Source organism: Micromonospora mirobrigensis (genome assembly GCF_900091555.1).
In the GTDB taxonomy this organism is placed as follows: domain Bacteria; phylum Actinomycetota; class Actinomycetes; order Mycobacteriales; family Micromonosporaceae; genus Micromonospora; species Micromonospora mirobrigensis.
Genome location: NZ_FMCX01000004.1, coordinates 1 through 54,525, shown reverse-complemented (window position 1 = coordinate 54,525; position 54,525 = coordinate 1). Strand labels below are relative to the sequence as shown.

59 protein-coding genes, 1 tRNA gene and 2 riboswitches (1 of these 62 only partly in view) are annotated in these 54,525 nt (G+C 73.3%); of the genes, 22 read left to right on the top strand and 38 right to left on the bottom strand.

The window, feature by feature from the left end:
* Positions 1–20, top strand: partial view of an SDR family oxidoreductase gene (locus tag GA0070564_RS14790; protein ID WP_091609235.1) — the 3' portion only. Its footprint begins 709 nt before the window's first position; 20 of the gene's 729 nt are visible here — the last part of the coding sequence; the start codon falls outside the window, past its left edge; the stop codon is at positions 18–20.
* Positions 21–75: 55 nt separating this feature from the next.
* Here the strand turns inward: GA0070564_RS14790 and GA0070564_RS30215 are convergent, their stop codons facing one another.
* Both GA0070564_RS30215 and GA0070564_RS14785 read right to left on the bottom strand, forming a co-directional pair.
* Positions 76–204 carry an MFS transporter small subunit gene (locus tag GA0070564_RS30215; RefSeq protein WP_281182158.1) on the bottom strand — a complete coding sequence of 43 codons (129 nt, stop codon included), beginning with the start codon at positions 202–204 and terminating at the stop codon, positions 76–78.
* Positions 201–1,622 (bottom strand): OFA family MFS transporter, encoded by a 1,422-nt coding sequence (locus GA0070564_RS14785; RefSeq protein ID WP_091609234.1) that lies wholly within the window; start codon positions 1,620–1,622, stop codon positions 201–203. The genes GA0070564_RS30215 and GA0070564_RS14785 overlap by 4 nt, the downstream gene beginning before the upstream one ends.
* 200 nt (positions 1,623–1,822) lie before the next feature.
* On the opposite strand from GA0070564_RS14785, the gene coaD reads away from it, so the two are divergent.
* A complete protein-coding gene (gene coaD, locus GA0070564_RS14780; RefSeq protein WP_091609233.1) occupies positions 1,823–2,260 on the top strand; it encodes a pantetheine-phosphate adenylyltransferase in 438 nt (145 codons plus the stop codon).
* An 82-nt stretch (positions 2,261–2,342) separates the two neighbouring features.
* Here coaD and GA0070564_RS14775 read toward each other — a convergent pair whose 3' ends face one another.
* Positions 2,343–2,906, bottom strand: a complete 564-nt coding sequence (locus GA0070564_RS14775) for an AAA family ATPase (protein WP_091609232.1) — start codon at positions 2,904–2,906, stop codon at positions 2,343–2,345.
* An 83-nt stretch (positions 2,907–2,989) separates the two neighbouring features.
* Between GA0070564_RS14775 and GA0070564_RS14770 the strand changes: the two genes are divergently transcribed.
* Together GA0070564_RS14770 and GA0070564_RS14760 are read left to right on the top strand one after the other, a co-directional pair.
* Positions 2,990–3,982: a tyrosine-type recombinase/integrase gene (locus GA0070564_RS14770; RefSeq protein ID WP_091609231.1), complete on the top strand. Its 993-nt coding sequence runs from the start codon at positions 2,990–2,992 to the stop codon at positions 3,980–3,982.
* A gap of 191 nt (positions 3,983–4,173) precedes the next feature.
* A riboswitch (ZMP/ZTP riboswitch) is annotated at positions 4,174–4,257 on the top strand.
* Between the two features lie 13 nt (positions 4,258–4,270).
* The gene (locus GA0070564_RS14760) at positions 4,271–5,143 is read left to right on the top strand and encodes a bifunctional 5,10-methylenetetrahydrofolate dehydrogenase/5,10-methenyltetrahydrofolate cyclohydrolase (RefSeq protein WP_091609229.1); all 873 of its coding nucleotides are present in this window, start codon (positions 4,271–4,273) and stop codon (positions 5,141–5,143) included.
* Positions 5,144–5,147: 4 nt separating this feature from the next.
* Here GA0070564_RS14760 and GA0070564_RS14755 read toward each other — a convergent pair whose 3' ends face one another.
* Entirely contained in the window at positions 5,148–5,927 is a 780-nt protein-coding gene (locus tag GA0070564_RS14755) for an endonuclease/exonuclease/phosphatase family protein (protein ID WP_091609228.1), read from the bottom strand.
* 197 nt (positions 5,928–6,124) lie between these two features.
* Between GA0070564_RS14755 and GA0070564_RS14750 the strand changes: the two genes are divergently transcribed.
* Positions 6,125–6,898, top strand: a complete 774-nt coding sequence (locus tag GA0070564_RS14750) for a sulfite exporter TauE/SafE family protein (protein ID WP_281182157.1) — start codon at positions 6,125–6,127, stop codon at positions 6,896–6,898.
* Between the two features lie 57 nt (positions 6,899–6,955).
* Here GA0070564_RS14750 and GA0070564_RS14745 read toward each other — a convergent pair whose 3' ends face one another.
* Complete coding sequence (locus tag GA0070564_RS14745) at positions 6,956–7,555, bottom strand: malonic semialdehyde reductase (protein ID WP_091609227.1); 600 nt, start codon at positions 7,553–7,555, stop codon at positions 6,956–6,958.
* Positions 7,556–7,648: 93 nt separating this feature from the next.
* Here GA0070564_RS14745 and GA0070564_RS14740 point away from each other — a divergent pair, with 93 nt between their 5' ends.
* Entirely contained in the window at positions 7,649–8,005 is a 357-nt protein-coding gene (locus tag GA0070564_RS14740) for a winged helix-turn-helix transcriptional regulator (protein ID WP_091609226.1), read from the top strand.
* A gap of 49 nt (positions 8,006–8,054) precedes the next feature.
* Positions 8,055–8,819, top strand: a complete 765-nt coding sequence (locus tag GA0070564_RS14735) for a GNAT family N-acetyltransferase (RefSeq protein WP_091609225.1) — start codon at positions 8,055–8,057, stop codon at positions 8,817–8,819.
* On the opposite strand, the gene GA0070564_RS14730 is transcribed toward GA0070564_RS14735, so the two are convergent.
* Positions 8,788–9,774 carry a sigma-70 family RNA polymerase sigma factor gene (locus tag GA0070564_RS14730; protein WP_245670006.1) on the bottom strand — a complete coding sequence of 329 codons (987 nt, stop codon included), beginning with the start codon at positions 9,772–9,774 and terminating at the stop codon, positions 8,788–8,790. The two genes, GA0070564_RS14735 and GA0070564_RS14730, sit on opposite strands and share 32 nt — an antisense overlap.
* Positions 9,775–9,885: 111 nt before the next feature.
* Here GA0070564_RS14730 and GA0070564_RS14725 point away from each other — a divergent pair, with 111 nt between their 5' ends.
* Positions 9,886–10,518: a maleylpyruvate isomerase family mycothiol-dependent enzyme gene (locus GA0070564_RS14725; protein WP_091609224.1), complete on the top strand. Its 633-nt coding sequence runs from the start codon at positions 9,886–9,888 to the stop codon at positions 10,516–10,518.
* A gap of 27 nt (positions 10,519–10,545) precedes the next feature.
* Here the strand turns inward: GA0070564_RS14725 and def are convergent, their stop codons facing one another.
* Together def and GA0070564_RS14715 are read right to left on the bottom strand one after the other, a co-directional pair.
* Complete coding sequence (def, locus tag GA0070564_RS14720; protein ID WP_091609223.1) at positions 10,546–11,055, bottom strand: peptide deformylase; 510 nt, start codon at positions 11,053–11,055, stop codon at positions 10,546–10,548.
* Positions 11,056–11,065: 10 nt separating this feature from the next.
* Positions 11,066–11,860, bottom strand: a complete 795-nt coding sequence (locus GA0070564_RS14715; protein WP_091609640.1) for a TetR/AcrR family transcriptional regulator — start codon at positions 11,858–11,860, stop codon at positions 11,066–11,068.
* A gap of 77 nt (positions 11,861–11,937) precedes the next feature.
* Between GA0070564_RS14715 and GA0070564_RS14710 the strand changes: the two genes are divergently transcribed.
* The 3 genes from GA0070564_RS14710 to pip all read left to right on the top strand — a co-directional run bounded on the left by GA0070564_RS14710 (position 11,938) and on the right by pip (position 14,725).
* The gene (locus tag GA0070564_RS14710; protein WP_091609222.1) at positions 11,938–12,891 is read left to right on the top strand and encodes an ATP-binding cassette domain-containing protein; all 954 of its coding nucleotides are present in this window, start codon (positions 11,938–11,940) and stop codon (positions 12,889–12,891) included.
* The gene (locus tag GA0070564_RS14705) at positions 12,888–13,673 is read left to right on the top strand and encodes an ABC transporter permease (RefSeq protein ID WP_091609221.1); all 786 of its coding nucleotides are present in this window, start codon (positions 12,888–12,890) and stop codon (positions 13,671–13,673) included. Before GA0070564_RS14710 ends, GA0070564_RS14705 begins: the two co-directional genes overlap by 4 nt.
* Positions 13,674–13,777: 104 nt before the next feature.
* Positions 13,778–14,725 carry a prolyl aminopeptidase gene (gene pip, locus GA0070564_RS14700; protein ID WP_091609220.1) on the top strand — a complete coding sequence of 316 codons (948 nt, stop codon included), beginning with the start codon at positions 13,778–13,780 and terminating at the stop codon, positions 14,723–14,725.
* 5 nt (positions 14,726–14,730) lie between these two features.
* On the opposite strand, the gene GA0070564_RS14695 is transcribed toward pip, so the two are convergent.
* Positions 14,731–15,774 (bottom strand): AraC-like ligand-binding domain-containing protein, encoded by a 1,044-nt coding sequence (locus GA0070564_RS14695; RefSeq protein WP_141714776.1) that lies wholly within the window; start codon positions 15,772–15,774, stop codon positions 14,731–14,733.
* A 55-nt stretch (positions 15,775–15,829) separates the two neighbouring features.
* A complete protein-coding gene (locus tag GA0070564_RS14690; RefSeq protein WP_091609218.1) occupies positions 15,830–17,020 on the bottom strand; it encodes a chorismate-binding protein in 1,191 nt (396 codons plus the stop codon).
* Positions 17,021–17,143: 123 nt separating this feature from the next.
* On the opposite strand from GA0070564_RS14690, the gene GA0070564_RS14685 reads away from it, so the two are divergent.
* Positions 17,144–17,344, top strand: coding sequence for a DUF5999 family protein (locus GA0070564_RS14685; RefSeq protein WP_091609217.1), 201 nt, complete (start codon positions 17,144–17,146; stop codon positions 17,342–17,344).
* Positions 17,345–17,450: 106 nt separating this feature from the next.
* Here GA0070564_RS14685 and gcvP read toward each other — a convergent pair whose 3' ends face one another.
* Both gcvP and GA0070564_RS14675 read right to left on the bottom strand, forming a co-directional pair.
* A complete protein-coding gene (gene gcvP, locus GA0070564_RS14680; protein ID WP_091609216.1) occupies positions 17,451–20,273 on the bottom strand; it encodes an aminomethyl-transferring glycine dehydrogenase in 2,823 nt (940 codons plus the stop codon).
* A 74-nt stretch (positions 20,274–20,347) separates the two neighbouring features.
* Positions 20,348–20,447: riboswitch (glycine riboswitch) on the bottom strand.
* Between the two features lie 56 nt (positions 20,448–20,503).
* The gene (locus GA0070564_RS14675; RefSeq protein ID WP_091609215.1) at positions 20,504–21,391 is read right to left on the bottom strand and encodes an NAD-dependent protein deacetylase; all 888 of its coding nucleotides are present in this window, start codon (positions 21,389–21,391) and stop codon (positions 20,504–20,506) included.
* A gap of 105 nt (positions 21,392–21,496) precedes the next feature.
* On the opposite strand from GA0070564_RS14675, the gene GA0070564_RS14670 reads away from it, so the two are divergent.
* Entirely contained in the window at positions 21,497–22,156 is a 660-nt protein-coding gene (locus GA0070564_RS14670) for an NAD(P)H-binding protein (protein WP_091609214.1), read from the top strand.
* 36 nt (positions 22,157–22,192) lie between these two features.
* Here GA0070564_RS14670 and GA0070564_RS14665 read toward each other — a convergent pair whose 3' ends face one another.
* The 14 genes from GA0070564_RS14665 to GA0070564_RS14600 form a co-directional block, all read right to left on the bottom strand.
* The gene (locus tag GA0070564_RS14665) at positions 22,193–22,900 is read right to left on the bottom strand and encodes an SPFH domain-containing protein (protein WP_245670004.1); all 708 of its coding nucleotides are present in this window, start codon (positions 22,898–22,900) and stop codon (positions 22,193–22,195) included.
* Complete coding sequence (locus tag GA0070564_RS14660) at positions 22,897–24,126, bottom strand: globin domain-containing protein (protein WP_091609213.1); 1,230 nt, start codon at positions 24,124–24,126, stop codon at positions 22,897–22,899. The genes GA0070564_RS14665 and GA0070564_RS14660 overlap by 4 nt, the downstream gene beginning before the upstream one ends.
* A gap of 2 nt (positions 24,127–24,128) precedes the next feature.
* Positions 24,129–25,391: a nitric oxide synthase oxygenase gene (locus GA0070564_RS14655; RefSeq protein ID WP_425412474.1), complete on the bottom strand. Its 1,263-nt coding sequence runs from the start codon at positions 25,389–25,391 to the stop codon at positions 24,129–24,131.
* Between the two features lie 289 nt (positions 25,392–25,680).
* The gene (locus tag GA0070564_RS14650) at positions 25,681–26,262 is read right to left on the bottom strand and encodes a MerR family transcriptional regulator (protein ID WP_091609211.1); all 582 of its coding nucleotides are present in this window, start codon (positions 26,260–26,262) and stop codon (positions 25,681–25,683) included.
* A gap of 208 nt (positions 26,263–26,470) precedes the next feature.
* Entirely contained in the window at positions 26,471–26,935 is a 465-nt protein-coding gene (locus tag GA0070564_RS14645) for a bifunctional nuclease family protein (RefSeq protein WP_088973764.1), read from the bottom strand.
* Between the two features lie 230 nt (positions 26,936–27,165).
* The gene (gene ftsR / locus GA0070564_RS14640; RefSeq protein WP_176730705.1) at positions 27,166–27,867 is read right to left on the bottom strand and encodes a transcriptional regulator FtsR; all 702 of its coding nucleotides are present in this window, start codon (positions 27,865–27,867) and stop codon (positions 27,166–27,168) included.
* Positions 27,868–27,917: 50 nt separating this feature from the next.
* Complete coding sequence (gene odhI / locus GA0070564_RS14635) at positions 27,918–28,370, bottom strand: oxoglutarate dehydrogenase inhibitor Odhl (protein ID WP_088962138.1); 453 nt, start codon at positions 28,368–28,370, stop codon at positions 27,918–27,920.
* A gap of 217 nt (positions 28,371–28,587) precedes the next feature.
* Positions 28,588–28,968: a glycine cleavage system protein GcvH gene (gcvH, locus tag GA0070564_RS14630; protein ID WP_091609209.1), complete on the bottom strand. Its 381-nt coding sequence runs from the start codon at positions 28,966–28,968 to the stop codon at positions 28,588–28,590.
* A gap of 53 nt (positions 28,969–29,021) precedes the next feature.
* Positions 29,022–29,945: a DUF881 domain-containing protein gene (locus GA0070564_RS14625; protein ID WP_091609208.1), complete on the bottom strand. Its 924-nt coding sequence runs from the start codon at positions 29,943–29,945 to the stop codon at positions 29,022–29,024.
* Positions 29,946–29,954: 9 nt separating this feature from the next.
* Positions 29,955–30,287: a small basic family protein gene (locus GA0070564_RS14620; protein WP_088971492.1), complete on the bottom strand. Its 333-nt coding sequence runs from the start codon at positions 30,285–30,287 to the stop codon at positions 29,955–29,957.
* Positions 30,284–31,240 (bottom strand): DUF881 domain-containing protein, encoded by a 957-nt coding sequence (locus tag GA0070564_RS14615; RefSeq protein WP_091609207.1) that lies wholly within the window; start codon positions 31,238–31,240, stop codon positions 30,284–30,286. Before GA0070564_RS14615 ends, GA0070564_RS14620 begins: the two co-directional genes overlap by 4 nt.
* Positions 31,237–31,806, bottom strand: a complete 570-nt coding sequence (gene clsA / locus GA0070564_RS14610) for a cardiolipin synthase ClsA (protein ID WP_425412488.1) — start codon at positions 31,804–31,806, stop codon at positions 31,237–31,239. Before clsA ends, GA0070564_RS14615 begins: the two co-directional genes overlap by 4 nt.
* 390 nt (positions 31,807–32,196) lie before the next feature.
* Positions 32,197–32,673 carry a MarR family transcriptional regulator gene (locus tag GA0070564_RS14605; RefSeq protein WP_091609205.1) on the bottom strand — a complete coding sequence of 159 codons (477 nt, stop codon included), beginning with the start codon at positions 32,671–32,673 and terminating at the stop codon, positions 32,197–32,199.
* A gap of 46 nt (positions 32,674–32,719) precedes the next feature.
* Entirely contained in the window at positions 32,720–33,907 is a 1,188-nt protein-coding gene (locus GA0070564_RS14600; RefSeq protein ID WP_091609204.1) for a PP2C family protein-serine/threonine phosphatase, read from the bottom strand.
* A gap of 171 nt (positions 33,908–34,078) precedes the next feature.
* On the opposite strand from GA0070564_RS14600, the gene GA0070564_RS14595 reads away from it, so the two are divergent.
* From GA0070564_RS14595 to GA0070564_RS14585, 3 genes are all read left to right on the top strand, one after another.
* The gene (locus tag GA0070564_RS14595) at positions 34,079–34,960 is read left to right on the top strand and encodes a universal stress protein (RefSeq protein ID WP_091609203.1); all 882 of its coding nucleotides are present in this window, start codon (positions 34,079–34,081) and stop codon (positions 34,958–34,960) included.
* 79 nt (positions 34,961–35,039) lie between these two features.
* Entirely contained in the window at positions 35,040–35,249 is a 210-nt protein-coding gene (locus GA0070564_RS14590; protein ID WP_091609202.1) for a phosphatidylethanolamine-binding protein, read from the top strand.
* A complete protein-coding gene (locus GA0070564_RS14585; protein ID WP_091609201.1) occupies positions 35,246–35,710 on the top strand; it encodes a hypothetical protein in 465 nt (154 codons plus the stop codon). Before GA0070564_RS14590 ends, GA0070564_RS14585 begins: the two co-directional genes overlap by 4 nt.
* A 12-nt stretch (positions 35,711–35,722) precedes the next feature.
* On the opposite strand, the gene GA0070564_RS14580 is transcribed toward GA0070564_RS14585, so the two are convergent.
* Positions 35,723–35,926: a hypothetical protein gene (locus GA0070564_RS14580; protein ID WP_091609200.1), complete on the bottom strand. Its 204-nt coding sequence runs from the start codon at positions 35,924–35,926 to the stop codon at positions 35,723–35,725.
* Between the two features lie 129 nt (positions 35,927–36,055).
* On the opposite strand from GA0070564_RS14580, the gene GA0070564_RS14575 reads away from it, so the two are divergent.
* Positions 36,056–36,718, top strand: coding sequence for a hypothetical protein (locus GA0070564_RS14575; protein ID WP_091609199.1), 663 nt, complete (start codon positions 36,056–36,058; stop codon positions 36,716–36,718).
* Between the two features lie 4 nt (positions 36,719–36,722).
* On the opposite strand, the gene GA0070564_RS14570 is transcribed toward GA0070564_RS14575, so the two are convergent.
* The 9 genes from GA0070564_RS14570 to GA0070564_RS14530 form a co-directional block, all read right to left on the bottom strand.
* Positions 36,723–36,905 carry a hypothetical protein gene (locus GA0070564_RS14570; RefSeq protein ID WP_091609198.1) on the bottom strand — a complete coding sequence of 61 codons (183 nt, stop codon included), beginning with the start codon at positions 36,903–36,905 and terminating at the stop codon, positions 36,723–36,725.
* A 66-nt stretch (positions 36,906–36,971) separates the two neighbouring features.
* The gene (locus GA0070564_RS14565) at positions 36,972–37,169 is read right to left on the bottom strand and encodes a hypothetical protein (protein WP_088971502.1); all 198 of its coding nucleotides are present in this window, start codon (positions 37,167–37,169) and stop codon (positions 36,972–36,974) included.
* A 47-nt stretch (positions 37,170–37,216) separates the two neighbouring features.
* A complete protein-coding gene (gene selB, locus GA0070564_RS14560) occupies positions 37,217–38,980 on the bottom strand; it encodes a selenocysteine-specific translation elongation factor (RefSeq protein ID WP_091609197.1) in 1,764 nt (587 codons plus the stop codon).
* Positions 38,971–40,281 carry an L-seryl-tRNA(Sec) selenium transferase gene (gene selA, locus GA0070564_RS14555; protein WP_091609196.1) on the bottom strand — a complete coding sequence of 437 codons (1,311 nt, stop codon included), beginning with the start codon at positions 40,279–40,281 and terminating at the stop codon, positions 38,971–38,973. The genes selB and selA overlap by 10 nt, the downstream gene beginning before the upstream one ends.
* A gap of 24 nt (positions 40,282–40,305) precedes the next feature.
* Positions 40,306–40,401, bottom strand: a tRNA-Sec gene (locus GA0070564_RS29310).
* A 44-nt stretch (positions 40,402–40,445) separates the two neighbouring features.
* On the bottom strand, positions 40,446–41,672 hold the full coding sequence (gene nrfD, locus GA0070564_RS14550; RefSeq protein WP_091609195.1) for an NrfD/PsrC family molybdoenzyme membrane anchor subunit: 1,227 nt from the start codon (positions 41,670–41,672) through the stop codon (positions 40,446–40,448).
* Positions 41,669–42,835 carry a 4Fe-4S dicluster domain-containing protein gene (locus GA0070564_RS14545; protein ID WP_091609638.1) on the bottom strand — a complete coding sequence of 389 codons (1,167 nt, stop codon included), beginning with the start codon at positions 42,833–42,835 and terminating at the stop codon, positions 41,669–41,671. The genes nrfD and GA0070564_RS14545 overlap by 4 nt, the downstream gene beginning before the upstream one ends.
* Positions 42,835–46,131: a formate dehydrogenase gene (gene fdh / locus GA0070564_RS14540; RefSeq protein ID WP_281182156.1), complete on the bottom strand. Its 3,297-nt coding sequence runs from the start codon at positions 46,129–46,131 to the stop codon at positions 42,835–42,837. The genes GA0070564_RS14545 and fdh overlap by 1 nt, the downstream gene beginning before the upstream one ends.
* A 580-nt stretch (positions 46,132–46,711) precedes the next feature.
* A complete protein-coding gene (locus GA0070564_RS14530) occupies positions 46,712–47,302 on the bottom strand; it encodes a hypothetical protein (protein ID WP_091609192.1) in 591 nt (196 codons plus the stop codon).
* 631 nt (positions 47,303–47,933) lie between these two features.
* On the opposite strand from GA0070564_RS14530, the gene GA0070564_RS14525 reads away from it, so the two are divergent.
* From GA0070564_RS14525 to GA0070564_RS14515, 3 genes are all read left to right on the top strand, one after another.
* Positions 47,934–48,275 (top strand): hypothetical protein, encoded by a 342-nt coding sequence (locus tag GA0070564_RS14525; RefSeq protein ID WP_091609191.1) that lies wholly within the window; start codon positions 47,934–47,936, stop codon positions 48,273–48,275.
* Positions 48,272–48,931, top strand: coding sequence for a nucleotidyl transferase AbiEii/AbiGii toxin family protein (locus GA0070564_RS14520; protein WP_245670002.1), 660 nt, complete (start codon positions 48,272–48,274; stop codon positions 48,929–48,931). The genes GA0070564_RS14525 and GA0070564_RS14520 overlap by 4 nt, the downstream gene beginning before the upstream one ends.
* Before the next feature lie 156 nt (positions 48,932–49,087).
* On the top strand, positions 49,088–50,878 hold the full coding sequence (locus GA0070564_RS14515) for a bifunctional metallophosphatase/5'-nucleotidase (protein ID WP_091609189.1): 1,791 nt from the start codon (positions 49,088–49,090) through the stop codon (positions 50,876–50,878).
* A gap of 64 nt (positions 50,879–50,942) precedes the next feature.
* Here GA0070564_RS14515 and GA0070564_RS14510 read toward each other — a convergent pair whose 3' ends face one another.
* Together GA0070564_RS14510 and GA0070564_RS14505 are read right to left on the bottom strand one after the other, a co-directional pair.
* A complete protein-coding gene (locus tag GA0070564_RS14510) occupies positions 50,943–51,128 on the bottom strand; it encodes a hypothetical protein (RefSeq protein ID WP_091609188.1) in 186 nt (61 codons plus the stop codon).
* A 35-nt stretch (positions 51,129–51,163) separates the two neighbouring features.
* Complete coding sequence (locus GA0070564_RS14505) at positions 51,164–52,300, bottom strand: geranylgeranyl reductase family protein (protein WP_091609187.1); 1,137 nt, start codon at positions 52,298–52,300, stop codon at positions 51,164–51,166.
* Between the two features lie 150 nt (positions 52,301–52,450).
* Between GA0070564_RS14505 and GA0070564_RS14500 the strand changes: the two genes are divergently transcribed.
* Positions 52,451–52,687, top strand: a complete 237-nt coding sequence (locus GA0070564_RS14500; RefSeq protein WP_091609186.1) for a hypothetical protein — start codon at positions 52,451–52,453, stop codon at positions 52,685–52,687.
* A 71-nt stretch (positions 52,688–52,758) separates the two neighbouring features.
* On the top strand, positions 52,759–54,222 hold the full coding sequence (locus GA0070564_RS14495) for an MFS transporter (RefSeq protein WP_091609185.1): 1,464 nt from the start codon (positions 52,759–52,761) through the stop codon (positions 54,220–54,222).
* Positions 54,223–54,525 lie beyond the last annotated feature (303 nt).

The following is a 54,525-nucleotide window of genomic DNA, read 5'->3' as shown; positions in this document are numbered from 1 at the left end:
GCGTCGCCGGCGGCCTCTGACCACGAAAAAGGGGGGACACGCCGAAGCGCACCCCCCTTTCCCCACGTCCTGCCGTCAGTGGGTGAACAGCTTCGCCGCCGTGATCAGCGTCTGCACCACCCCGTAACCCAGCAGCGACCCGACCACCAGCCACGACACCCACAACCGGACCGTCTGACCGCCCCGGGACACCTCGTCGCTCATCGCGTACCGCTCCTCTCCGCCGCCACCGGCTCCGAACCCGTCCCGTCACCCCGACCACCGGCCGGCTCGTGGAACCGCTGCGGCACCGGCCGCACCAGCAGATTCGCCACGAACCCCACCGCCAGCACGCCCACCATCGTGAACAGCGCCGGCCGGTACGCCGCCGCCGTCAACGTGCCCGGCTTGCCCTGCGCGTCGAGGAACGCGTTGACGATCAGCGGCCCGGCCACCCCGGCCGCCGACCACGCCGTCAGCAACCGCCCGTGGATCGCACCCACCTGGTACGTGCCGAACAGGTCCCGCAGGTACGCCGGGATCGTCGCGAACCCGCCACCGTAGAAGGAGATGATCACGCACGCCAGCAGCACGAACAACGCCGTCGCGGTCTGCCCGAACAACGCCAGCAACGTGTACAGCACCATCCCGACGCCCAGGTACACCACGTAGATCGGCTTACGACCGATCACGTCCGACGTCGACGACCACACGAACCGGCCCGCCATGTTGAACAACGACAGCAGACCCACGAACCCACCGGCCGCCGCCACCGTCACCGCCGACGTCCGACCGTCGCGGAAGAAGTCCTGGATCATCGGACTGGCCTGCTCCAGGATGCCGATCCCGGCGGTCACGTTGCAGAACAGCACCACCCACAGCAGCCAGAACGACCGGGTCCTCAGCGCGTTCGCCGCCGACACGTTCGCCGTGGTCACCATCGGCTTCGCCGCCACCCGCGACGGGTCGAACCCGGCCGGCTTCCAGTCGGCGGCCGGCACCCGCACGTTGAACACCCCGAACATCATGACCACGAAGTAGCCCAGACCCAACGTCACGAACAGCCACACCAGCGCGTTGCCCGACGCCACCGACCCCGCGTTCGACGGGTCGTACCCCGGGTCGTAGAACGACAGCAGCTGCCGGGACAGGGGAGAGGCCACCATCGCCCCACCACCGAAACCCATGATCGCCAACCCGGTCGCCAGACCCGGCCGGTCCGGGAACCACTTGATCAACGTGGAGACGGGGGAGATGTACCCGATCCCCAGGCCGATCCCGCCCAGCACGCCGTACCCGAGGTAGAGCAGCCACAACTGCTTCGTGGCGATGCCCAACGAACCCACCAGGAACCCGGCCGCCCAGAAACACGCCGACACGAACATCGCCTTACGCGGTCCGTTGGCCTCCACCCAGGTGCCCGCCACCGCGGCCGACAACCCGAGCATCACGATCGCGATGCTGAAGATGACCCCCACCGCCGTCTGACTGGCGTCGAAGTGGGCGATCAGGGAGTTCTTGTACACGCTGGTCGCGTACACCTGCCCGATGCACAGGTGGATGGCCAACGCCGCCGGCGGGATCAACCAGCGGCTGTAGCCGGGCGGCGCGACGGTGTGCCGCCGATCGAGCGCGGAAAGCATCAGCTGCTTCCTCTCCGAAGATGCGAGATTCGTTCCCACTTCATGCCCCCTTCGAAGGGCGCCGCTAAACCTCATCAGCGCCGGACGGGCCGAAAAATGAGCCGAACGGCAATCCCACCCGCACCTGGAGCACCGACCGTCACCACGACCCCACTAGTCGGCGTCCCGGTCACCGACTGGCCGGCCGATAGCATGTGTCGATGCCGCGCCCACCGGTGACCGGACCAGGACGCTCCCGATGCGTCTATCCCGGCACGTTCGACCCCTTCACCGCCGGTCACCGGGACCTCGTCGACCGGTCCCGGCGCCTGTTCGACCACGTGACGGTGCTGGTCGCGGTCAACGCCGGCAAACAACCCGCCAGGACCGGCGAGCAGCGCGCACAGGAGATCCGAGCCGCTCTGCCGGCGGACTGGGGGAACGTCACGGTGGTGGCGTGGAGCGGGCTGACCGCGGACTACTGCAAGCGGCACGCAGCGGCGGCGATCGTCCGGGGCGTACGCAACGCGCTGGACGCGGAGCGCGAGAGCCAGCTCGCGGCCATGAACGAGGCGCTCGGCGTCCCGACCGTGTTCCTGCCGGCCCGACCGGAACTGGCGACGGTTTCCTCGACCGCCGTCCGGGCGACCACGACCTGAGGCGCGTCTCCCCTCGTCACCCCCACTCCCGGCAAGATTCGATAATGCACATTATGTCAAGTAGACCGTTTCCGGGCCCCCCTCAGGCGGAGTCCTCGGCCCAGCGACGCAGGTGCCACTCGACCAGGTCGGCGCGTTCGGCCACGGTCCCCGGCGGCACCGGTACGAGCAGGTGGCCGTGCTCGACGTACACCTGCTCGTGCACCCGCGCGAAGGCCAGCGACTCGGCGTAGCCGATCCGGCGGGCCGCGGTCGGCGCGACGAAGCCGATCGGCTCGACCAGGAACACCCGGCGGTCGTAGACCGCCTCCCGGCGGATCCGGACCAGTTCGGCGGCGAGCTCCGGGGTCACCGGCCGGCCCAGGTACCGGGCCAGCGCCAGGGTGCACAGCGGTGAACGGTCGTAGAGCTGGATGCCTCCCGACCCGGCGTCCCGTTGGCGGCGGCGCTGCTCCCGGGCGAGGAGGTCGACGAAGTCGTCCTCCTGCCAGGGCTCGGGACAGCCCTGGCGCTGTCGCCGGGTGATCACGTCCGTGGCCGCCTCGGTGACGACCGGGTGCCCCCGCCGGGCCAGCAGCCGCGCCAGGCTCGTCTTGCCGGCGCCGGGCGCTCCGGTGAGGACGTGGCGGCGGGTGTGGTCGAGCATCCGCCCACTCTCCCCGACCGGTCGACGGTCACGGATCCCCCACCCGGTCGACCGGAACCCGAAAATCATGCATAATATCCCTTATGCATGACAAAGCGGACGAATCGGTACGGCACCTGATCGAGGAGTTCCTGACCGCCCGCGCCACCCGCAAGCCCTCCCCGCACACCCTGGCGGCGTACCGGCGGGACCTCACCATCGTGGCCGCCCTGATCGCCGAGGACGGCGCCACTCCCCTCCCCCTCGACGAACTGCTGGTCGGCGTCCTCTCCCCCCGGGTGATGCGCGCGGCGTTCGCCCGGTTCGCCGCTCCCCGCGCCGCCGCGTCGGTGCACCGCGCCTGGTCCACCTGGAACAGCTTCTTCACCTTCCTGGTCGCCGAGGGGGTCGTACCCGGCAATCCGATGCCCGCCGTGGGGCGCCCCCGGGCCCCGCTCCCCCAGCCCAAGCCGCTGCGGGGTGAGGACACCCCGGAGGAACTGCTCGCCGCGGTGGCCCGGGAGCAGGGCCACCAGCGCGACCCCTGGCCGGAGCGGGACCTGGCGGTGCTGGCGTTGGCGCTGTGCGCCGGGTTGCGGCTGTCGGAGCTGCTGGCGCTGCGGGTCGCGTCGCTGGCCGGCCGGGCCGGTGAGCGGCGGGTCGACGTGACCGGCAAGGGCGGTCGGCCGCGGACGGTGCCGATCGAGGCGGGCGTGGACCGGGTGGTGGGCGCCTATCTGGACAGCCGGCGGCGGCGCTTCGGGGGGCGCAGTGTCCGGCCGGACTCGCCGTTGCTGGTGGACCGGCAGGGCGAGCCGCTGCGTCGGGGTGGCCTGCAGTACCTGGTGGAGTCGTGTTACCGGCGCGCCGGGGTGGGTGACCGGGTGCCGCGGGGGGCTCGGCTGCACGCGTTGCGGCATACGTTCGCGACCCGGTTGGCGGAGGACGGGGCGAGTGCCGCGGAGATCATGCGTTTGCTGGGGCACGCGTCGTTGGCGTCGTCGCAGACGTACATCGAGGTGACGGCGGGTCAGCAGCGGGCGGCGGTGGCGGCGAACCGGACGAACCGCGCGCTGTCGGTGTTGACCGGTCTCTAGCGTGGCGTCGGCTGGTAGGGGTCGGGGCGGTCACGGTTCGATCACCAGCCGGGCGATCAGCCCGTTGCGGGACACCGACGTGGCGGCGGACTGGCGTACCGAGATCGGTTGGCCGGTGTTCCGGCTCTCCTCTGCGTGAGCCGGTGGGTGTGCCCCGCTGCCCTGTGCGGGCGGCGCGTGGTGTGGCAGGCTGGCCGGGACGCGACTGGCGGCACCGGGGATGGGATCGACCATCGGGGAGCTCGTCGCGGGGGTCGACCGCCTGGGCCTCCGCGTGCGAGGTGAGCCATGTCTTCGACGGGTACGACGGCGCGTGTCCTGTCCGGCCGGCCGGTGGCCGAGCGGATCCTTTCCGAGGTGGCCGAGGGTGTGGCCGGGCTGCGGGCGGTGGGGGTGACGCCGGCGCTGGCGACGGTGCTGGTGGGTGACGACGACGCGAGCGCGGGTTACATCCGGATCAAGTCTCGGCAGGCGGCGGAGTTGGGGTTCGCCTCGCCGCACGTGCGTCTGCCGGGGTCGGCGTCGCAGGCGGATCTGCACGCGGTGTTGGCGGACTTCAACGCGGACCGGGGTGTGCACGGGGTGTTGGTGCAGTATCCGGTGCCGGGGCATCTGGACTACGACCGGGCGTTGCAGGTCCTCGACCCGGACAAGGACGTGGACGGTCTGCATCCGGTGAACATGGGCCGGTTGGCGTTGGGCCTGTCGGGTCCGTTGCCGTGTACGCCGGCGGGGATCGAGGCGTTGCTGGCGTTCCATCAGGTGCCGGTGGCGGGTCGTGAGGTGGTGATCCTGGGGCGGGGTGCCACGTTGGGTCGGCCGTTGGCGATGTTGCTGGCGCAGAAGCGGCCGACGGCGAACGCGGCGGTGACGGTGGTGCACACCGGGGTGGCGGACTGGGCGCGGTACACGCGGCGGGCGGAGATCCTGGTGTCGGCGGTGGGGGTGCCGGGGATCGTGCGGCCGGAGCATGTGCGTCCGGGTGCGGTGGTGGTCGGTGGTGGGGTGCGGTACGAGGGGCGCCGGTTGCTGCCGGATGTGGACGAGTCGTGTGCGCAGGTGGCGGGGGCGATCACGCCGCGGGTCGGTGGGGTGGGTCCGACGACGGTGGCGATGTTGTTCCGTAACGCGTTGGAGGCGGCTCGGCGGTCGGTGGGTTGAGGGGTCAGCCGAGGTCGACCAGGAGGGGGCGGTGGTCGGAGATGGTGGACAGGGGGGTGTCGACGGCGGTGACCGGTGGGAGTCGGTGCAGGTCGTGGCGGTCGGCGAGGATGTGGTCGAGTTGGACGCGGGGTGCGGCGGCGGGGTAGGTGGGGCGGCGGCCCAGCGGGCGCCAGCCGGAGAGGAGTCGGGCGGGGCCGGCGGGGAGGTTGAGGTCGCCGAGGAGGATGCGGGGTGCGGGGAGGGCGCGCAGGGCGCGGACGACCTGGCGGAGTTGGTGGGCGTTCCAGCCGGGGACGAAGGACAGGTGGGTGGCGGCGACGGTCATCGGGCCGTGGGGGGTGTCGAGGACGGCGGCGAGGACGACGCGGGGTTCGTCGCGGAGCAGGATGAGGCCGCCGCCGGGGCCGGGCACGTAGATGGGTGAGCGGACGGGGGCGGGGCGCAGTCGGGTGACCTGCCAGGTGCGTACGGGGTGGCGGCTGATCAGGCCGATGCCGTAGCAGGGTTCGCCGTGGCCGTCGTCGTCGTGGCGCAGGGGGCGGAACTGTTCGCCGGGGGTGCCGACGACGGCGGCGGCGAAGCGGTGTTCGGGGGCGTGCAGGGCGCGGGCGGCGATGGCGGTGAGGTCGAGGTTGCCGCTGCGGCTTTGGTCGCGGTCGACTTCCTGGAGGGCGAGGACGTCGGCGTCGAGGGCGGTGACGGCGGCGGTGAGCCGGTCGGGGTCGACGAGGCCGTCGGTGAGGGATCTGCCGTGCAGCAGGTTGAAGGTGGCCAGGCGCACCTCTGCACCCTACGTGGCCGTGGCAGGGTTGCTGGGTGATCAAGGTGTTGCTCTGTTCGGTGCTGGTGTTCGTGGCGGTGGCGTCGGTGGGGTTGTGGCTGCGTCGGCGGCGGGGGCGGTGAGCGGTCGCGGGGTGGTGGTGAGGCTGGCCACAGGGGGTGCCGGCGGGTGCCGGTGGGTGGGGAGAATGGCCGGCCGTGGATCCCGTGACCGTCAGTGCCCTGCTTGCCGCGGCTGCCATGGCCGGTTGGGTCGATGCGGTGGTGGGTGGGGGTGGCTTGTTGTTGCTGCCGGCGTTGCTGGTGGCGGCGCCGGGGTTGCCGGTGGCGACGGCGTTGGGGACGAACAAGTTGGCGGCGATCGCGGGGACGGGTACGGCGGCGGTGACGTATGCCCGGCGTACCCGGGTGGACTGGGTGGTGGCGGGGCCGGCGGCGGGGTTGGCGGTGGTGGCGGCCGGGTTGGGTGCCGTGTTGGCGGGGTCGGTGCCGGCGTCGGCGTACCGGCCGGTGGTGTTGGTGGTGCTGCTGTCGGTGGCGTTGTTCGTGTTGCTGCGTCCGAGGGTGGGGGTGGTGGCGCGGCCGGATCGGCGTACCCGGGTGCGGGTGGTGGTGGCGGTGCTGGTGGCCGGGGTGGGGATCGCCCTGTACGACGGGTTGATCGGGCCGGGTACGGGGACGTTCCTGGTGGTGGCGTTCACGGCGTTGGTGGGTGCGGATTTCCTGCACGGTTCGGCGATGGCGAAGATCGTGAACGCGGGGACGAACCTGGGTGCGCTGGTGGTGTTCGGGGTGACCGGGCACGTGTGGTGGTTGTTGGGTGCGGCGATGGCGGTGTGCAACATCGCCGGGGCGGTGCTGGGTGCGCGGATGGCGTTGCGGCGTGGGTCGGGTTTCGTGCGGGTGGTGCTGCTGGTGGTGGTGCTGGCGTTGGTCGTGAAGTTGGGGCTGGATCAGTGGCGGGCCGCCTGACCGAGCGTGGGGCCGCCTGACCGGCGCCAGTCGCGTCGGTCAGGCGGCCGGGGTGGTTCAGGCGTGCCGGACGACGTCGTCGTAGTCGAGGCGGGGCAGGCGGGGGAACCAGGCGTCGGGGCCGGGCTTGCCGATGTTGACCACGAGCAGGGACTTCCAGGCGGTGTCGGCGAAGAACTCTTTGTCGACGCCGGCGGCGTCGAAGCCGGCCATGGGTCCGGCGGCGAGGCCGGCGGCGCGGACGGCGAACAGCCAGTAGCCGATCTGGAGGGTGGCGTTGAAGCGGGCCATCTGTTCGCGGCCGGTGGGGTCGTCGGCGAGGGCGTCGCGCATCTGCGGGCGGATCGGGAACAGCGTCGGGATGTGCTCGTGGAAGTCGGTGTCGGCGGCGAGGACGGCGACGGCGGGCGCGGCGGCGGTCTTGGCGCGGTTGCCCTCGGCCATGTGGGCGAGGAGCCGTTCGCGGGGCTCGCCGTCGCGGATGATCAGGACCCGCAGGGGCTGGGTGTTGGCGGCGGTGGGCGGGTACTTGGCGAGGTCGAAGATGGCGCGCAGCTGGGCGTCGCTGACGGGTTCGTCGGTGAAGGTGTTGGCGGTGCGGGCGTCGGTGAACAGTTGGGCCTGCGCGTCGGGGTGCAGGGTGATCGGGTCGCTCACGGTTCTCTCCCAGGAGGGGGCTGCTTCAGGTACGGAAGCAGCTAGCTTTTTAGTAGTGACTCGGTTCGAGAGCGTAGCGCGTACCCTGGGGGAATGACATCCAGGCTGGAGGCGGACGCGGGTCCCCGCACGTGTGACGAGGGACTCGCCCGGGCCTTCGCGTTCCTGGGCAAGCGGTGGAACGGCGTGCTGCTGGGCACCCTCGCCGGTGGCCCGGCCGGTTTCGCCGAGCTGACCCGGGCGTTGCCGGGCATCAGCGAGTCGGTGTTGTCGGACCGCCTGGGCGAGCTGACCCGGGTGGGCCTGGTGTCGCGCACGGTGCGGGAGGGTCCGCCGGTGGGGGTCAGCTACCAGCTCACCGAGCGGGGAGCGGCGCTGGCGCCGGCCCTGCGCGCCCTGGCCCGCTGGGCGCACGAGAACCTGCCCGCGCCGCCTGCCGGCGGCTGCTGACCGGCCCGGGCCGGCCGGACGCCGGCCCCGCCCGTGTGATCATGGACCGATGCCGGTACGCGCCGAACACGACCGCCCGCAGCTCGCCAGGTTGCTGGCCCGCGACCCGGTGCTGCACGCCTACCAGCTGGGTGACCTGGACGACTTCTTCTGGCCGTACACGTCCTGGTTCCGCCGCGACGACCAGGTGGCGCTGCTCTACCACGGCACCGACACGCCGGTGCTGATCGCGCACGCCGACCCCGCCGGGCTCCCGGTGCTGTCGGCGTTGCTGGCCGATCTGGCGCCGCTGCTGCCGGCCCGGCTCTACGCGCACCTCTCCCCCGGCCTGTCCACCGGCCCGTTCGACGTGGAGCGGGAGCGGCCGCATCTGCGGATGGCGTTGACCGCGCCGGGGCTGCTGGACCGGGTCACCCCGGCCGGGCAGCCGCTGACCGTCGCGGACCTGCCCGAGCTGACGGCGCTGTACGCGCAGGCGTACCCGGGGAACTGGTTCGACGCGCGGATGCTCGACACCGGGCACTACGTGGGGGTGCGTGACGGCGGTGAGCTGGAGGCCGTGGCCGGGGTGCACGTCTACTCCCCCGCCTACCGGGTGGCGGCGTTGGGCAACGTGACCACGCATCCCCGGGCGCGCGGGCGCGGGTTGGCCGCCGCCGCGGTGGCGGCGGTGTGCCGCGGCCTGGCCGCGCACGTGGACCACGTGACGTTGAACGTCAGCGCCGACAACGTCGCCGCCCGCCGGTTGTACGCGCGGCTGGGCTTCACCGACGCGGCCGAATTCACCGAGTGCTGGCTGCGCCCGCGACCGTAGCCGCACCGAACAGCGGCAGCAGCCGGCGCACGTCCAGGAACGTGGTGATGCCGGTGACCCGGTCGCCGGCCACGTCGAGCAGCACCAGGGCGAACGGCGTGTGGTGGCCGTCGAGGGCGGGCCGGGTCTGCCAGAACGCCGGTTGTCCGTTGGCGGCGGTGGGCACCAGCCGGGCGCCGGCGCAGGAGCCGGCGGGGTCCAGCAGGGCCGCCCGGATCCGGTCCCGGCCGCGCAGCCACCACCGCAGCGGCGGCATCGACATGGTGGCGTCGGTGTGCAACAGCGCGACGAGGGCGTCGACGTCGTGCCGCTCGAACGCCGCGCAGTAGCCGGCGAGCAGGGTGCGCTGGGTGTCGTCCAACGGCAGCAACGGTTGGCTGGGGGCCGGGGCGACCGCCCGCAGGGTGGCCCGGGCCCGCTGGAGGGCGCTGGTGACCGCGGCGACGCCGCAGCCCAGCAGCGCCGCCACCTCGGGTGCGCGCCAGCACAGCACGTCCCGCAGGATCAGCACCGCCCGCTGTCGGGGCGGCAGGTGCGCAAGGGCGGCGACGAACGCCAACCGCAGCGTCTCGCGCTGCACCACCAGCTGTTCCGGGCTCGCGTCGGCGGGCAGCAGCCGGCTGTCCGGGGCCGGCAGCACCCAGGTGTGCTCGGGTGCGGCGGCGCCGAGGCCGGTCGCGGCTTCCGCCGCCGGGCCGAGGTCCATGGCCAGCGCCCGCCGCCGGGCGCCGCGCAGCATGTCCAGGCAGACGTTGGTCGCGATGGCGTAGAGCCAGGTCCGCGGCGATCCGCGCCGCTCGTCGTAGCGGTCGCGGGCGCGCCAGGCGCGGATCATCGTCTCCTGGACCGCGTCCTCGGCCTCGAACGGTGAACCGAGCATGCGGTAGCAGTAGCCGGTCAGCTCGCCGCGCATCGACTCGAACCCGGCGGTGTCGCCGGTGGACGTCTGCGGCACCGTCCCACCATACGTACCCGGGGCGGCACCGATGAGTTTCCGAGCCGCGATCGGTATCCCTCATCGCCGGACCCGACACCTCGGGTCCGCCGACGAGGACGGGAGGACACCATGGGTGGGGACGACCGGCTGCGGCAGGCGGTACGGGCCGAGCGGGGTGACCAGGTGCGGCTGCTCGCCGCGCTCGATGCGGGGCAGTGGGACGCGCCGACGCTGTGCGCCGGGTGGCGGGTGCGTGAGGTGGTCGCCCACGTCACGATGCCGCTGCGGCTGTCGACCGGTCGTACGCTGCTGGAGCTGGCCCGCGCGCGCGGCCGGTTCGACCGGATGGCCGACCGGTACGCGCGGCGCGAGGCGGCGCGGCTCTCCCCCGAGCAGTTGGTCGCGGTCCGGCGGGCCACCGTCGACCATCCGTGGACGCCGCCGGGTGGCGGGGTGGCGGGCGCGCTGGCCCACGACGTGATCCACGGCCTGGATGTCACCGTGGGCCTGGGACTGGACCGTCGGGTGCCGGCGGAGCGGATGGCGTTGGTGCTGGCCGGGATGCGGCCGGGCGCCGTCGCCTACTTCGGCACCGACCTCGACGGGGTGCGGTTGCAGGCCACCGACCTCGACTGGGGACACGGCGCCGGCGCGCCGCTGCGGGGACTGGCGCAGGACCTGCTGCTGGTGATCTGCGGACGCCGACTGCCCCCGGGCCGGCTCGACGGCGCCGCGGCGGCCCGCTTCACCCGGCAGACCTGAGCCGAGGGTAGGCCGGGCGCGCGGGGGTCAGCGGTGGCGCGACGGCGAGTCGAAGCGTCCGGCGCGGATCTCCCGCAGCGCCCGGCGCCGGCCCTCGCCGCGCAGGGTGTCGACGTAGAGCCGGCCGTGCAGGTGGTCGGTCTCGTGCTGGAGGGCCCGGGCCAGGAACCCGCTGCCGGAGATGGTCAGCGGCTCGCCGTGCTGGTCGAAGCCGTGCACGGTGGCGTGCATGGCCCGCGGGGTCGGGAAGTACAGGCCGGGGATGGACAGGCAGCCCTCCTCGTCGTCCTGCGTCTGCTCGGACAGCTCGATCGTCGGGTTGATCATGTGACCGCGGTGTCCGTCGGCGTCGTAGACGAACACCTGGGCGCCGACGCCGATCTGCGGGGCCGCCACCCCGGCCCGGCCGGGCGCGCCGAGCAGCGTGTCCATCAGGTCGCCGACCAGGGCGCGCAGGTCGGCGTCGAAGCTGGTCACCGGCTCGCACGGGGTACGCAGCACAGGGTCGCCGATGATCCGGATCGCGCGCATAGTCATGCCGGGAAGGCTAACCGCTCGTTACCGGCGATGGTGGGCGACCCGGGCCACCGCGCGCGTCGACGAGGGCCTGCACCCCGTCCAGGAGGCGTTCCAGGCCGAACTCGAACGCCCGGTCGGGGTCGCCGGGGGCCTGGTACTCCTGCCCGGCGGCGGTGCCGACCCGGGCGGCGAGGGGGAAGCGGCGGGGGTCGAGGACCTTCTCCAGGTAGGGGGCGTGGGCCTGCCACCACTGTTCGTCGGTCATGCCGGTGCGCCCGAGGGCCTGGGCGGCCTCGACGGCGGCGCGGACCGCCCCGTGGACGTAGTTGTCCACCAGGGTGACCACGGCGTCCATCTCCAGGTCGGTCAGGCCGATGCCGTCGACGGCGGACAGCTCGTGTTCGTACCTGGCGGTGACGTTGGGGCCCAGCGGGGGGCGGGTGGTGGCGACCTGGAGCAGCCACGGATGGCGCAGGTACAGCGCCCGGTTGTCCCGGGCGACGCGGGTCAGCCGGGCCCGCCAGTCGTCGGCGGTGTCGGTGGGGCGGGCGGTCTCGCCGTGCACGGTGTCGAGCATGACGTCGAGCAGCTCACCCTTGCCGGGGACGTGGGTGTAGAGGGACATGGTGCCCACCCCGAGCCGCTCGGCGACGCGGCGCATGGAGAGCGCGGCCAGCCCCTCGGCGTCGGCGAGGTCGATCGCGGCGGCCACGATCCGTCCGACGCTGAGGTCGCCGCCGCGGCGGCTGGCCTTCTCCCGGGTACGCCAGAGCAGGGCGAGGCTGCGGGCGGGATCCCCGGTGCCGCTGTACTCGACGCTCATGCCGGTCACCCTACCCACCGCCGTACCGTAGGGTGTACGGTACGGCGTACGACAACGACGGGGGAAGGGAGCGGTGCATGCCCGCACCGATCATCACCACGCGCGACCTGCGCAAGCGCTACGCCGACACGCACGCCCTGGCCGGGCTCGACCTGACCGTGCCCGCCGGGGTCGTCTGCGCGGTCCTCGGCCCCAACGGCGCCGGCAAGAGCACCCTGGTGCGGGTCCTGGCCACCCTCACCCGACCCGACGCCGGCGACGCCCGGGTCGCCGGGCACGACGTGCGCGCCGAGCCCCGGCAGGTCCGCGCCCGCATCGGCCTGCTCGGGCAGCACACCGCCGTCGACGAGGTGCTCGGCGGCCGGGAGAACCTGCTGCTCTTCGGCCGGCTGCACCACCTGTCCCCCACCCGCGCCCGGGCCCGCGCCGACGAGCTGCTGGCCCGGTTCGACCTCACCGACGTCGCCGACCGGCCCGCCGGCACGTACTCGGGGGGCACCCGGCGCCGCCTCGACCTGGCCGCCGCGCTGGTCGCCGACCCGCCGGTGCTCTTCCTCGACGAGCCCACCACCGGCCTGGACCCGCGCGCCCGCACCGGCGTGCACGACGCCGTGCGGGCCCTGGCCGACGCCGGCACCACCGTCCTGCTGACCACCCAGTACCTGGAGGAGGCCGACCGGCTCGCCGACACCGTCGTCGTGGTCGACCACGGCCGGGTCGTCGCCGAAGGCACCCCCGAGCGGCTGCGCGGCACCCTCGGCGCCGACCGGGTGGAGGTGCTCCTCGACCACGCCGGCGACCTGGCCGCGGCCACCGACGCCATCGGCGCGGCCACCGGCGCCACGCCACGGGTCGACCCCGACGCGCTGCGGGTCGGCGTGCCCGCCGCCGACCGGGTCGGCACCCTCGGCGCGGTGCTGGCCGCGCTGACCGCCGCCGGCGTCACCGCGGTCGACGTGACACTGCGCCGACCCACCCTCGACGAGGTGTTCCTGCATCTGACCGCCGACCGGGCGGCGGTGGCCCGATGAGCGCCACCGCCCTGACCGACACTGCCACCCTCACCGGGCGGGCCCTGCGCCACTGGCGCCGCCAACCCACCCCGGTGCTGGTCACCCTGCTCTTCCCGATCCTGCTGGTGCTGATGTTCGGCTACCTGCTCGGCGGGGCCATGGTGGTGCCCGGCGGCGGCGACTACCGGGAGTTCCTGCTGCCCGGCATGTTCGCCATGACCATGCTCTTCGGCGTGGAGACCACCTACACCGCGGTGGCCACCGACGCCGCCCGTGGCGTCACCGACCGGCTGCGGTCCCTGCCCGTCGCCCGGGGCGCGGTGATCGCCGGTCGCGCCACCGCCGACGGGCTGCACGCCGTCGTGGCGTTGGCCGTCATGCTGGCCTGCGGGCTGGCCGTCGGTTGGCGGCCGCACGCCGGCGTCGGCCCGGCCCTGGCCGCGGTCGGACTGTTGCTGCTGCTGCGGCTGGCCATGATCGTCGTCGGGATCCACCTGGCGCTGCTGCTGCGCGCCCCCGAGTCGGTGGTGGCCCTGCAGATCCTGGTCTGGCCGGTCGGCTTCGCCTCCAGCGCCTTCGTCGCCCCGCAGACCATGCCCGGCTGGCTGGGCGCCGTCGCCGCGTACAACCCGCTGTCGGCGACCGTCGCGGCCTGCCGGGAGCTGTTCGGCAACCCGGGCTGGGGCGGCGACGGGTTCACCGCCCGGCACGCCGTCGCCCTCGCCGTGGCCTGGCCGCTGGCGGTGATCGCCGTGGCCGGTCCGCTCGCCGTGCGCCGCTGGCAGCGACTGGACCGGTGAGCGAGGCCGGGGCAGCGCCGGCCCGCGGTGACCGGGGCGGCGCGCGACGGGTGACCGGCACTACCGTGGCGGCACTGTCGTGTCGCCGCCGAGGGAGCCCGCAGATGTATCCACCGATCGAGCCGTACGCGCACGGCCTGCTCGACGTCGGCGACGGCCAGCGGATCTACTGGGAGACCTGCGGCAACCCCGACGGGCGGCCCGCCCTGGTGGTGCACGGCGGCCCGGGCTCCGGGGCCACCCCCGGCTGGCGGCGGATGTTCGACCCGGCCGCCTACCGGATCGTCCTGTTCGACCAGCGTGGCTGCGGCCGCAGCCTCCCGCACGCCGCCGACCCGGCCGTGGACCTGTCGGTCAACACCACCGCCCACCTGCTGGCCGACATGGAACTGCTGCGCGCGCACCTGGGGATCGACCGGTGGCTGCTGCACGGCGCCTCGTGGGGGTCGTCACTGGCCCTGGCGTACGCGTCTCGCCACCCCGAGCGGGTCACCGCGCTGGTGCTGTTCAGCGTGGTCGCCAACACCCGCCGCGAGATCGACTGGGTGACCCGGGACATGGGGCGGATCTTCCCCGAGCAGTGGGCCCGCTTCCGCGACGGGGTGCCCGAGGCTGACCGGGACGGTGACCTGGCGGCCGCGTACGCCCGGCTGGTCGACGACCCCGACCCGGCGGTGCGGGACCGGGCCGCGCGCGACTGGTGCGACTGGGAGGACGTGCACGTCAGCCTCGCCGAGGGGCACCGGCCCAGCCCTCGCTTCGCCGACCCGGTGTTCCGGGCCGCCTTCGTCCGCCTGGTCACCCACTACTTCGCCAACCTGGGGTTCCTGCCCGACGGGCAGCTGCTGCGCGACGCGGGCAGACTCGCCGGCATCCCCGGCGTGCTGGTGCAGGGCCGCCTGGACGTCAGCGGCCCACCCGACATCGCCTGGCAGCTGACCCGGGCCTGGCCCGACGCCCGGCTGGTGATCGTCGAGAGCGGCGGGCACGGCACGGGGGCGGGCATGACCGAGGCGGTCCTGGCGGCCCTGGACGAGTTCGCCGGAGACTGACCCGGTCAGGGGCCGTCGCCGCGCCGGTACTCCCGGGGGGAGCAGCCGTAGCGGGCGCGGAACAGGCGACTGAAGTGCGCCTTGTCGCCGAACCCCCAACGGGCGGCGACGGCCTGCACCGGTTGGCCGGCGAGCAGCGGGTTGCGCAGTTCCCGGCGGCAGCGCTCCAGCCGCCGGTCACGGATCAGCGCGGCCAACCCGGCCGGCTGGTCGGCGAAGAGCCGGTGCAGGGTGCGCAGCGAGATGTGGTGCTCGGCGGCGACGGCGGCGGGGGTGAGCCGGACGTCGTCGAGGTGCTGCTCGACGAAGGCGACGATCTTCTCGCGTAGCGCGCCCTGTCGCACCTGGACCGGCAGGTCACCCTCCCGGTCCAGGTGTTCGGCGAGGGTCGCGGCGACCAGGTCCAGCACGATCCCGGCCAACGGGCCGGCCTGGGCGGCGGCGTACTCGTGCGGTCTGGTCGCCACCCTGCGCAGCAGCTGGGCCAGCAGCGCCGCCATGCCGGTGTCGGTGGAGATCCGGGTGGCCAGCAGCCGGCGCACCCGGTCCGGGGACAGCGGCAGGTCGCGGTGCGGCACCTGCACGGTGAGGGTGGCCGCCAGCTGCGGGCCGGCGCCGTCGTGCACCGCGAGGTACGGGCGGGCCATGTCCAGGAAGGTGAACTCGGCGGTGCCCACCTGGGCGTCCTGCCGCTCCTGGGTCAGGCTGCTGCGCCCGACCAGGGGCAGGGCCAACTGGTAGACGTCGGCCTCGGTGCGGCGGACCAACCGGGCGGGCCGGTCGCTGCGCAGCGACGAGTAGCGCAGCGCGGTGAGCCGGATCCGGCCCAGGTCGACCAGCCGGGCGGAGGCCACGAAGTCGTCCCGGTGCGGGGTGGTGATGTGGGCCGGGGCCAGGTCCTGCGCCACCATCTCCATCCAGCTGGCCAGCCGGTCGGGCGGCGGCAGCACGGTGGTGTCGAGGAAGTGGTGGGGTAGCACGTCGCCGGCGTCTTCCTGCCCTCGCCGCGGCCCGGTCGGCAGGTCACCGGCCGCCGCACGATCGTCCACGGTGGTCGGTCCCACCCTATGCCGGGCCCGGCCGCCGGACCAGGTCCGGCGCCGGTCAGCCGGCGAGCAGGGCCCGCACCGGGGCGGCCTTCGCCGCGGCCTCGGCCACCTCGGCCGCCGGGTCGCTGTCCCAGGTGATGCCGCCGCCGGCCCAGCCGTGCAGCCGGTCGCCGTCGGCGGCGGCGGTCCGGATGGTCAGACCCAGGTCGAGCCGGCCCGGCCCGACCCAGCCCAGCGCGCCCATGCCGGCGCCCCGCCCGACCGGCTCCACGGCGGCGATCAGCTCCAGCGCGGCCCGTTTGGGGGCGCCGGTGACCGACCCGCCCGGGCAGACCGCCCGCAGCAGCGCCGCCAGGCCGATCCCGTCGGCCAGCTGCGCCGAGACGGTCGACTCGGCCTGCCACAGGTCGCACCAGCGGCGCACCGCGAACAGCTCGTCCACCCGCACCGAACCGGTGCGGGCCAGCCGGGCCAGGTCGTTGCGTTCCAGGTCGACGATCATGATGTGTTCGGCGCGTTCCTTGGCCGAGGCGAGCAGTTCCCGCCGGCCGGCGTCGGTGGCCGGGCGGGTGCCCTTGATCGGCCGGGTGACGACCCGGCCGGCCGTGACCTCGACCAGGGTCTCCGGGGAGGCGCAGCCGATCGCCCAGCCGGCGCCGTGCAGGGTGCCGCCGTAGCGGGCACCGGGCAGCCCGGCGAGGCGGGCCAGCGCCGGGCGGGGGTCGCCGGTGTAGTCGGCGGCGGCGTGTCCGACGACGTTGACCTGGTAGACGTCGCCGCGGCCGATGGCGGCGCGGACGGCCTGCACGGCGTCGGCGTGCTCACCGGGGGTCCAGCTGTCCCGCCACGGCCCCACCCACCACCGGCCCGGTTCGGTTCGCCGTGGTGGCCGGGGCGGGCGGGCGTGGCCGTAGACCACCACCGCCACCTCGGGCAGCGTGGCCACCGGGTTGGCGGCGCCCGAAGGGGCGCCGGCCATCGCGGCCCCGGCGGCGGCGGAGACGTACAGCGCCGCCCCGCACGGGCCGGCCGGGTCGTGGCCCGCGGGGCGGGTCAGGTCGTCCACCGCCAGACCGTGCCCGAGCAGGAACTCCTCGGTCAGGGCGGCCGGGTCGCCGCCGTCGGCGGGCCGCCACTCGAAGCGGTCCCGTTCGACGAGGGCGGCGCGGCACGCCGCAGGGGCGGCGGGCACGTCGACCACACCGGGTGGGAGCGTTTCCACGCCGTACGGCCCCATCGACCTCATCCGTTCAGCGGATTTCGGGTTAACAAGACGGATGGCTGCTCGATCCCGCGCGGTTTCCCTTGGTACTGTGCGTCACTGGTCATGTGAACCATGACACAGTGCCCCCACAGTCCGGAGAACCCGATGTGCCAGCACCAACCCACCTGCCCTTCCGCCGAGGCCACCGACCGGGAAGCCGCCAAGGTCATCGCCTGCTTCCGTGAGCAGGGCTGGAGCCTGCTCTGCAACGGCGTCATCATCTTCGAGGACACCGGCGAGCTGCTCCCCGACGGCAGCTGCATCGCCCCGCACCGCGGCCCGGCCCGACACGCCCTCGTCGCCTGACCAACACGCAGCGTACGCGCCGGCACCGCCGGTCCTCCGCCCGGAGGACCCGCGCCGCCGGCGTCGCAGGCCGGGGCGGCGAACCGCCCGCCCCGGCGCCACCGCCTCAGTCCTCGAACGCCTCCGGCGCCGGGCACGAGCAGACCAGGTTCCGGTCGCCGTACGCCCCGTCGATGCGCCGCACCGGCGGCCAGTACTTCGCCATCCGGTCCACCCCCGCCGGATAGCCGGCCACCGACCGCGGATAGCCGTGCGACCACTCGTCGCCGGTCAGCATCGCCGCCGTGTGCGGGGCGTTGGCCAGCGGATTGTCCCCCGCCGGCCACTCACCCGAGGCAACCTTGTCGATCTCCGCCCGGATCGCGATCATCGCCTCGCAGAACCGGTCCAGCTCGGCCAGGTCCTCGCTCTCGGTCGGCTCCACCATCAGCGTCCCGGCCACCGGGAACGACATCGTCGGCGCGTGGAAGCCGTAGTCGATCAGCCGCTTCGCCACGTCGTCGACGCTCACCCCGCTGGCCTTCGTCAGCGGCCGCAGGTCCAGGATGCACTCGTGCGCCACCAGGCCCTTGTTGCCGGCGTACAGCACCGGGAAGTGGTTGCGCAGCCGCGCCGCCACGTAGTTCGCGGCCAGCACCGCCACCCCGGTGGCCCGGGTCAGCCCCGCCGCGCCCATCATCCGCAGGTACGCCCACGGGATCGGCAGGATCCCCGCCGACCCGTACCTCGCCGCCGAGATCGCCGGCCGCGCGTCGGCGTGCGCGCCGAGCGGGTCGCCGGGCAGGAACGGCGCAAGGTGCGCCCGTACCGCCACCGGGCCCACGCCCGGGCCACCGCCGCCGTGCGGGATGCAGAACGTCTTGTGCAGGTTCAGGTGCGACACGTCCGCGCCGAACCTACCCGGCTTGGCGAAGCCGACCAGGGCGTTGAGGTTCGCCCCGTCGACGTACACCTGACCGCCGGCGTCGTGGACCTTCGCGCACAACTGCGCGATGCCGGTCTCGTACACCCCGTGCGTCGACGGGTACGTCACCATGATCGCCGCCAGGGCGTCGCGGTGCTTGTCGATCTTCGCGTCGAGGTCGACCAGGTCGACGTTGCCGTCGGCGTCGCAGCCGACCACCACGACCCGCATGCCGGCCATCACCGCCGACGCCGCGTTGGTGCCGTGCGCCGACGACGGGATCAGGCACACGTCCCGGTGGCCCGCACCGCGGTCACGGTGGTACGCGCGGATGGCCAGCAGCCCGGCCAGCTCACCCTGCGACCCGGCGTTGGGCTGCACGCTGACCGCGTCGTAGCCGGTCACCTCGGCCAGCCACCCCTCCAGCTGCCCGATCAGCTCCCGGTACCCGGCGGTCTGCTCCGCCGGGGCGAACGGGTGGACGTGCGCGAACTCCGCCCAGGTGATCGCCTCCATCTCGGTGGTGGCGTTGAGCTTCATCGTGCACGACCCCAGCGGGATCATGCCCCGGTCCAGGGCGTAGTCGAAGTCGGAAAGGCGGCGCAGGTAGCGCAGCATCGCCGTCTCCGAGTGGTGGCTGCGGAACACCGGGTGGGTGAGGAATTCCGACGTGCGGCGCAACTCGACCGGCAGCGCCGCGTCCACGTCCCCGTCGACGCCGTCGACGCCGAACGCCGCCCACACCGACCGCAGGTGGGCCCCGGTGGTGGTCTCGTCGCAGGCGATCCCCACCCGGTCGGCGTCGACCAGCCGCAGGTTCACGTTGCGTGCGGCGGCGGCGGCGACCACCTCGGCCGCCCGCCCGGGCACGACCGCGGTGACGGTGTCGAAGAACGCGACGTCCGCGACCTGCACGCCACCGGCGCGCAGCCCGGCCGCGAGCCGCGCCGCCATGCCATGGGTACGCGTCGCGATCGCCCGCAGCCCGTCCGGGCCGTGGTAGACCGCGTACATGCCGGCCATCACGGCCAGCAGCACCTGCGCGGTGCAGATGTTGCTGGTCGCCTTCTCCCGCCGGATGTGCTGCTCCCGGGTCTGCAACGCCAGCCGGTACGCCGGGTTGCCGTCGGCGTCCTTGGACACCCCGACCAGCCGGCCCGGCAGCATCCGCTCCAGACCCGACCGGACCGCCAGGTAGCCGGCGTGCGGGCCACCGAAGCCCATCGGCACCCCGAACCGCTGGGTGGTGCCCGCGGCGATGTCGACGCCGATCTCCCCCGGCGGGCGCAGCAGCGTCAACGCCAGCAGATCCGCGGCGACGGTGACCAGCGCGCCGACCGCGTGCGCTGCGGTGACCAGCGCGGCGTGCTCGCGTACCGCCCCGGACGCCCCCGGGTACTGAAGGTGCAGGCCGAAGAACTCGCCCGGCAGCTCGTCGCGCTCCACGTCCAGCACGCGCACGTCGATGCCGAGCGGCTCGGCCCGGCTGGCGATCACCGCGACGGTCTGCGGCAGGGTGTCGGCGTCGACGACGTACACGTTGCTCTTACTCTTGGACGCGCGGCGGGCGAGGGTCATCGCCTCGGCGGCGGCGGTGCCCTCGTCGAGCATCGACGCGTTGGCGGTGGCCAGGCCGGTCAGGTCGGTGACCATGGTCTGGAAGTTCAGCAGCGCCTCCAGCCGGCCCTGGCTGATCTCCGGCTGGTACGGCGTGTACGCCGTGTACCAGGCCGGGCTCTCCAGCACGTTACGGCGGATCACCGCCGGGGTGTGCGTGCCGTGGTAGCCCAGCCCGATCATCGACACGGCCACCGTGTTGCGGCCGGCCAGGGCGCGCAGCTCGGCGATCGCCTCGGCCTCGCCTGCCGGCTCGGGCAGGTCCAGGGTGCCGTGCCAGCGGATCACCTCGGGGATCGCGGCGTCCATCAGCTCGTCGATCGAGCCGTAGCCGACGGCCTCCAGCATCCGGCGCTCGTCGGCCGGTACGGGGCCGATGTGCCGGTCGGCGAACTGCTCTGCGGTCATGCGCTGCGCTCCTTGCGGGGGCGAGGTCGACGGGTCGGCCTCCCCCTGAGTCACGCGTGACGCGCTCCACAGCGCCTGCCCACGAGGTCCTTTTGCCTGAGAGGTTCCGGGGAGGAATCTGCCCCTTCGGCGCCGCCCGGATGGTTTCCGGGCGATCTCTCCCACGTGGGTGGTACCGGCATGGTCAACGCTACCAGCGCCCACGTTTCGCGCAGATGTCCTACCCCGGCTCAGCCCGCCACCGGGCTCGCCGCGGCGGGCACCGCACCCGCGCCGGCGTCCGCGCTCACCCGCGGGGCGAGCGCGCCGGCCAACCCGCCCAGCAGCGCACCCAGCGGGGCGTCCACCCGCAGCGTCGCGTGGCCGTCGCCGCGGGTCGGGCCCTGGTTGACGATCGCCACCGGGATGTTCTGCCTCGCCGCCGCCAACACGAACCGCCGCCCCGACATCACCGTCAACGACGACCCGAGCACCAGCAGCGCCCGCGCCCCGCCGACCAGGTCGAAACACCGCGACACCCGCGCCGCGGGCACCGTCTCGCCGAAGAACACCACATCCGGCTTGAGCATCCCGGTGCCACAGAACGTGCAGTCGACCGTCCGGAACCCGGCCACCTGCCCGTCGTCGAGGTCCACATCCCCGTCCGGGTTGACCGTCACCGCGGCCACGTCGAAGTCGGGGTTGGCCTCCCGCAGCCGCCGGTCCAGCTCGTCGCGGGACGTGCGGTTGCCGCAGTCCAGACAGATCACCTCGTCGAGGCGCCCGTGCAGCTCCACCACCGGCGTGCTGCCCGCCGCGGTGTGCAACCCGTCGACGTTCTGGGTGATCACCGCGTCGACCAGCCCGGCGGCCTGGAGCCGGGCCACCGCCCGGTGCCCGTCGTTGGGCGCCGCCCGGGCGATCGTGCGCCACCCCAGGTGGCTGCGCGCCCAGTAGCGGCGCCGCGCCACCGGATCACCGGTGAACGTCTGGTACGTCATGGGGGTGTGCCGGCGGGCCGCGCCGCTGGGCCCCCGGTAGTCGGGGATGCCCGACTCGGTGGACAGGCCCGCCCCGCTGAGCACCACCACACCACCGGCGGCCACCAGACGGTGCAGGGCGTCGATCGTCTCGCTCACCCGTCCATGCTGCCTCGCGCCACCCCCGCTCGGCGACCGCACACCGGTGACCCTCGTCGCCGCCGACCGGCCCCGCCGGCCCGCCCGCGGCACTAGGTTGCAGGTATGCGTGTCGTCATCGCCGGAGGCCACGGCAAGATCGCCCGGCTGCTGGAACGGGAACTCACCGGCCGGGGCGCCACCGCCGTCGGCCTGATCCGCAACCTCGACCACGCCGCGGCGCTGCGCGCCGCCGGCGCCCTGCCCGTCGCCTGCGACCTGGAACGCGCCGGCGTCGAGGAGGTCGCCGGGCACCTGTCCGGCGCCGACGCGGTGGTCTTCGCCGCCGGCGCCGGCCCGGGCAGCGGCGCCGCCCGCAAGGACACCGTCGACCGGGCCGCCGCCGTGCTGCTCGCCGACGCCGCCCAGGCCGCCGGGGTACGCCGCTACCTGCTGGTCTCCTCCATGGGGGTGGACCAGCCACCGGCCGCCGGCACCGACGAGGTGTGGGCGGCGTACCTGGCGGCCAAGAAGGCCGCCGAGGACGACATCCGCGGCCGGGACCTCGACGCGACCGTCCTGCGCCCCGGCCGGCTGACCGACGACCCGCCCACCGGCCGGATCACCCTCGCCCCGCACGTGCCGCCCGGCGCGGTCACCCGCACCGACGTAGCCCGGGTCCTCGTCGCCCTCCTGCAGCACCCGGGCACCGCCGGCGCCGTCCTGGAACTCACCGACGGTGACACCCCGATCGCCGACGCCGTCGCCGCCGTCGACACGCCCTGAACCCGCCGCCCGGCGGGGCCGCTGAGCAGGTCGGCGTCAGCCGCCGAGGACACCGCGCAGCTGCGCCGCCGCGCCACCGGCCGCCGCGGCGTCCGCGCGCAACTGGTCCGACTGGGCGCTGAGGTACTGCTGCCAGCGGTCCAACTGCTGCTGGGCGGCCGCCACCGCGGCCAGCGCCGCCGCGTGCCGCTCCTCCAACTGCTGCAACTTGCGCTGCAACTCGTGGACCCCCGGACCGCCCACCGGCGGCAGCGGACCCGACCCGCCCAACACCCCACCGCCCAGCAGCCCGTTGGACGCCGGGGCACTCATCTCACCGGCCCGCCGGTGCGCCTCGGCCAAGATCTCGTCGGCCTGCCGCCGCGCGTCGGAGATGATCTCCGCGCCCTCCGCGCTGGCCTCACCGATGGTGCGGTTCGCCTCGTCCTGCGCCCGCATCGCCAACTCCACCGTCATCGGGTCCGGACCCGACGGCGCGGCGTTCGACGGCAGGGTGCCGTGCCGCAACATCTCCACCTGGCTCAGCAGGCCCTGGTTCTCCCGCTTCTGCCGCTCCAGCTCCGCGGCCAGCAACGAGATCCGGTCGTCGGCGGACCGGACGACCTCGGTGACCTCCTCCGCGGCCAACCAGTGACTGCCCCGGAACCGGCGGGCCTCCAACATGGCCAGCGCGCGGGCCGTCTCACCCTGGTCCACCAGACCGGGCATGCTGATCCGATGGTCGGAGTGATGGTCGATGCTCATCGGGCACCTGTCCAACTGAAGTCGCGCGGGGCAGCGGCGCCGGCCTCGGCGAGGGGCGGGTAGAGGGAGTGATCGTAGCTCTCCGTCAGGATCTGCTCAGGCTGCACACCCGACCGCGCCAGTATCGTGATCGTCTCCCGGGTCATCTCCGGGCTGCCGCACACCAGGATCTCCGTGTCCGTCCACGGGCCCAGCCGCACCGCCGTGTCCCCCGCCTTGCCGATGGCGCCCTGCCAACCCCACCCGGTCTCCACCGTGGGCACGTACCGCAGCCAACCCGCCGCGCCGTTCTGCCACGCCTGCGCCGGCGGCATCGACGCCAACTGCGCCAACGCCTGGTCGTCGTACAGGTCGTCCGGGGTGCGACCCCCCACCACCAGGGTCGTACGCCGCCCCGAGCCCTGCTGCAACGCCTCCACCACCGCCCGCAACGGCGCCAGCCCCGTACCCCCGGCCACCAGCAGCAACGGCAACTGCGGCGACCTGTCGTACGACGACAGCGCCGTGCCCACCGGATGACCCAGCAGCAGCCGGTCCCCGGCCCGCAACTTGCGCACCAGGTGGGTGGAGAACCGTCCGGTGGCCCGGACGTGGAAGTCGATGGTGCCGTCCGCGCGCGGCGCGTTCGCCGGCGACAGGTACCGCCACGTGCGCAGCTCCGGCACCTGCACCGGCAGCGACTGCCCCGGCAGGTAGTTGCACAGGTAGTTCGGACGCACCGTGAACACCGCCACGTCGGAGCGGCGCCGCTCCACCCCCAGCACGTCGGCCTCCCAGTACGGCGGTGACGTGCGCTCCGCCTCGGCCGCGCCGGTGAGCATCAACTTCGCCACCACCTCGTACGCCGCCGCCCACTCCGCCTTCAACGACGGCGTCCAGTACGGGCCGAGGAACCGCTCCAGGGTGGCCAGCAACGCCTGACCCACCCAGATGTAGTGCCGCTCCCCCATCGCCACGTGCCGGCCCCGCTGGTCCTGCCCGTGGAACCGCCGGTGGTCGGCGCCCAACCGGTGCGCGAACGCCGTCAACGCGCCGGGATCGTCCAGATTGGTGATGATGTGCCCCAACGCCTTGAGGAGCTTGTCCTCCTGGTACTGCATGTTCGTCGGGAACATCGAACGGGTCTCCGGAGCGACCACGAACAACGTCGCGTAGAAGTACTTCGACGCTTCCGCGCCGGCGGCGGAGAACTGGCTCCAACTCTGCCGCAGGGCCGCGCTGTCCATCGTCAGTCCTCCTGCTTACGGGCGATCGCGTGACGCTCCCGAAGAGTCAACCCCATCCCGCCCTCGGGGTCGTAGGCGCGGTCCCCCTGCCACAGGTTCGGGTTCGGCACCCGGGTGTCGTAGTAGCGGTGATGCACCGCGTGCAACGCCGCCCACCCCACGCTGCCGTTGAGCCACGACCAGTCCCCGTACACCGGACGGCCCGCCTTCTCCTCCTGCCCGCAGAACTTCATGAACAGCTCCGACTCGGTGTGCGGGTCCGACACCCGCACCCCGGCCAGCCTGAACGAGTGCAGCACCGCCTGGTTGATGACCAGCACGGCGTGCTCCCGCCACAGGTTGTCCTCCCGGCCGGTGTCCAACCCCAACGCCGCCGCCACCACCCGCAACTGGTCGTACCGGTCGGCGTCGCCCATGTTGCGGGTCCCGATCTCGTCGGACAGGTAGTGACCGTTGAACGGCGCGCAGCTGTAGTCCACCCCACCGATTCGCAGCCGCATGTTGCTGATCACCGGCAGGGCGTGCCAGCGCAGCATCAGATCCGCGAACCACGGATGGTCCGGATGCGACAGCGCCACCTCCCGCACCAGCTCACGCGGCACCTCCACCACCGCCGGGTCCTCCGTGGCCGTCTCGATCACCCACGGCAACGGATCGAAGCGCCCCGGCACCGGCGGCGGCCGCCACCCCAACCGCAGCGCCGCCTCCGTCATCCCCACCTGCACCGGATCACCCAGCACCGAACCGTCGGGCTGCCGGTGACCGCAGTACCGGATCAGCTGGTCGTTCCAGATCCGCGCCCGCGGACCCACCCCCGGCCGGTCCGGCGCGAACACCGTCATCACCGACTGGATCCGCCCACCGTTGTCCCCGGTCGCCAGGTGCGCCGCCAACTCCTTGGCGATCCCCGCCGCCGAGGTGACATGCCGCCGGTCGCGGACCTTCAGACCCGCCCACCGCACCCGCCCCACACAGCGCACCGAGTTACGCCAGGCCACCTTCGCCCCGTACGCCAACTCCTCGCGGGTGTGCCGGTACGACCCGGTCAGCGCGATCTCCTCGCCGACCTCCTCCAACCGCTGCGCCAGACCCGGCAGCTTCCGCTCGGCGTGGAACAGGCCCAGGAACTCCTCGGCCTCCGCGGCGACGTCCCCGCCGGCGCCCGGCGCCACCTCGACCTCGACCGCCGGGTCCTGCGGGGTCACCGCTCCGGTCACCGGACAGGTCATCGTGGAATGGTCTGCGACGGCGCTGCCGGCCCTCACGGGACGCAGGCCGACAGGGTGGTCAGTGTGCACTTCGGCTCGTTTCCCCGTCCTCAGGCAGGCGGCGGCGCGACTGCCACGCCGTCCCCAACTCGGCCCCACCACCTACCTGACCGTCACTCACAGTGACAATCCGCTCTCAGTGGTGATCACCCAGCACAGGATTCCTGTCCACAGGAAAACTGTCAACAAGCCAAATCCACCCCGGAGCGTCCATAAGAGACGACACCGGCCCGCCCACACGACAGTGCCGCGGCCCACCGGACCGCGGCACCCAGAAAAACCCCGATCAACCAGCCCGACGCCGCGCCCGCCGCGCCGCCAGCTCGTCACCCACCGGCTCCACACCCACCACCGGCTCCGCCGCAGCCGGCTCAGCCGGCAGATGCGACAACGAACCCTGGATCTCCTTGAACGCACCACCGATCGCGATGCCGAAGACGCCCTGCCCACCCTGCAACAGGTCCACCACCTCCTCCGGCGACCGGCACTCGTACACCGTCGTCCCGTCGGAGATCAACGTGATGCCCGCCAGATCCTCCACCCCACGCGACCGCAACGCCTCGATCGCCTTACGGATGTTCTGCAACGACACCCCGGCATCCAACAACCGCTTCACAACCTTCAACACCACCAGGTCGCGGAACGAGTACAACCGCTGGGTCCCCGAACCCGACGCGTCCCGGACACTCGGCACCACCAACGACGTACGCGCCCAGTAGTCCAACTGCCGGTAACTGATACCCACCGCGTGACACGCCGTCACACCCCGGTACCCCACCGAACCGTCACCATCGGTTGCCGACCCCGGCGGGACCAACCCCGCACCCTGCTGCTGCGTACCCGGATCGGGATCTCGCGGCTCATGCATCCGGACAACCTCCCCGCCCGTGCGGCGACACGCCGTTTCCCGCGACGCGCGCCCCTCGACACGGCAACCCTATAGCGCCGTGGAAGGGATACCACGCAGGAACCGTCGCGACACGCCGCCGCGAAGATCACCAACCGCACCGGCACACCCACGGTCACGGCAAGTGACGACCAACCCGAACCGGCCCACCACCACCCGGGCCACCGGATCAACCCGCGAAATCCTCCGGCCGCACCTGCTCCAGGAACTCCCGGAACTTCTCGACCTCGTCCTCCTGCTCATCGGGAATCACGATCCCCGCCTCGCTGAGGACCTGCTCCGCACAACGAATGGGAGCACCGACCCGCAACGCCAACGCGATCGAATCACTCGGCCGGGCCGACACCCGCACCCCGTCCCCGAGCAACAGATCAGCGTAGAAGACGTTCTCCTTCAACTCGGTGATCTCCACCGCCCGCAACGGCGCACCCAACGCCACCAACACATCCCGCAGAAGGTCATGAGTCAACGGACGCGCCGGCTTCACACCCTGCTGCTCATAGGCAATCGCCGTCGCCTCGACCGCGCCGATCCAGATCGGCAGATAGCGGTCCCCCTCGACCTCCCGCAGCAGGACGATCGGCTGGTTGCTGGGCAGCTCCACCCGAACTCCGACCACGCTCAGCTCGCGCACCGCCGCCTCCGTGTCGTCGTCGCCTACGCACCGCGCCCTTCCCTGCACGGTACACGGACCGCGACACGGTCGTCCCATGCGCTCACCTGCACCACGCGCCGCCGGAAAGGGGTTACCCCGGCAAGCCTACGACACGCTTCCCGGAACAGATCTCTCACCGCCCGCCCCGCCCACCACACACGCGACGGGCGCCGGCAGCCCCAGCCACCGACGCCCGTAGACACCACACCTCACCGGCCCAACGTCGACCGCAACCCCACCCGCACCAACGCGGCATGCAACTGCTGCGACAACGCCACCAACTCCCGCGCCGTCTCCGCCGCCCGCGCCTGCGCCGCAGGATCCGACTGCCGCACCAACGGCGCCACCAACTGCGCGAACAGACCGACCTCCCGATCCGCCGCCGTCCGGTAACCCCGCAGATGCCGCGGCTCCAACCCGTACGCCGCCAGACCCGCCACCGCCCGCGCGATGATCAACGCATCACCGTCGTACCAACCCGGCGGATCCGACACCAGCACACCGAGCCGCTCCAACTCCACCAACGTCGACTCGGCGACCCCACTACGCGCGATCAGATCCACCCGCGAGAGCCGCACCGGAGCCGACTCGGCAGGCTCCTGCGACCCACGCCCCGGAACCTCACCATCGGGACCCACCGCCACCAACGTCGGCCGCTGCCGACCCGGCGACGCACCACCGGCATCCCACTGCGCCAGCTGGTCCCGGATCACCCGCAACGGAAGATACTGATCCCGCTGCGCAGCCAACACGAACCGCAGCCGGGCCACATCGTCCCAGCTGTACTTCCGGTAACCCGCCGCCGTCCGCTGCGGCTCCACCAGACCCTCGGCCTCGAGAAACCGCAACTTCGAAATGGTGGTATCCGGAAAATCCACCCGCAACTGAGCCAGCACCTCGCCGATACTCATCAGCGGTTGAGACCGCGCCGCCCCGGGCGGCGTCGAAGCCGCAGGCTCGTTCACCCCCGGCCGGCCTCCTCCTCCGGGCGCGGACCGGCGATGAACACCACCCGGAACTTACCGATCTGCACCTCGTCACCATTGCTCAACGTGGCCGCCTCGACCCGCTCCCGATTCACGTACGTGCCGTTCAGGCTGCCCACGTCCCGCACCGTGAACGTGCCACCGTCCCGGTGGAACTCGGCGTGCCGCCGTGACACCGTCACATCGTCGAGGAAGATGTCACTGTCCGGGTGCCGTCCACTGGTCGTCACATCGTGGTCCAGCAGGAACCGGGCACCCGCATTCGGCCCACGACGCACCACCAGCAGCGCCATGCCCGGCGGCAGCGAACCGGACATCCGGCTCGGCACCACATCGGTATCCGGACCCTCCAGCACTTCGTCGAGCGAACCGAGATTGAGCGTCGAAGTGACGTCGAGCGGGGGGAACTCGTCGCCTGGGCGCGTCATGGGACCACCTCACGGATCAGATCGGTCAGCGTCGGGCAATGGCGGGCAATGGCCGCCGGGCAATCCACACACCCAGCGGCTGGCTCCCCGTGCCAGGGAAGGCAAACACCACGAACGCTCAACTATTGGGTTCTCGGTCGACTGGGCGAGCCTAGCCAGCGCCGAAATGCAGGGCAACCGGACGCGCGGAACCAACCCACGCCCCGGCCAGGACAACTCAGCTCTCGACGAGCTCGCGGTACGCGCCGGCGGTCAGCAGGGAATCCAGCACCGCCGGATCCTCGACCGCGATCTCCACCAACCAACCCGCACCGTACGGATCAGTGTTGATCACCTCAGGCGTGTCGGCCAACGCGTCGTTGCGCGCCACCACCGTGCCACCCACCGGCGCGTAGATCTCCGACACCGACTTCGTCGACTCGATCTCACCCAGCGACTCACCCGCCGCCACCACCGCACCGGACTCCGGCAGCTGGACAAACACGATGTCACCCAGAGCATCCTGAGCGAAATGGGTGATACCGACCCGGACCCTACCGGCATCGCCACCCACCACCCACTCGTGCTCGGCGGTGTAACGCAGATCCTCAGGAATCACCAGACGCGTCCTTCATCCATCGAGGCACCGGAGAACCGGCGCGGCCGCGCCGGTCACGAGACCGGACGGGCGTGTTCCAGCTTCAACGGATCATGCAGCGCCGAAACCTCGACAGTCCCACGATCCTCGACGATCACGTTACCGCCGCCACCCTGAACCGACGCGACCACCCCGCCGGGAATGTTGAGCGCCGTACGCATCGTCGCCGGATCACCGATCACCATGATCGTAAACGGACCCGACAATCGGCGCCCGTCCACCACCAGCGCACCGTTCTCCCCGTCCAGGAAATACGTCGACGCCACGATCCGAGCCGGCGTACCCCCGGCACCCGAGATCTGCATCGCCTCCGCACCCGCGCCCCGCAACTCCTGCACGGCGTCCAACACCCGGTTCGCCGAGATCGAACCACTGCCCGGCTCGAACCGCACCGTCAACCCCGGACCCGTCGCCGGCAACGTCCCCGCCAGGATCCCCAGCTCGTCCGCCCGCCGCGTCGCCTCCTCCAACGCCGCCTGCCGACCCTGCTCACCCGAGCGCAACTGCCGCTGACTGTCCTCCAGCGTCGCGATGTCCTGCCGCAGCCGGGTCTCCCGCTGCCCCAGGTCCGACAGGATCCGCACCAGGTCCTCCTGCCGGGTCGCCCCGGCCGCCGGATCCGTCGACGTCGTCCGCAACTGCACCACCAGCGTGAAACCCAGCAACGCCAGCAGCACCGCGATCATCACCGACGCGCCGCTGAACCGCCCCCGACCACCACCGGCAGCAGCGCCACCGACCACAGCCTCCGCCGGCCGCTCGTCGTCCGCCGGCCGCTCAGCGGGAACCGCCGGCCCCACCGGCGCCAACGGACTCAACTCGTCGGCGTCCGGCGCCTCCGGCCGAGGATCCGGCTCACCCGCCGGACCCTCCGGACGCGCCGGCTCCACCGGCTCCGGCCAACCGGTACCCGTGCCGCTGCGCTCGTCGTCACTCATGCTGAAAACCTACGCCCGGAACAGGTGACGACGGATCGCCGCCACGTTGCCGAAGATCCGCACACCGAGTACCACCACCACACCGGTCGACAACTGACCACCCACACCCAACTGGTCACCCAGATAGACGATCAGGCCAGCGACCAGCACGTTCGAGATGAACGACACCACGAACTGCTTGTCGTCGAAGATCCGGTCGAGCTTCGCCCGCACCCCACCGAACACCGCGTCCAACGCCGCCACCACCGCGATCGGCAGATACGGCTGCAACGCGACGGGCACCGTCGGGTCCAGGTACACCCCGAGCACCACACCGGCGAGCAACGCCAGCACCGCGATCATCGGACACCTCCGGAGGGGCTGGGAGACACACCCGGACCGGACGGCCCGGGACTCGACGAACGACCACCGCCCGAGATCGAGGGACTCGGACTCACCGGCGGCCTGGCGTAGCGTAGCTGCGGCTCCGCGGCGGCCGGCAGGGTGAGGTCCTCCGCCTCCCGCACCCCGAACGACAACCCCGTCGTCCTGGCCACCTCCTCCATCAACAGCGCCGCCCGACTGTCCCGGAACCGGCGCTGCATCGACCCCGGACCGATCGCCGACACCTCGTACGGCCCCGTCACCGGCCGGAAGTCCACCAGGATCGCCTCCCCCGCCGTCCGGATCGTCGACGTCGCCGTCAACCGCTGCCCGTTGATCGCGATCGCCTCCGCACCCGCACCCCACAGGTCGTTCGCCACCCGCTGCAGATCCGTGTACAACACCCGCGGCGGGCCCGCGCCCGCACCCGTCACCGCGTCGGTGTCCTGCGCCGCGTCGGCCAGCCGCACCACCACACCGTCACCGCGCACCCGACCCAGCCCGGTCCCCGCCTCCAGCTCCCGCAGCCGCGCCGCCTGCGAACCACCCAGCGCCGCGTCCCGCTGCCGGCCGACCTCCTCACGCAACTGGTCGGCCCGCACCGACAACCGGTCGGTCTCCCCGGCCCGCTCCCGGATCTGCTCCACCAGGCCCGCCCGGGTCTGGCTGCGCTCCGGCTCCGCCGCGGCGGTCTCCCGGTAGGCGACCACGAACAGCACCCCGAGCGCCACCGTCACCAGCAGGCTCACCACCCGCGCCGACGCACCCCGCCAGCCACCCGCGGAGGACGGAGAACCCTGGGCGGCGCGACGACGGGCGGCCGCCGCGTCGGCGTACCCCGGATCCAACGGGTTGCGGAACAACTCGGTCAGGAAGTCCGGCGCGTACACCCGCGTCGCCGGACCCCGGCCCTCCCCGGAGCCGTCGCTCACGCCGTCACCCCTCCGGAACCGTCCCGTACCGCCCGGACCAGGCGGCTCGCCTGCACCACGTACATCGCCCCGGCCGCCCAGTAGAGGACCAGACCCCACCAGGCCAGCCCCCAGCCGATCGCGCCGGCCGCGGTCGCCGCCGCCGGCGCCGAGGCCGCCAGCAGCAGGATCGGGAACGCCGCCAGCAGCAGGAAGGTCGCCGTCTTGCCGACGTAGTGCACCGGCGGCGGGCCGTAGCCGTAGCGGCGCAGCACCGCCAGCGACCCGAGCAGCAGCAACTCCCGCGCGAGCAGCGCGGCGGTGAACTGCCACGGCACCACGTCGCGGGCGGTGAACGCCAACAGGGTGGCCAGGATGTAGAGCCGGTCGGCGAACGGGTCGAGCAGCTCACCGAGCCGGCTCACCTGGCCCAGGCGCCGGGCCACCCAACCGTCCACCCAGTCGGTGGTACCGCCGATGGCCAGCACCACCACGGCGGCCACGTCGGCGCGGACGACCAGGAAGAGCCAGAGGAAGAGCGGTACGCCCAGCAGGCGCACGAAGCTGATCAGGTTGGGCACGGTCAGGACCCGGTCCCGCGCGGCGACCGCCTGCGGCGCCGGGTGCTCATCCCGAGCCTGTGGACGCGACACCGAACCTCCCCTCGCAGCACCCTCCGACGCCCGGCGCACCGGGCGCTGCGTGGGACATGCGCGTAAGCGGGCCGGCCGACGTCCACCGGCACCCTCTGCGATCCCGAACACGGGATCTCCCCCGGCGACCCGACGGCCGGAGCGACCGCGGGTCGGTGAAATTGCGTTGCCACTATATCGGGCTCACGTCCGCTGCCCGGCTCCCGCTTTGTCGGTGTCGGCGCGTGTGCCGGTCGATTGTGCGGTGGGTCACCACCCGTAAAGCATCCTAGGACGCTAGTCGGGGACTGAACCGGCCTCCGGGCCCTGGCCGGCGGGACGGGCTCAGGCCGTACGAGCCGCCGGATCGGTCTCCACCGGCACGCCCACCGGGCTCAGCGCCGCCGCCTGACCGAACGCCAGCAGCGCCAGCAGCAACTCGTGCTGCACCCGCTGGGGCATCCGGTCCAGCACCGCCTGCACGGCCTGGTGCCGGCGCTCCTTGAGCTCCCGCAACAGGGTCTCCGCCGCAGCGGTGGGGATCAGCCGGACCTCGCGCCGGTCCCTCGGGTCGGCCACCCGACGCAGCAGGCCGGTGGCCTCCAGCCGGTCGCAGAGCCGGCTGGCCGACGAGGGTACGACGTCGAGCAGCTCGGCCAGGCGGTTGACGTTGATGTCGGGACGGCCGCTGATCAGCGAGAGCACCCGCAGCTGGGTCGGCGACACCGGCACCGAGTGCCGCGAACCGGCGCCGTCGAGCACGCCGAGCAGCGCCTCGGCAGCAGCATCGATCGCCGCGGCTAGATTCGGAGGTCGCTCCACCCGATGTCCCCTGCGATCGTCACGCCCGTGTTCCGCTGCCGGCCGGTTACCGCTGCCAACCGCCGTCCCGACCAGCGGAACCGCGCCAGTCCAGACAGACGACGACCGCGTCGTCGCGCAGATCGGCTTCGGCGTGGTAGGCGTGCAGTTCCCGCATCACCGTACCAACTGCCTCGGCCGCCGGTTGCAGCCGAGTCGACCGCATCGCCCGGGCCATCGACCGGTGCCCGTACGGCTCGGCACCGTCCGGAGTGGCCGCGTACACCCCGTCGCTGACCACGAAGAGCCGGTCCCCCGGCTCGACCTGGAGTTCCTGGGCGGCGTACCGGGTATCGGCGAACATCCCGAGCGGCAGCTGCTGCTCCAGCTCGATCCGGGTCACCACCCCGGCCCGCAGCCGCATCAGGTGCGGCGACCCGGCGTCCACCGCCCGGGCGCGCCCCGTGCCGGTGTCCAGCTCCAGCAGCAGCGTCGGCACGTTCCGACTCCCCCGGTGCTGATAGAAGATCGTGTCCGAGGCCAGCTCGGCCTGCTCGACCAGGGTCCCGCCGGAGCGGCGGGCGTTGCGCATCGCGTTCACCGTCACCGCGGTCAACACCGACGACGCCAGGCCGGTGCCGGCGCCGTTGAGCACCGTGACCGTGAGCCGGTCCCCGTCGACCGACCAGTCGAAGTGGTCGCCGCCCACCGTGTACGCCGGCTCCAACTGCCCGGCCAGCAGGAACGCGCCGTGCGTCACGCTGCGCCCGGGCAGCAGGTCCCACTGCATCTCGGCGGCCATGCTGAGCCGCTCCCGCCGGCGTACCCGCCGGTACCGGTCGGTCTCCCGGTCCGCCGCCCGCAACGCCACCGCCAGGTCCCCGGCGATGTCCACGGTGACCTGCACCGTGGCGGCGTCCGGGGCGCGCGGCAGCTCGATCAGCAGCACGCCGAGCCGCTCACCCCAGGTGGTCAACGGCAGGTAGAGCCGGCAGCGCCCCTGCTCGTCGACGTCGTGCACCGGCTGCTGGCTGCTGAAGCAGCGCTGCGCGACCGTGTGGCAGGCCAGGAAGCCGGCCGCGGGCAGCTCAGGGTCGAGCACCGGCCACAGACCGGAGATGCGGTAGTCGGCGATGAACACGTCCGTCCGCGACGCGTCCAGCGCGGACCGGACGGCGCGGTCGGCGGCCTCCACCAACTGGTCGGGTGGAGCCTCGCGGAGAGCGCGCGACACCGGTCCGGGCGCGTGCGGCATGTCGTCCTCCGGGGCAGATTCTTGCATCAGAGCAAGCATCATACGAAGCCTCCCCGACAGCCCCGGCCACCCCGTCCGGCGCACCGCCGGGGCGGTGTCGCGGTATGGCCGCCGGGGCCGGGTCCGGCCCGGGATACTGACCCGGGACCTACCAGGGCCAGGAGGTGCGGTGTGAACTCGGCGGACGGCGCGGCCGTGGTGGTCGGCGTGGACGGCTCCGAGTCCGCGCTGCGGGCCGTGCGGCTGGCCGCCGTCGAGGCGGACCGGCGGGGCCGGCCACTGCGGGTGGTCCACGGGTTCATCTGGCCGCTGCTGCACGTGCCGATCACGCCGCTGACCGAGGGTCCGCCCCGCGGTGGCCTGCGTCACCAGGCCGAGGACCTGGTCGCCGCGGCGGTGGACGTCGCGCGACAGGCGGCGCCCGACGTCCGGGTCACCGGGGAGATCATCGACGGCGAGGCGTCCGCGGTGCTGCTCGGCGAGACCCCCACCGCCGTGCTGACGGTGCTCGGCGACCGTGGTCTGGGCGGCTTCACCGCCCTGGTCGTCGGCTCGGTGGCGATCCAGGTCGCCACGCACGCCGACTGTCCGGTGCTGGTCGTGCGCGGCGCCGAGCGGAGCGACGGGCCGGTCGTGGTGGGCGTGGACGGCTCCCCGTCGTCGCACGCCGCCGTGGCGTTCGCCGCCGAGGAGGCGGTGCTGCGCGGCGCCGCGCTGCATGCGGTGCACGCCTACCGGCACCCCGCCTCCAGCGGCCCGGGCGACATGCAGCCCCTGGTGTACGAGGAGCACCAGCTGCGCGGCGAGGAGGACCGGGTGGTCGCCGAGGCGCTGGCCGGCCTCGCCGACCGGCACCCGGGGCTGTCGGTCGGCCGGGCGGTCACCCGGGGCCGGCCGGTGGCCGCGCTCACCGAGGCGTCCCGCCGGGCCCAGCTCGTCGTCGTCGGCGGGCAGGGTCACGGCGAGCTCAGCGGGCTGCTGCTCGGCTCGGTCAGCCACGGGGTGCTGCACCACGCCGACTGCCCGGTGGCGGTGGTCCGGTCCCCCGCCTGAGCACCACGTTGGGGTCAGGCCAGAACGGGTAGACCCCGGGCGTACGCCGCAACGGCGACGACGACCGGAGGAGGCAGCGATGCCAGGACCACGGCCGGGCAGCAACGCGTACGACAAGGAGCGGGCCCGCCTGCGGGATCTGATCGAGAACTCGGGACGCGCGGCGGACCAGGAGGCCAACCAGGTGGCGAACCGGATCCTCCAGGAGGATCGCGGCCAACGGGGTGTGGTCCGGGGCGAGCGCACCTACGGCCCGAAGGGCGAACGCGAACCGGGCGACCCGAAGTGAGGACGTCCCGGGCGCTGGACGGGGCGATCGCCGGGGCGGTGGGCAGCGCGGTGCTCAACGTGGTCAGCTACCTCGACATGGCGCTGCGGGCCCGCCCGGCCAGCGGCACCCCCGAGGAGACCGCCGGCCGGCTGGCCGGGGTGGCCCACGTCGACCTGGGGTCCGGGGAGCGGGCGGCCAACCGCCGCTCGGGCCTCGGGCCCGTGCTCGGCTACGCCACCGGCATCGCCGCCGGCACGGTGTACGCGGTGCTCGCCGGTGACCGGCGGGTGCCCGCCCCGCTGGCCGTGGCGCTGCTCGGCGGTGGGGTGATGGCCGCCTCCGACGGCTCGATGACCGTCCTGGGCGTCACCGACCCGCGCACCTGGGGGCGGTCCGGGTGGATCGCCGACCTGGTTCCGCACCTGGCGTACGGGGCGGCGGCCGCAGCCACCCTGCGGAGGCTGCGACCGCCGGCGTGACCGGGTCGGGCGTCAGCCCCGGTCGCTCTCGTCGTCGGCCACCGGCTCACCGGCCGGCCCGTACGGCGACACCTGCCCCTTGGGCACCGGCCGCCCGACGTCCGCGTTCGAGGTCCCCCGGTTGAGCGGATGGCCGCTCGCCCGGGGGCCCTTGCTGTCCTGGCTGGTCGCGCCCTTGTCGTTGCGGCGCAACTCCTCCTGCTGCGGCTTGACCACAGGTCTCTCCTTCCCCGGTGGGAGCACACGGCGTCGGCCGTGCGCCACCGGCCGCGTACCCGGCCCCGCCGGGCGCATTCCGGTCCCGTCGGGGCGTCTGCCCGGGGCCGGGGCGGGTACTCGGCAGGGATGGGTGACGACCGGACGACCGCCAGGATCCTGCTGGAGCGGCAGGGCCGCACGTACGCGCAGGAGGCCGGCATCGGGCTGGCCGACCGGCCGGGCCCGCTGTACCAGCTGCTGGTGCTGACCACCCTGCTGAGCACCCGGATCCGGGCCTCGGTGGCGGTGGCCGCCGCCCGGGAGCTCTTCGCCGCCGGCTGCCGTACGCCGCAGGCGATGGAGGCGACCGGCTGGCAGGAGCGGGTGGACGCGCTGGGTCGCGGGCACTACCGCCGCTACGACGAGCGGACCGCCACCATGCTGGGCACCGGGGCGCGCCTGTGCCTGGACCGCTGGCACGGCGACCTGCGGCGGCTGCACCGGGAGGGCGGCGGGAATCCGACGGCGCTGCGCCGGCTGCTGACCGAGTTCCCCGGCATCGGCCCCACCGGCGCGGACATCTTCCTGCGCGAGGTGCAGGCGGTCTGGCCCGACGTCCGCCCGTACGCCGACCGCCGCGCGCTGGCCGGCGCGCAACGCCTCGGCCTGCCGGCGAACCCGCGCGGCCTGGCCGGGCTGGTCCCCGAGGGCGAGTTCGGCCGGTTCGCCTCGGCCCTGGTCCGGGTGGCCCTCGGTGAGGAGTCCGCGGGTGAGGTGAACCGGACCGTCGCCACCGCGACGGCCCGCTGAGGCGTCACTTGGCCGGCTTGTCCCCCGGCTTGGTCAGGTGCCACACCAGCAGGGCCGCGGCGACCGCCAGCAGCACCAGGCCGCCGGAGAGGCCGCGCTCGTCGCTGCTGCGTCCGCTCACCCCGAAGTAGATCACCGCCAGGCCGGCGAGGACGGCGAGGAGTTTGCGTATCCCTTGGTCCTTCACGACCCGGACGGTACGGCCGGCCCGTTGCCCGGTCGGCGTTTTCCGGACCGGTCACCCGATGGTGGTTCAGTCGGTCTCCAGGTCGTCCAGCGAGATGGCGTGCGTCATCAGCCAGCGGGCCAGCGCCGACATGCCGAACAGCCACAGCGGCGCGGACTCGGTCGGGCCGTTGGTGGCGAAGATGGCGAACCGCAGGTCCGGCGCCCGGTACGCCTCGATCCGCCACCGGTGGTTCTTGTCCCGCCAGACCGCCGAAGGGTCCATGGCGTCACGGTAGGTGACGGCCCGCAGTCGCGGGCCCGGATGACGGGTCACCCCGCCGGAGTGACCACCTCGCGGGCGTCGTCGGGCAGCCGGCGGGTGGCGCCCCGGCGGTCCAGCAGCTCCAGCAGCGGCACCGCCACCCGGCGGGTGGTGTCCAGGGCCTGCCGGGCGGCGCTGAGGGTGAACGGCTGCGGCAGCCGGGCCAGCACGCGTACCGCGTCGTCGACCGCGCCGGGCAGCAGCACCACGTTCTCGGCCAGCTTCAGCAGGGCGCCGGCCCGCACGGCGGCGCCGATCTCCCGGGGGCCCAGCCCCAGGTCGGCCAGGCGGTCGGCCTCGGGGGCCCGGAACGGGCGGTCGCCGTACTCGGCGCGGACCCGGTCGACGGCCCGGGCCACCGGCTCGGGCAGGGTGTCGGTGGCGGTCGCGGTGACCCGGCCGTCGCGCAGCCGCAGCGGCGGGCGCAGCAGCGCCTCCACCAGGGCCCGGTCGGGCAGGTCGAGGCGCTGCCGGAGGGCCTCCAGCGGCATCCCCGGCTCCAGCGGGTGCGCGCGGGCGTACCGGGTGACCTCCTCGGTGAGCCGGGCGCCGAGGCGACGCCAGTGGCCGGGGTCGGCCAGCCAGTCTCCGGCGACCGGGGCGAGGTCGACCGGGACGCCCATCCGGGTCAGCTCCCCGGCCCGGACCAGGTGCCGGCGGCGCAACTCGCCGGCGAGGTCGGGGCGGCCGTCCAGCCCGGCCAGCACGGTGGCCCGGGCGGTGGCGGCGCCCCGGCGGGCCAGCGGCGGCGGTGCCACGTCCAGCACGGTCACCCCAGCGGCGACGTGGTGCCGGCCGGGGTCGCGCAGCAGCGCCCGGTCGCCGACGAGCAGCGGCAGCGGCCGGGCCAGCCGCAGCCGGACGGTGTCCGGGCCGAGCGGGCGGACCCGCACCGGCACCGCCGCCGAGCCGACGTGCAGGGTCAGGGTGGCGGGCAGCTCGGCGGCCGGGTCGCCGGCGAGCCGGACGTCGACCAGGTCGGTACGGCCGAACCGGCCGGGGGTGAGCAGGGCGTCGCCGCGGGCCAACCGGTCCCGGGACACCCCGCGCAGGTTCACCGCCACCCGGGCCACCGCGTCGACCTCGTCGTGCGCGGCACCCAGCGAGTGCAGGCCGCGTACCCGGACCGGCTCACCGGTGCCGGCCAGCTCCAGCTGGTCGCCGACCCGCAACCGGCCGGCGCCGAGGGTGCCGGTGACCACGGTGCCACTGCCCCGGATGGTGAACGACCGGTCCACCCAGAGCCGCACCGGCGCGTCGGGCACCGGCGCGGGCAGGGCGGCGACCAGCCGCTCCAGCGCGGCGCGCAGCTGCGGCAGGCCCGCACCGGTGGCGCCGCTGACCGCGACCGCCGGCACGGACCGAAGCGAGGTGCCGGCGAGCCGCTCCCGGGCCTGGGCCAGCGCCGGGCCCGGGTCGGCCAGGTCGGCGCGGGTGACCACCAGCAGGCCGGCGGAGACGCCGAGCGCGTGCAGCGCCGCCAGGTGTTCGGTCGACTGCGGCATCCAGCCCTCGTCCGCGGCGACCACCAGCATCGCCGCCGGCACCGGCCCGACCCCGGCCAGCATGTTCGGCACGAACCGCTCGTGCCCGGGTACGTCGACGAAGGCGACGGTGCCGCCGTCGGGCAACGTCGTCCAGGCGAACCCGAGGTCGATGGTCATGCCCCGGCGGCGTTCCTCGGCCCACCGGTCCGGTTCCATCCCGGTCAGCGCCCGCACCAGGGTGGACTTGCCGTGGTCGACGTGCCCGGCCGTGGCGATCACCCACACGGCTGCTCACCCACCCGCAGGATCGCCGTCCGCAGTGTCCCGTCGGCCTCGGCCGGTACGCAGCGCAGGTCCAACAGCAGCCGCCCGCGTACCACCCGGCCGAGGACGGGCTGCTCGCCGGTGCGCAGCGGTTCGGCGTACGACTCGGGCAGGCTCAGCGCCCACGAGTCCAGTTCGACGCCGGGTGCGCCGCCGCCGCCGACCACGGAGGCGCAGGGCACCACCTCGGCCTTGCGGCCGTCGATGCCGAGGGCGTCGCGCAGGCGCTCGGCCCGCTGGCGCAGCGTCGCCGGGTCGGCGTGCAGGGCGGAGCGGGTGGGGGTGGTCGGCCCGTGCAGGGTGCCGGCGAGCGCGGCCAGGGTGAGCTTGTCGACCCGCAGCGCCCGGGCCAGCGGGTGCCGGCGCAGCCGCTCGACCAGGTCGGTGTCGCCGAGGAGCAGGCCGGCCTGCGGCCCGCCGAGCAGCTTGTCGCCGCTGGCGGTGACCAGGTGCGCGCCGGCGCGCAGGGTGGTCGCGGCGTCCGGCTCGTCGGGCAGCAGCGGGTCCGGGGTGAGCAGTCCGGAGCCGATGTCGGCGACCACGGGCACACCCAGGGTCGCCAGCTCGCGGACGGCCACCGCCGAGGTGAAGCCGGTGACCAGGAAGTTCGACGGGTGCACCTTGAGCACGAAGCCGGTCCGCGGGCCGAGCGCGGCGGCGTAGTCGGCCAGCGTGGTGCGGTTGGTGGTGCCGACCTCACGCAGTCGGGCGCCGGTGCTCTCCAGCAGGTCGGGCAGGCGGAACCCGTCGCCGATCTCGACCAGCTCACCCCGGCTGACCACGATCTCCGCGTCGGCGGCGAGGGCGGTGGCGGCGAGGACCAGGGCGGCGGCGCCGTTGTTGACGACGTGCACCGCGCCGGCGTCGGGCACCGCGGCGGCGAGCGCGTCGAGGGCGTCCCGGCCGCGTCGGGCCCGCCGGCCGGTGGCCAGGTCCAGTTCCACGTCGGTGTGCCCGGCGGCGGCGACCACCGCGTCGACGGCCGGCGCCGACAGCGGGGCCCGGCCGAGGTTGGTGTGCAGCACGACGCCGGTGGCGTTGAGCACCGCGCGGGGCGCGGCGGTGGCGACGGCGGCCAGCGCGGCGTCGCGTACCCGCTCGGGGGTGATCTCCCCACGGCGGGCGCGGTCCTGCGCGGCGGTGATCGCGGCCTTCACCCGGTCCCGGCCGAGGGCGTCCGCCGCGGCGGCGAGGTCGGGGTCGGCGAGCAGCGCGTCGGTGCGCGGCACCCGCCGCCGCGGGTCGGCCGGGCCGTCGCGCATCACGTCATCTCCACAGGGCCAGCTTGGCGGAGACGGACGGGAATCGAACCCGCCTGGCCCGGATCCCGGACCACACCGGTTTTGAAGACCGGGAGGGGCACCAGCCGCCTGAACGCCTCCACGCAGCAGTCAACCACAGCCCGCCCGGCGCCGCTCGGCTCGGGTCAGCCCTGCTCGGCGGCCCGCCGGTCGGCGCGTTCCCGCTGCGGCACCACCGTGTAGCGCGGGTCCTTCGCCGAGGCCACGCCGCCGTGGAAGATGCCGAACCGGGTGCAGACCGACGCGGCGAGCAGCGCCGCGCCGGAGACCGCGGACAGCGCCCGGTTGCGCCGGCCGATCAGCGCGCCGACCACGCCGGCTGCGGTCAACGCCCGCCCGGCCTTCAGCAGCCTGCCGGGGGTGCCCTCGGCGTAGGGCTCGCTGAGCAGGCCGAGGCGGTTCTCCACCCGGTGGGAGCCCCACAGCTCCATGGCCGCGCCGGCCACCGCGAACCGCCGTGCCGGGCCGGCCTGGTCGGTGGGGGCGGTGAGCAGGCCCACGCCGGCGCCGCTGGCCAGCGCGCTGCCCGCGAAGATCATCGGCAGTTCCGGGTACGCCTCGTGCCAGGACGGCACGGCCGTGTCGGCCAGCAGCACCCCGGTGTACGTGGCCAGCAGCGGCGCGGTGGCCGCGGCGGCCAGCCCGGCGGCGTGCCCCACCGGGGGCAGCAGTCGGCGGCCGAGGCCGAGCACACCCCGCTCGGGCAGCCAGGGCGCCGCCTCGGCGATGGCCGCCACCCCGGCGGCCGGGCCGAAGGCGCTCAGGATCCAGGTACCCACCGACATCGGCGAGGTCAGCTTCGCCACCCGCAGCATGTGGTGGAACCGGCTCGGCCTGCCCAGGTCGTTGATGAGGAAGTACGCGCTGGTGGTGACCGCCGCCAGGGAGGTGACCCGTCCGGCCCGGCGCAGCGCCGGCCGACCGGTGAGCTGCCCGCCGGCGGCCAGCAGCGACGAGCCGGCCGCGAGACCGCCGGTGAACAGGTACGCCGCGATGTCCCACTTCCACACCGGCGCCTTGAGCACGGGCCGCCCGTAGTAGGAGGTGAACTCGGCGGGCGGGACGTTGAGCTGCTCCCCGCCGCCGCCCTTGCGTCGGCCGCCGCGCCGTCGTTCCGTCGGTGGCACGTCCCGGGGTGGCTGCGGGGCCAGTCCGGCCTCGGCCGCCCCGGCGTCGGTGCGGGCGACCCCCGCGCCGGTGCCCGTGGCCCGGCTGCCGCCCGCCTCGGCGAACCGGCCGCTCTGCTTCGCGCCGTGGCCACCGGAGACGCTGGGCCGCTCCGGCCCCTCGCTGGCGAGCCGGTCGCGGAAGCGACGGAACAGGGCGCCGACCGGGGCGCGGTCCGGACTCACGATGAACCTCCGACGAAGGCGGCGACGGCCGCCGCCGCCATGGCCAGGGCGGCCAGCCCGGCCCGCTTGTACATCCGGGGCAGGTCCCGGGTGGTGACCACCGGGTCCGGCGGCAGGCCGTACACCTCCGGCTGGTCGAGCAGCAGGAAGAACGCGCCGTCACCGCCGACGCCGTCGGTCGGGTCGTGTCCGTAGAGCCGGGCCTCCGGCACCCCCCGCTCGTGCAGGGCGGCCACCCGCTGCGCGGCCCGCTCCCGCAGCTCGTCGAGGGGGCCGTACTGGATGGACTCGGTGGGGCAGGCCTGCGCGCAGGCCGGGGTCATGCCGGCGCCGAGGCGGTCGTAGCAGAGCGTGCACTTCCACGCCCGGCCGTCGTCCTTGCGCTGGTCGATGACGCCGTACGGGCAGGCGGAGATGCAGTAGCCGCAGCCGTTGCAGATGTCCTCCTGCACCACGACCGTGCCGAACTCGGTGCGGAACAGCGAACCGGTGGGGCAGACGTCCAGGCAGGCCGCGTGGGTGCAGTGCTTGCACACGTCGGACATCATCAGCCAGCGGAAGTCGGTGCGGCTCTCGGCGCCGGAGCCCCGGCCGGGGGGCTGCGCGCCCGGCATGCCCAGGAACTGCGCGCCGTTGGTGGTGGCCGCGCCGTTCCCCGCCGCCGAGCCGGCCGGAGCACCGTCGGCCGGCATCGAGCCGGCGCCGTTGGCCGTGACGGCGCGGGTCGGGGCGCCCAGCACGTCGGCCGGCACTCCACCGGTCATCCGGGCCGCGGCCGACGGGGCGCCCGGGGGGACCCCCGGCTGGGTCCCCGTCGGGTTTCCGGTGCCGGCGGCCACCGCCGCCGACGCGGCGCTGACCGAACCGCCGGTCGGGTTGCCGGCGAACGGCGGGGTGCGGTGCCCCGCCGGCAGCGGCTGCTCGATGAACGCGACGTGCCGCCACGAGTTCGCGGTCAGCGCGCCGGTGTTGTCGTACGACATGCCCAGCAGGTCGAAGCCGGAATCCGGGACGGCGTTCCACTCCTTGCAGGCCACCTCGCACGCCTTGCAACCGATGCAGACGCTGGTGTCGGTGAAGAAGCCCATCCGGGGACCGGCGGCGGACCAGCCCGCGTCCGGCGCCGGGTCCAGCGGACCGTAGAGGCTGTTGACGTCGGGAATCATTCGGGATTCTCCCTCGGCCCGTCGTCGCTGGGCCCCGCCGGGTGGCGGACCTCGGTGGTGACCATCGGCGGTCGCCGACCCGGGACGATCCCCGCCCGACGCCGGTACTCCTCCACCAGGTCGAGCAGCGCCGGTCCGGTCGGGCGGCGACCGGGCCGCACGTCACAGGTGCCGATCTTGCTCTCCTGGATCAGCACGTTCGGGTCCAGGGTGATGCCGAACAGGTCGTTGGCCGAGTCGCCGGTCACCATGCCCTCGAAGCCGAAGTGGTACGGCAGCCAGAGCTGGTGGATCACCCGCCCGTCCACCCGCAGCGGGGTGAGCCGGTCGGTGACCAGCACCTTCGCCTCGATCACCGCGCGACCGCTGATCAGGTGCGCCCAGCCCAGGTGCGCCACCCCCGCCTCGGCGGCCAGCTCCGGCGACACCTCCACGAACATCTCCGGTTGCAGCTCCGCCAGCGGCCGCACCATCCGGCTCATCCCACCGGCGGTGTGGTGCTCGGTGAGCCGGCTGACCGTGAACACGTACGGGAAGACCTGGCTGTGCTCCTGCGGCGGGCTCGGGTTCACCGAGTTCACCGGGTGGTCGTACACCTTGCGCATCGGGTTGGACTGCTGGCCGTAGAGCGGGTTGCGCATCGGCGACTCGGCCGGCTCGTAGTGCGTCGGCAGCGGGCCGTCGAGCACGCCGCTCGGCGCGTACAGCCAGCCCTTGCCGTCGCCCTGCATGACGAACGCGTCGTCACCGGCGAGCGCCTCCGGCCCGGAGGCGCCCTGCGGCGGCCGGTACGACGGCGGCTTCGTCTTCTCGAAGTCCGGCACGTCGTGGCCGGTCCACTCGCCGGCCTCGGAGTCCCACCACACGTAGCGCTTGCGTTCGCTCCACGGCCGGCCCTGCGGGTCGGCGGAGGCGCGGTTGTAGAGGGTGCGCCGGTTCGCCGGCCACGCCCACCCCCACTCGGCGGCCACCCAGTCCTGCTCGTGGCGGGACTTGCGGCGGGCGGCCTGGTTGACACCGTCGGCGTACACGCCGGTGTAGATCCAGCAGCCGACCGCCGTGGAGCCGTCGTCCTTGGCCTCGGCGAACGAGGCCAGCGGGCGGCCGGTGGTCACGTCGTACCCGTTGATCTCGCGCAGCACCGCCTCGGCGCTGGGCTCGGCGTGCTGGCCGTGGGTCGGATAGTCCCAGGCCAGGTCGAGCAGCGCCCGGTCACGGGGGTGGTCGGAGTCGGCCAGCTTCTCCCGCAGCCTGAGTCCGAGGTGGTAGAAGAACCACAGCTCGGAGCGGGCGTCGTTCGGTGGGTCGAGGGCCTTCTCCCGCCACTGCAACAGCCGCTGCGTCTGGGTGAACGTGCCCTCCTTCTCCACGTGCGAGGCCGCCGGCAGGAAGAACACCTCGGTACGGCACTGCTCCGGGACGATCTCCCCGGTGGCCACCTCGGGGCCGTTCTTCCAGAACGTGGCACTCTCGATCATGAACAGGTCGCGGACCACCAACCAGTCCAGGTTCGCCATGCCCAGGCGCTGGGCGCGCCCGTGCGCGGAGCCCACGGCCGGGTTCTGGCCGAGCAGGAAGTAGCCCTTGATCTTGCCGTCGATCATGTTCAGCACCTGCTGGTAGGTGCCGTGGTCGCCGGTCATCCGGGGCATGTAGCCGTAGCAGAAGTCGTTCTCCGGGGTCGCCTTCTCCCCCCAGTACGCCTTGAGCAGGCTGGCCGCGTACGCCCGCGAGTTGCCCCAGAAGCCCTTCTGCCCGGGGTGACGGATGCTGTCCACCCACTCGTCGAAGGTCCGGTGGTCGGCGTGGTGCGGCATCGGCAGGTAGCCGGGCAGCAGGTTGAACAGGGTCGGGATGTCCGTCGAGCCCTGGATGGAGGCGTGCCCACGCAGCGCCAGCACCCCGCCGCCCGGGCGACCCATGTTGCCCAGCAGCAGCTGGATGATCGCCCCGGTGCGGATGTACTGCACGCCCACCGAGTGCTGCGTCCAACCCACCGAGTAGATCAGGCAGCCGGTGCGCTCCCGGCCGGAGTTCTCCGTCCAGGCCTGCGCCAGCTCCAGGAACTTCTCCCGCGGAATGCCGCAGACCCGTTCCACCATCTCCGGGGTGTAGCGGGCGAAGTGCCGCTTGAGGATCTGGTAGACGCAGCGCGGATGCTGCAACGTCTCGTCCCGCTGGGTCTTCCCGCTGACCTGGGCGCCGTGCGACTCGTGCCGCAGCCCGGCCGCGCTGTCCCGCTCCTTGGCGGTGTGCCCGCTGCCGGAGTCCGACTCGTGGCCCTCGTACTGCCAGGAGTCCTGCACGTAGCTGCCGGTCTCCGGGTCGAAGCCGGAGAAGAAGCCGTCACCGTCCTCGGTGTCCTCGAACCGCTCGCTGACGATCGTCGCGGCGTTGGTGTACGCCAGCACGTACTCCCGGAAGTCGAGCTCGTTGTCCAGGATGTAGCGCACGACGCCACCGAGCAGCGCGATGTCCGTGCCCGCCCGGATCGGCAGGTACGTGTCGGCGACCGCACTGGTGCGGGTGAACCGCGGGTCGACGTGGAAGACCTTGGCGCCGCGGCGCTTCGCCTCCATCACCCACTGGAAGCCCACCGGGTGGGCCTCGGCCATGTTCGAGCCCTGGATGACGATGACGTCAGCGTTGGCGACGTCCTGCTGGAAGTCCGTCGCACCACCGCGACCGAAGCTGGCCCCCAGACCGGGGACGGTGGCGGAGTGTCAAATACGGGCCTGGTTCTCGATCTGGAGTGCCCCCATCGCCGTGAACAGCTTCTTGATGAGGTAGTTCTCCTCGTTGTCCAGCGTCGCCCCGCCGAGGCTGGAGATGCCCAGCGTGCGGTTGAGCGGCCGGCCCTCGTCGTCGACGTCCTCCCAGGTCTCCGCGCGAGCGGCGAGGATCCGGTCGGCGATCATGTCGACCGCGACGTCGAGCTCCAGGTCCTCCCACTCGGTGGCGAACGGCCGGCGGTAGCGGACCTTGGTCTGCCGCAGCGGGCTGGTGACCAGGCTCTTGCTGGCCGAACCCTTGGGGCAGAGCCGGCCGCGGGAGATCGGGCTGTCGGGGTCGCCCTCGATCTGGGTGACCTGCCCGTCCTTGACGAACACGCGCTGGCCGCAGCCGACCGCGCAGTAGGGGCAGACCGAACGGGCCATGCTGTCGGCGGTCTCGGTCCGGGCGGTCAGCCCGGCCGACCGACCCGACTGCGCGGCGGCGCCCCGACCCAACGGGTCGGTGCCGGTGAGTTGCCGGTAGACCGGCCACCCTTCGATGAAGGTCCGCAGCCCCACCCGGACACCTCCTCCACGCTGCCGGAAGCTGACCTTCTGAACATAGGCCAGGGCGTGGGGGTCCGCGACTCGAGCGGCAGATCATTTTCCGGTCGGGCTGCTCGGGTGCGGAAACAGTTCCGCCCCCGGCCGGAGCCGGGGGCGGAACGGGTGCCGGTGTGCAGGTCGCCTCTCGGCGAGTGGCGCGACGCGGCTCCAGCCGAACGGTATTCCGCGAAGGCTATTTAGGTGAGGCCCGGGGACACTTGACACACCGACACCTCACTCAACCTACCTCGGGGCGTGGTTGTTCCGCCCGGCTCGTGAGCGTTGCCACTGTTCTCGCGGGGGGGGTCCTGGGCTTGGGGGCTCGGGGGCGAGCGTCCCCGGCTCCGGGCGGTCAGGCTTGATCCCTGCGCCGGGGACGCTCGCCCCCGAGCCCGTCGTGTGGTCGGGCTGCCGTCCGTCGGTCGCGCATCTTTCGGGTACGCCCGCGTGGGCCGTTTCCGGGGCCCGGCGTGCGGCGAGTCTCTGACCGGGGACATGCCGCTGGCCGGCACCCGTCAAGGGTGCCGGCCAGCGTGGTTGTTCGTGCCTGGGGTCAGTTGTTCCAGTGCTGGGCGACGAGGTCGGCGGCCTGCTGCTCCCACTGCGCGTACGCGTCCGGGTAGGCCGACACCTGCACCGTCTGCGCGGCGTCGGTCAGGGGCATGTCCTGCCACCCGTCGACCTGCTTCAGACCCTTCAGGAACGCGGTCGTCGAGTAGGCCGGGTCGGTGATCTGCTCCGGGCTGCCCCAACCACTGGACGGACGCTGCTGGAACAGGCCCAGCGAGTCATGGTCGTTCTTGTCGCCGAGGTGGCCGAGGTTCTCGAGCTTCGACTCCTGCAGGCTCGTCGCGATCGAGATGACCGCGGCCCGCTCGGGGAGACCGGCCTTCTTGGTGGCGGCGATGATCGCCTTGGCGTTGGCGGTCTGCTCGTCGTTCAGGTCGATGTTCGACTGGGTGCCCTGCACACCGTGCGGGATCAGCGCCTTCGCGTCCACGCCCGGCTTGTCGGCCTGCACCGCGGCGACCGGGGCGGCGTGCACCGGCTCAGCGGCGTGAGCGGCAGCCGGACCGGCGAACACACCACCGGTGAAGGCAAGACCAGCAATACCCAGCACACTCTTGGTCAGCATCGAGTTCATGGGGAAGCTCCTTGGGGGTTGGCGCGACACCCGAGGGGGATCAGGCGACGCGCAAGCACCGTCAGGCGCTCAAAAAGCAGGGGAAAAGTCTTGGTGTCCGGCACGGCCACGGACCCAGCGGGGCTCGTCGTGGCGGCCGACCATGTGTAACGACCGCCGGCCCCACATCATTCCGGGGCCCGGCCCGATCCGTCGGGGCATCGGTGCTGGCAGCCGGGGGTGCTGCTGCGGTCGTCCAGAGGGTGTAACGGCCCGGGGCCGGCCGCCATTCCACCGCGCGGTCCGGAAGAAACGGACATCCGGCCCGTGACCGCCCAGCCGGCGCACGTCGTTCGCGAGCGCCCCGCGCCGCCACGCCGTTGGCCGGCCGGCGGGCTCGGCAGCCTCACGGCCGGTTGGGGTCGTACCGGGCTCTCCGGCGCCTGGGACCGACCCCGATCGCGGCATGTCGCTCGCTTCGGTCAGGGTGCGGCACGCGTCGGGTGCGGCGTGAGTCGTTGGTGCTCTCAGGTCCGCAGGCGGGCGGGGAGCACGCGGCCGCGGCCCGGCGCGGCCCGAGCCGGAAGGCTCAGCGGAAGGCCGACGGTGCAGGTGGGCGCGCTGCGGCCCGGCGCGGGGTTACCCTGACAGCATGCAGGTCCGCTCCCCCAGCGCACCCCCGGTGGCCCTCCTGGCCCGCCCGGGGCGTCCCGCCGTGGTGGCGCGGACCCTGGCCGAGCTGGCCGGTCCCACCGACGGCCTGGTGGAGCTGCCGGTGCGCCTGATGTGGAGCAGCGAGCGGACGTTCGACCTGGCTGACCCGGACGACCTGCTCTGGATGTACGAGAACGTGCTGCGCGAGACCACCCGCGCCGAGGACCTGCGGCAGCTGGTCAACGGGCGACTGCTGGGCCGGGTCTGGCCGATGCTCAACCTGCCCCGGGGCGTACGCCAGGCGTGGGAGCGGGAGCACCCGGCCCTGCGGGCGGCGTGAGCACTCCCCACCTGCACCAGTTCTACCGCGACGTGGCCCGGGTGGCCCTGTCGGCGGCCGGGCGGCACCGGTTCGTCCTCGGTGGCGGGGTGGCGTGGGCGGCGCACGGGCTGGTGACCCGGCCGACCGAGGACGTCGACCTCTTCGCCGACGTGGAGGGGGCCGCCGCGGCGGCCGCCAGCGACGTGTGTACGGCGCTGGAGCGGGCCGGGTTCGAGGTGAGCTCCGCCGACCCGGACAGTGAGCTGGGTGAGCTGTTCGCCGGTTTCGACCGGGACGTGCGGGACTTCGTCGTCGCCCGCGACGGCCGGCAGATCCGGCTGAGCCTGGCCCGACTCGACCGGTACCGGAGCCCGGTGGTGATGGACCTGGGCCCGGTGATGGACGTCCGGGACCTGATCGCCAACAAGACCGCGGCGCTGGTCAACCGGCGCGAGGTGCGCGACTACATCGACGTCGCCGCGGCACTGGAGCAGTACGACGTGGCGGCGCTGCTGGAGCTGGCCCGGCAGGTCGACCCGGCGCTCGACCCGGACGACGTCCGGGAGGCCGGCCGCTACCTGGACCGGGTTCCCGACCGCCGGTTCGCCCGGTACGGGCTGGACGCGCCACAGGTGGCGCGGCTGCGGCAACGGCTGGCGGACTGGCCCCGCTGAGCGGGCCGCGTCAGGTAGCCGCGGTGTTACACGCAGGTGCCGGTTGGCGGCGGTGAAGTGAAACACCGCGCACGGCTGTGGCAGAAGGGACACCTGCTGTTCTATGGTGCGCAACGGCGCCCGTAGAGGCGCTCCACCCCCATGGAAAGGCACGGCATGACCTCCTCCTCCGGCGCCTCGCGCCGCCAGGTGCTCGCCGTCGCGGCCGCCGCCGCGTCCGCTCCCCTGATCGCCGGCGCGCCCGCCGAGGCGAAGCCGAAGCAGCCAAAGACCTGGGACCTGACGATCCTGGGCACCTCGGACACCCACGGCAACGTCTACAACTGGGACTACTACAAGGACGCCGAGTACGACGACAAGGACCACAACGACGTCGGCGTCGCCAAGCTGGCCACCCTGGTCAACCAGATCCGCGCGGAGCGCAAGGGCAAGGCGACCCTGGTGCTCGACTCCGGTGACACCATCCAGGGCACCCCGCTGGCCACGTACTACGCCAAGCAGGAGCCGATCACCGCCACCGGTGAGACGCACCCGATGGCCAACGCGATGAACATCCTGCGGTACGACGCCGTCACGCTGGGCAACCACGAGTTCAACTACGGCCTGCCGCTGCTGGCCAAGTGGATCGAGCAGCTGGGCTTCCCGGCGCTGGCCGCCAACGCCGTCAACGAGGCGACCGGCAAGCCGGCCTACACCCCGTACGTGATCAAGAAGGTGCGCCTCGGCGGCTGGGACTCCCCCACCATCAACGTGGGCATCCTCGGCCTGACCAACCCGGGCGTGGCCATCTGGGACAAGGGCAACGTCGAGGGCAAGCTGGTCTTCCCGGGCATGGTGGAGACCGCCGCCAAGTGGGTGCCGATCATGCGGGACCGCGGCGCCGACCTGGTGATCATCTCCGCGCACGGCGGCGACAGCGGCACCTCCAGCTACGGCCCGGAGCTGCCGAACGAGAACCCCGTCGCGCTGATCGCCCAGCAGGTGCCGGGCATCGACGCGATCCTGTTCGGTCACGCCCACAACGCGGTCGAGCAGCGGTTCGTCACCAACCCGACCACCGGCGTCGAGGTGCTGACCACCGAGCCGTCGAAGTGGGGCCAGCGCCTGTCCCGGATGGACTTCACCGTCTCCAAGGTGAAGGGCCGGTGGCGGGTGGTCGAGAAGAAGTCGGCCCTGCTGAACACCAACACCGTGGTCGAGGACCCGGCGGTGCTCGCCGCCGTACGCGGCCAGCACGTCAAGACCGTCGACTACGTCAACACGGTCGTCGCGCAGTCCGAGGTGGAACTCTCCGCCGTCGAGTCCCGCTACAAGGACACCCCGATCCTGGACTTCATCAACCACGTCCAGGCCGAGGTGGTCGGCAAGGCGCTGGCCGGCACCGCGTACGCGAGCCTGCCGGTTCTCTCGATCGCCGCGCCGTTCAGCCGCACGGCGGTCTTCCCGCAGGGTGACGTGCGGATCCGCGACGTCGCCGGCCTGTACGTCTTCGACAACACCCTCGAGGCGGTCGTGCTGACCGGCGCCGAGGTGAAGGCGTACCTGGAGTACTCGGCGAAGTACTTCAAGACCTTCCCGGTCGGCACCACGGTCGACGTCGCGAACATCAACGACCTGAACGTGCCGGACTACAACTACGACGTGATCTCCGGCGTCGACTACGACATCGACATCTCCAAGCCGGTCGGCCAGCGGATCACCCGCCTGGTCCTGGCCGGCACCGAGACGCCGGTTCCGGCCGACGCGCAGTTCGTCGTCGCGGTGAACAACTACCGGCGCAGCGGTGGCGGCAACTTCCCCGGCATCGTGAAGACCCAGGTCTACAACCAGCAGCAGGAGATCCGCCAGCTGCTGATCGACTGGGCGCAGGCCAAGGGCGTCATCCGCCCGGCCGACTTCTACGTGCCGAACTGGAAGCTGGTGCGCGAGGGCGTTGCGGTCTTCTGACCCGTACGGGCCCGCCGGGCCGCGAACCACACCGGTTCGCGGCCCGTCGGCCGTTCGCCGCCGGTCAGCCGCCCGCGCGCAGGTCCCAGTCGGGAAGTCCACCGATCGGATCGGGCCGGTCGCGGCGGGCCTCGGTCTCGGAGGCGGTGGCCCGGTCCTCCGGTGGCACCCGGTCGGGCAGTTCGCCGAAGCGGACGTGACGCAGGAACGCGTACTCCTCGTCGGTGAACGACTCGTGCGGCTCGCTCATACCGACAGTGTGCGCCGCCCGGTCGAGAAGGGGAATCACCCGGCCCGGGCAGCGGGGAGCCGATCCAGCAGGGACAGGGCCGCGCGCACCGGGCGCCGCCCGAGGGTGTCGGCGAAGCTGGCGCGGCCCTGGCAGAACCGGACGAACATCCGCCAGCCCACCGGGGTGGCCAGCAGCGCGTGGAAGACGTCGGGTCGTCGCTCGAAGACCTCCAGCAGCCGGTGCCCGGCCCGCATCTCCGGCACCAGCCGGCGCCGTACCTCCCGCTCGTAGCCGTCCGGGTCGTCGGCGGCGACCGCCTCACCGGCCAGCCGGCCGGAGCGCAGCGCGTAGCTGATCCCCTCCCGGCTCCACGGCTCCAGCAGGCCGGCCGCGTCCCCGACCACCAGCACCCGGCCCCGGCGCAGCGGCGAGTCCCCGGTCCGGCAGCGGGTGAGGTGCCCGGAGTCGTGCTCCGGGGTCACCCCGGCCAGCCCGAGCCGGTCGACGAAGTCGCGCAGGTAGGCGCGGGTCCGCTCGCCCTGCCCGCGCGCCGCGATCACCCCGACCGTGAGGCGGTCGCCCTTGGGGAAGACCCAGGCGTACGACCCGGGGACGGGCCCCCAGTCCAGCAGCAGGCGACCCCGCCACCGGCGCTGCTCGGCGGGTGGGACGGGCAACTCCAGTTCCAGCCCCAGGTCCACCTGCCGGTGTCGCACGCCGACGTGCCGGGAGGTGATCCCGGAGGAGCCGTCGGCGCCGATCACGGTCCGGGCGCGTACCTGCTCACCGCCGGCCATACGCAGGCGTACCCCCTCGGGGTCCTCCTCCAGCGCGCGCACGGCGACGCCCTCGCGGACCTCCACGCCGGCCATGATCGCGGCCGCCCGGAGCCGGTCGTCGAACTCCTCCCGGCGGACCATGGCCACCAGCGGCTCCCCACCCTGCCGGGTGAAGCCGCGCCGCCCGTCCCGGGTGAAGCTCACCCGGTCGACGTGGTCGTGCGCCGGCACCTCGATCCGGTCGGCCACCTCGGCCAGGGAGGTGCCGATCAGGCCGCCGCCGCAGGTCTTGTAGCGGGGGTGGGTGGCCCGCTCGACGACCAGGGTGCGGACCCCGGCGCGGGCGGCGGCGTGCGCGGCGGTCAGGCCGGCGGGGCCACCGCCGACGACCGCGAGATCCCAGACGACCACCGGTGCAGCCTAGGGCACGCCCGTCGGCCGGGCAGGCCGCCGGGGAGGCCGGAACCCCCGATCGGGTGGGCATCATCGCAGTTCGGAGGGGTAACCGGCCGGGCGAAGACCGCCCACCGAACCGGGCGGGTCACGCCGAGGAGGAACAGGATGCAGCAGGTACGGCTGTCGGAGACCGAGGAACGGGTTTACCAGGCGGTGGCCGCGCTGGAGGCCCGGGGTCACGTCCCCTATCCCGACCAGATCGCCAAGGAGACCGGGATGAGCGAGGACGACCTGCACGCCCCGCTGCATGCGCTCACCGAGAAGAACCTCCTGCACCGGGAGGACTCGCCGATGGCGGGCCTGGACTTCGGCCCCCGGTGGTGTGCGCGTCAGATGGCCTGACGGCGCCGTTTGCCGGTGACGGCCCCGGGTAGCGGTCAGGAGTGGATGATCGACGGAGATCGGGTGGCACGATGAGCGCTGACCGCCCGACCGCGGCCGACAGCGAGCCCCAGTACGACGAGCGGCGCCGATGGAAGGCGCTCGGCGTCGGGCTGGTGGCCGCGTTCATGACACTGCTCGACGTGAGCATCGTGAACGTGGCCGTGCCCTCGATGGACCGGGCCCTCGGGGCCACCCCCAGCGACCTTCAGTGGGTGCTGTCCGGCTACGCCCTGACCTTCGGCCTGGTGCTGGTGCCCGCCGGCCGGTTCGGCGACGCCCGGGGCCGGCGCAACGCCTTCGTCTTCGGGGTCGCGTTGTTCACCGTCACCAGCGCGCTGGCCGGACTGGCCCGCTCACCGGAGTGGCTGATCGCCGCCAGACTGCTCCAGGGCGCTGCCGCCGGCGTGGTCAACCCGCAGGTCAGTGGCCTGATCCAGCAGCTGTTCCGGGGCGCGGAACGAGGTCGCGCCTTCGGCCTGCTCGGCGCGACGATCGGCATCTCCACCGCGGTCGGGCCGCTGCTCGGCGGCCTGCTCATCCAGGTCGGCGGCGAGCAGCAGGGCTGGCGCTGGGTGTTCTTCGTCAACGTCCCGGTCGGCATCCTCGCCGTGCTGCTGGCCTGGCGGCTGCTGCCCGCCCGCCCCACCGGCCGACCGGACCGACACCGGCTGGACCCGGTCGGCGTGCTGCTGCTCGGCCTCGGGGTGACGCTGCTGCTGCTGCCACTGGTGCAGCACACCCAGTGGCGCGGGCCGTGGAAGTGGGCGCTGATCCCCGTCGGCCTGGCGTTCCTCGCCGGCTTCGGGCTCTGGGAGCGCCGGTACGCCCGCTCCGCCGCCCCCATGTTCGACCTGCGGCTGCTCACCCTGCGGTCGTACTCCCTGGGCGCGCTGATCGCGCTGGTCTACTTCGGCGGGTTCACCGCGATCTTCTTCATCTTCACCCTCTACCTCCAGAACGGTCTCGGCTACAGCGCGCTGGTGGCCGGCCTGGCGATCACCCCGTTCGCGTTGGGGTCGGCCGTGGCGTCGGCGCTGGGCGGCCGGGTCGTCACCCGGTACGGCCGTCCACTGGTCGCCATCGGCCTGTTCGTGGTGGTGGTGGGGCTGGTCGCGACGGTCCTCGTGCTGCGCGGATCACCCTCCGGCTCGGTGCCGCTGCTGACCGCCGGGCCACTGCTGGTGGCCGGGCTGGGAAGTGGGCTGGTCATCGCCCCGAACCAGACGCTGACGCTTTCCGAGGTGCCCGTTCCGCAGGCCGGCAGCGGCGCCGGGATGTTGCAGACCGGGCAGCGGATCGGGTCGGCCGCCGGCATCGCCTCGGTGGGGGCGCTGTTCTTCTCGTCCCTGGCGAGCAGCCGGAACGACTGGGGGGCGGCGTTCCGGCAGTCGCTGCTGCTGGCCGCCGGGATCATCACCGTCGCCCTGGTCGCCGCCCTGGTCGACATCGTGGCCGGACGGCGCGCGGACCATCGGGCCAGCACCGCCGACTGACAGTGAGGATGTAGGTGGGGTCACCCGGTCCGGTCTGACTCACCGACTGACCGACGTTGCTGTCCTGTTGAGCGATTCGTCGATCGGTTCCGGGTGACCCCGTCCTGCACGTCACTGGCAGGGGCGTCGTGACCTGATAGGAGCCTGTGCAAGAGGCCCCGTCACTGTCCTGTCCGCCCGTCCCGGCGGGTGCGTGCCGACCCTGTCGGTGCAAGCGAAAGGGACGACGGTTCCAGGATGACAGCCAAGAAGCGCCAGGTCACGGGTGGGGTTGATACCCACGGGAAGACGCATCACGCCGCT

What these genes read in the sequence shown, in the direction of transcription:
- GA0070564_RS30215 (WP_281182158.1), bottom strand. Translation starts at nt 204, where the DNA reads ATGAGCGACGAGGTGTCCCGGGGCGGTCAGACGGTCCGGTTGTGGGTG.
- GA0070564_RS14785 (WP_091609234.1), bottom strand. Translation starts at nt 1,622, where the DNA reads ATGCTTTCCGCGCTCGATCGGCGGCACACCGTCGCGCCGCCCGGCTAC.
- coaD (WP_091609233.1), top strand. Translation starts at nt 1,823, where the DNA reads ATGCCGCGCCCACCGGTGACCGGACCAGGACGCTCCCGATGCGTCTAT.
- GA0070564_RS14775 (WP_091609232.1), bottom strand. Translation starts at nt 2,906, where the DNA reads ATGCTCGACCACACCCGCCGCCACGTCCTCACCGGAGCGCCCGGCGCC.
- GA0070564_RS14770 (WP_091609231.1), top strand. Translation starts at nt 2,990, where the DNA reads ATGCATGACAAAGCGGACGAATCGGTACGGCACCTGATCGAGGAGTTC.
- GA0070564_RS14760 (WP_091609229.1), top strand. Translation starts at nt 4,271, where the DNA reads ATGTCTTCGACGGGTACGACGGCGCGTGTCCTGTCCGGCCGGCCGGTG.
- GA0070564_RS14740 (WP_091609226.1), top strand. Translation starts at nt 7,649, where the DNA reads ATGACATCCAGGCTGGAGGCGGACGCGGGTCCCCGCACGTGTGACGAG.
- GA0070564_RS14735 (WP_091609225.1), top strand. Translation starts at nt 8,055, where the DNA reads ATGCCGGTACGCGCCGAACACGACCGCCCGCAGCTCGCCAGGTTGCTG.
- GA0070564_RS14725 (WP_091609224.1), top strand. Translation starts at nt 9,886, where the DNA reads ATGGGTGGGGACGACCGGCTGCGGCAGGCGGTACGGGCCGAGCGGGGT.
- def (WP_091609223.1), bottom strand. Translation starts at nt 11,055, where the DNA reads ATGACTATGCGCGCGATCCGGATCATCGGCGACCCTGTGCTGCGTACC.
- GA0070564_RS14715 (WP_091609640.1), bottom strand. Translation starts at nt 11,860, where the DNA reads ATGAGCGTCGAGTACAGCGGCACCGGGGATCCCGCCCGCAGCCTCGCC.
- GA0070564_RS14710 (WP_091609222.1), top strand. Translation starts at nt 11,938, where the DNA reads ATGCCCGCACCGATCATCACCACGCGCGACCTGCGCAAGCGCTACGCC.
- GA0070564_RS14705 (WP_091609221.1), top strand. Translation starts at nt 12,888, where the DNA reads ATGAGCGCCACCGCCCTGACCGACACTGCCACCCTCACCGGGCGGGCC.
- pip (WP_091609220.1), top strand. Translation starts at nt 13,778, where the DNA reads ATGTATCCACCGATCGAGCCGTACGCGCACGGCCTGCTCGACGTCGGC.
- GA0070564_RS14690 (WP_091609218.1), bottom strand. Translation starts at nt 17,020, where the DNA reads ATGAGGTCGATGGGGCCGTACGGCGTGGAAACGCTCCCACCCGGTGTG.
- GA0070564_RS14685 (WP_091609217.1), top strand. Translation starts at nt 17,144, where the DNA reads ATGTGCCAGCACCAACCCACCTGCCCTTCCGCCGAGGCCACCGACCGG.
- gcvP (WP_091609216.1), bottom strand. Translation starts at nt 20,273, where the DNA reads ATGACCGCAGAGCAGTTCGCCGACCGGCACATCGGCCCCGTACCGGCC.
- GA0070564_RS14670 (WP_091609214.1), top strand. Translation starts at nt 21,497, where the DNA reads ATGCGTGTCGTCATCGCCGGAGGCCACGGCAAGATCGCCCGGCTGCTG.
- GA0070564_RS14665 (WP_245670004.1), bottom strand. Translation starts at nt 22,900, where the DNA reads ATGAGCATCGACCATCACTCCGACCATCGGATCAGCATGCCCGGTCTG.
- GA0070564_RS14660 (WP_091609213.1), bottom strand. Translation starts at nt 24,126, where the DNA reads ATGGACAGCGCGGCCCTGCGGCAGAGTTGGAGCCAGTTCTCCGCCGCC.
- GA0070564_RS14650 (WP_091609211.1), bottom strand. Translation starts at nt 26,262, where the DNA reads ATGCATGAGCCGCGAGATCCCGATCCGGGTACGCAGCAGCAGGGTGCG.
- ftsR (WP_176730705.1), bottom strand. Translation starts at nt 27,867, where the DNA reads ATGAGTATCGGCGAGGTGCTGGCTCAGTTGCGGGTGGATTTTCCGGAT.
- odhI (WP_088962138.1), bottom strand. Translation starts at nt 28,370, where the DNA reads ATGACGCGCCCAGGCGACGAGTTCCCCCCGCTCGACGTCACTTCGACG.
- GA0070564_RS14625 (WP_091609208.1), bottom strand. Translation starts at nt 29,945, where the DNA reads ATGAGTGACGACGAGCGCAGCGGCACGGGTACCGGTTGGCCGGAGCCG.
- GA0070564_RS14620 (WP_088971492.1), bottom strand. Translation starts at nt 30,287, where the DNA reads ATGATCGCGGTGCTGGCGTTGCTCGCCGGTGTGGTGCTCGGGGTGTAC.
- GA0070564_RS14600 (WP_091609204.1), bottom strand. Translation starts at nt 33,907, where the DNA reads ATGCCGCACGCGCCCGGACCGGTGTCGCGCGCTCTCCGCGAGGCTCCA.
- GA0070564_RS14590 (WP_091609202.1), top strand. Translation starts at nt 35,040, where the DNA reads ATGCCAGGACCACGGCCGGGCAGCAACGCGTACGACAAGGAGCGGGCC.
- GA0070564_RS14575 (WP_091609199.1), top strand. Translation starts at nt 36,056, where the DNA reads ATGGGTGACGACCGGACGACCGCCAGGATCCTGCTGGAGCGGCAGGGC.
- GA0070564_RS14565 (WP_088971502.1), bottom strand. Translation starts at nt 37,169, where the DNA reads ATGGACCCTTCGGCGGTCTGGCGGGACAAGAACCACCGGTGGCGGATC.
- selA (WP_091609196.1), bottom strand. Translation starts at nt 40,281, where the DNA reads ATGCGCGACGGCCCGGCCGACCCGCGGCGGCGGGTGCCGCGCACCGAC.
- GA0070564_RS14530 (WP_091609192.1), bottom strand. Translation starts at nt 47,302, where the DNA reads ATGAACTCGATGCTGACCAAGAGTGTGCTGGGTATTGCTGGTCTTGCC.
- GA0070564_RS14525 (WP_091609191.1), top strand. Translation starts at nt 47,934, where the DNA reads ATGCAGGTCCGCTCCCCCAGCGCACCCCCGGTGGCCCTCCTGGCCCGC.
- GA0070564_RS14515 (WP_091609189.1), top strand. Translation starts at nt 49,088, where the DNA reads ATGACCTCCTCCTCCGGCGCCTCGCGCCGCCAGGTGCTCGCCGTCGCG.
- GA0070564_RS14510 (WP_091609188.1), bottom strand. Translation starts at nt 51,128, where the DNA reads ATGAGCGAGCCGCACGAGTCGTTCACCGACGAGGAGTACGCGTTCCTG.
- GA0070564_RS14500 (WP_091609186.1), top strand. Translation starts at nt 52,451, where the DNA reads ATGCAGCAGGTACGGCTGTCGGAGACCGAGGAACGGGTTTACCAGGCG.
- GA0070564_RS14495 (WP_091609185.1), top strand. Translation starts at nt 52,759, where the DNA reads ATGAGCGCTGACCGCCCGACCGCGGCCGACAGCGAGCCCCAGTACGAC.